Below are 55,844 nucleotides of genomic sequence, written 5' to 3'. Positions count from 1 at the left end.
GCACGGCCCACCCGGACGCGGCGGCAGGGTGGGTGCGTAGCACGTTGTAGGGCGCTTCTGGGATCTGCGCGTGCCGCAACTGCAGCGCCCAGGAATACACGTCGTAGATGGTGCCGCCGGTCAGCGCCGCGGCGTGCAGCAGCAGGCGTAGCAGCACGCCTGCCTCACCGGTGTTCGCGCCGGCGGTGACGGCGGCCATCAGGTATCCGGCGCGGTCGGTGGACTGTGCGGGGTCGCTGCAACCGGTCAACGGGTCCCACCGCAAGGTAGTGGGGATGCCGCCGAGCCGGTCGGTGTTCAGCACCATCACCGGCCCGGACGCGGCGCGGACGCGGGCGGTGTTGTTGTACAGGTCGGTCCGGGTTGAGGTCACCACGGCGGCGCCGGGGGCCTCCTCCACGAGGGTGGCCAGGTAACCGGACTTGCCCGATCGGGACCGGCCGAGGAGCAGCACCGGGTCCTCGAGCGATGACCACACCCCCGACCGGACCGCCAGGCCCTGCACAGACCAGCGGCGGATCCCGGCGGGGGCACCGAGGCGGATCGCGATCTGCGGCAGCGGCGTCTGCCGGGTGACGGTCAGGCCGGGCCGGGTGACTCGGCCTTTGGTACGGGCGGTGGCCGCGCCGAGCCGGTTACGGTATTCCCAGGCATCGGCGACACCCTCGTGGTCGGGGCGGGGCTGTCGGCGGCGGCGCGCGCCAGGCTGCCGCGCGCCGCCGGGCGGGCGCCGCAATCCGCTGTCGAAGGCGCGGCGGGCATACCAAGCGCCGAGAGCCGAGATGTACATCCAGGCGTAGGGGGCGTCGGGGAGATGCCATAGGTCCGGCGCCGCCTGCGCGAGGTAGCTGCCGAGGCCCCCGGCGGCCAGGACGGCTTGCTGGGCATTGATGTTCGGCATGGCTGGCTGGGCTTTCCGGTTGTGCCGCCGCCGGCCCGGCGGGGCCAGGGAGCGGCGAGAGGTATGGGACGACAGGCCTGGGTCAGGTGAGCGCTGCGGCGCCGGCGACAGCGATCGCTGCGACTGCGCACACGCTGAGGGTGATCGTGGTGCGCAGGATCTGGTTCTTGCGGAGGCAGATCCGCGACAGGATCTGCAGTTCCGCGGCTGCGTGGCGGGTGCGGGCATCGAGGGCGGCCGCGTCGACCAGGCCGGTGGATGCGACCGCCTGCTCGGCAGCGAGTTCGGCGGTCAGGTGCGCGGCGATCTCGTCCTCGTCACATACCGCCCACCGGTTGAACCCGGTCGGTCCCAGCCGGGGGCGCAACGTCCACAGCAGCAAGACCGTCGCCGCCGCGAGCAGAACGCTGGCCACCGAGAGCGGCACGATCACCAGCACCCCGGTCTTGGCGGTCATCGTCGTGCCGAGGTAAGCGGCACCGGCGCCGGTCAGGCCAGCGAGAGCACCGCATTTGGTGTCCACCCGTTCCAGTTCGCGGTACACGTCCGCGATCGCTGTCATGGTTGTTTTCCCTTCACCGGGGCGGGGCCGCTTACCCCGCCGGTCATCGTAGACTGTACACCGGTTTTGCTGGGATGGGAACGGTTCCGCATCAGGCGAGGCCTCCCTGGCGGTGCTCCATGCACAGTCGTTAGCGACCGTCCGGACAGAGAGGGCGTCACGGGGCTACACCGCGCTGGCGGCGGCCACGAGGCTGGTGTCGACGAGGAGGAGGCCGTTTGAACTGCAGCGACTCATGCCGGTGCGAGGGGGCGTCGCCACAATGGCCTTGGTCATTGCGCCGCCGCTCGGAACACTGTGGGCCGCCCAGCCCGCTCCAGCATGCCGAAATCCGCTGGTTGGTGGATCGGCGGCCGGGCGAGCGCTAATCACGTCCCCCCGGACGCGGCTGCGCCGCCCCCACCAGACGGTGGGGGCGGCGCAGAGCAATCGGGCAATGACGGGTCGGTGGTCACGGCAGAGTGGTGCCGATCTCCTTGGCAGGGTCAGGTGACCAGAGCGAACCCGGCCACGTCAGCCGGGTCGGCGGCAAGGTCTGCGTCCAGGCCGTCGATCAAGGGGGCCGGGGTGAACAGTTCCGAGTCCGGCACGATGGTCTCGCCGGCCGCGTTGCGGATTCCGCTGATGGCGCCCCCCCGCTCGGCGGTACTGGTCAGGACCAGGACGGCCTTGTCGAGAGTGGGGAACTTGACATTGGTGCGGCAGTCGCCCCGGTAGCTGTAGTCGGCGTAGAACATCCTGTGTTCCCTTCGAGTCAACGGCCCTCGCTTAGGGCCCCCGGTCACGCGCTCGCGTGTCCGGGAGGGTGGTCTCGCCGCCCACCTCCGCGATCGGGAACGCTCAGGTGGACGGCGAACTCTGCACGCATCGGGCCGGCCCAGTTCGGTTCTGCCGTCCCTGCGCCGCACGAGTCCCCCCGCCCGGCGCGTGTGGGCAAGATCCGGCCCGCACCCGTTTTGGGCCGCCCCCTTCCTGATTCGAGGCCACTCACCCACAGGCATAGTGTACACCGGTATAGGGGAATGGGAAGAGGGTGCTTCTTCCCGAACCGCGTTCACCCGGCCTCGGGGAGCCTGATCTGCTCAGGCTGGGGCCGCCGCGGTGTGTAGGTCTCGCAGGCCACCCAGGCGCCCGCGAATCCACGGCTCTCCTTAGCGCGCAGCACCGCCGGTGCGATGACATAGAACTGCTCCACTGTGGGGAACACCGGGCCGCGGGCTCGCACCCATACCCGTGGGTGCCGAGGGTCGCTATGGTCCACCCTCAGCCCCCTGTGAGCACCGCGGGCGGCCAGCGCGGCGAGCATCTGCGCGCGCGTCCCCGTGTCCAGCCGGACGGTGCGGCGCGCAGTGAACCCGCGGACGGCAGGGTCCATCTCCTCCGTCGCTTTCCCCGACCGATCCCGGACCGTCCTGCCCTTGAGAGCGCGCCGCACCTCATACAGCGACCACTCCACCTCATCCATCCGCGCCTCGAACGCTTGGACGACATGCTCCAGGCCAGGGGTCGCGGCGACCAGGTCGAACAGGCGGTCACCGCCGATAAGGCCCATCCGCTCGTTGGCGGCCAACGCGCCGTGTTCCATCAGCAGCACCTCGACGGCCTCGTCGGGGTGCCGTGCGTACCCGGCCAAGACACGCTGCCTCCCGGCGGCCGTCGCCAGCCCGAATGGGCAGTTTCCCGTCATCAGATCCTCCGCGAGGCCAAACGCCCCAGCCTGTGGGACGACCGCGCAGTAGACCTCCTCGACCCGGTCGGTGGGTTCCACAGAGACGACCTTCCAGGCCGTCCTACAGGGTCCTGGCGTCCTGGTTCGTAGCGCTTCTACCCGGCGACGGTGCTCGGCGATGATGAAGAACCAGTCCGGAAGATCCCGGACGTGCAGGTTGATCTGGTGCAGGGGCTTCGACTCGATGCCTGTGCCCTGAGTTGAGTCCCTGATTGGGGTGTAGCCGACCCCGCAGATCGCGGCGACATCTCGCACAAACTCGATGTTGCCGAGAACGGCGGAGCAGAGGGCAGCACATCCCGAGGAGGACACCGTGCCAGCTGCCGCGAAGTAGCCGGCCAGCCAGCTCAGTAGGAACGTTCGGGACTCCCCCAGCATCGGATGGTCGTTCCACGTGCATGGCATCCCGTGGACTTGCCAGCCCTGCTGCTCTTTGGAGGGGTTGCAGAGCGCGAAGAACGGCAGCAACGCTTCGTCCCTGCCGTTCTCGAAGATCGTGAGGGTCGCGGGTGAGTTCCTGCCCTTCTTCCTCGATCCGTCACCGAACACGAACCCTTGGGCAACCGCCAACGGCGCCAGCTTCTCCCGGCCGAGCGTCACCGCCTGAACGGGTTTGAGTGCATCCCCGGGGTTGAGATCGAGCGTCGTGCGCTCAAGGGTGCTGACGCCAACCTGGTGCATCCCTTCCCCGGGGGCCAGGAACCAGCGGTGCTCAGCAGTCGCGAACACGACCTTCCTTGAGCGCGAGCGTCGCAGTTCGACCTTGTAGAGCCGTTGGACACCGAACGGCCGTACCGCGGCTCGCTGGAACGTGCCCCGATGGCTCAGGTCTCCGAGCGTCCCGACCTGAGGAACCAGGAGCTCGTGTTCCCCGCCAGAGAGCTCCGCAATAGTCCGAACCCCGCCGCGGGTGACAACCTCGGTCTCTCTCGCCAAGCACATCGGGCACGCCGACTTCGGCCACTCGGCGACCCCCGTCCGGGCCGCCAGTTCGGTCAGGCAACGGTCCCGGTCCCAGCCCATCTCGACCAGCGGGTACACGCCGGTCCGCAACTGGGTGTCGTGGTGGGCGTCTCTGCCGGCGCGGGCCCGTTCCTTGCGGCTGTCCTCGAACCCCATCACCTGCACGTACGGTTCCGGTCGCCCGTCGGGCCCGCGGGCGATCGCCGCTATCGCTGGGTCGGCGGCCCACCCCTTGGCGTGGATCGAGCATCGCCGGTCGAGACCGGTGGTGGGGATGGTGCCGTTCTCCAGCATCTCGTCGATCAGCCGGTAATCTCCGCCGGTGTGCAGCACCAGAGGGTCGCAACCTGGTGCGTTGGAGTCCGACAGCCAGGTGATGCCGTGGCCCTGCAGCGGCCCCGCCCGCGCGACCTGCACCACCCGCACCGAGGCGGCGGCGAGCCGCGGAAGCACATGCTTTTCGCACAACTGCTTGGTCTCGGGCCACTCGGTGCCGGTCATCGCCACCACGACCACCAGGCGGCCCAGGTCGCAGTCACCTGGAAGGGCCGCCCGCTCCAGAGTGTGCGCGGCGCTGAGCCGCCCGGCGCGATACTCCTCAAGCAAGTCCAGTGTGTGCAGCAGCCACGCGGTGCTGTCGGCGCCCAGACCCCAGTTGACAAAGATCCGCCGTGCTCTCCCGCGCGCCGGTGCGGCTGAGGACGTCAAAGCTGGTTCGAGTACCACATGTGCCCCTCGAGGTTTGGGTGAGGGGTCGCTTACCCCTGCCCTTTACAGTGTACACCGGTATACGGCCCGGGGTGTGGCTGGTTGTCACCTTCAACACCACCCCTCACCAGCCACGACGTCGCGTGGCTCATCATCGCCGCGACGGCACCGAGGTGGTCCCTGGCGACGTCCGCGCAGACATGGCTGCCCTCCAGTAGTTAGGGCGTCGCGTCCGTAACGCGCCGGGGCGGGCCCACGCGCACGTAACCCCTGCATTCGTATGTCGGGGGCGTTGACTGCGGGACTGAGGTCACGGAGTGGGGCGTTGACGTGCCGGGCGGCCACGCCACCGGGTGGGGTGGTTGCAGACTGTGCAGCCGCAGGGCACCACCGTCCGGCCGTTGACCGGGGGGAACACGTAGACGCGGCCGCGGCACATCTCGTGCTGATTCCTGCGGCACCGCTCAGAGACATGCGGCGTCGCGGGGTCGGGCTGGTCGCCGCTTGAACTGGTGGGTTCGGATTCTTCGTCGCTCATCGCTGTCGGGCTCTGGTCGGTGTACGCACGGGTCTACCGTCCCATGACCCTATGTGCCCGCACAGCCCAGGGCGGGCAGATGTTCACTGGTCCAGTGTGTCGCGAGCCGGGCACTGCCCTTGGCGGGGGCTTCGTTGACCACCTTCTGACTGTTGCCTTGGAGGGCCGGCATGCGGAGGACGCCCGGACCTCCGGGCTGCAAGCGGGTGGGAGCTGCCGCAGGGCGAGCAATGGGCCGGCCCCCGCACCGAGAACTCCGTGCGGGGGCCGGCCCATTGCTCTGTTGTCGTGTTGTTGTGGGCGTGCTCAGCCGGCTGCGGCGGTTTCCTTCAGTTTGGCCAGGACGACGTCCAGCTGGTCGGGGGTGATCAGTACGTCGCGGGCCTTGGAGCCCTCGGAGGGGCCCACGACGCCCCGAGTGTGCATCTCGTCCATCAGGCGGGCCGCTTCGGCGTATCCGATGCGGAGTTTGCGCTGCAGCATCGATGTCGACCCGAACTGGGTAGACACGACCAGCTCAATGGCGCGGGCGAGGACGTCCAGGTGGGCGGAGGGATCGGGGCTCTGCCCCGCGCCGTTGGCCTGTGCGTGGCCGTTGCTGGTCTGCGGCTGGTCCTCGGCGAGGGTGACGTGGTCGGTGTGGCCGCTGTTCGTCGCCCACCAGCGCACTACCGCGCGGATCTCGTTCTCCGACACGTAGGGGTTCTGGAGCCGGATTGGTTCGGTTTGCCCCATCGGCAGGAAGAGCGCGTCGCCCTGCCCGACGAGTTTCTCCGCGCCAGGCCGGTCGAGGATGACGCGGCTGTCGGTCAGTGACGACGTGGCGAACGCCAGCCGGGACGGCACGTTGGCCTTGATGAGGCCGGTGACGACGTCCACCGACGGCCGCTGCGTCGCCAGCACCAGGTGGATACCGGCGGCGCGGGCGAGCTGGGTGATGCGCACCACCGAGTCCTCCACATCGCGCGGCGCCACCATCATCAGGTCAGCCAGCTCGTCCACGACGACGACCAGGTATGGGTACGGCGTGTAGACGCGGTCACTGCCGGGCGGCGCGGTCAGTTTGCCGGAGCGGACAGCCTTGTTGAAGTCGTCGATGTGCCGGAAGTTGGCGGCGGCTAGGTCGTCGTAGCGGCGGTCCATCTCACCGACGACCCATTGGAGGGCTTCGGCGGCCTTCTTGGGGCTGGTGATGATGGGAGTGAGGAGGTGCGGCACCTTGCCGTAGATGCTGAGTTCGACGCGCTTGGGGTCGATGAGGATCATCCGGACCTCTTCGGGGGTGGCGCGCATCAGGATCGCGGTGATGAGCCCGTTGATGCAGGTGGACTTCCCGGCGCCGGTGGCGCCGCCGATGAGGATGTGCGGCATCTTGGCGATGTTCGCCGCGACGGGGCGTCCCTCGACCTCTTCCCCGATACCCAACGCGAGCGGGTGCGGGTCGGCGCTGCAGACCGGGGCCTCCAGGACGTCGCGGAGCGCTACCACGTCCTTGATGGTGTTGGGGATCTCCACGCCGATCGCCGACTTGCCGGGGATCGGGGACAGGATCCGCACGTCGTTGCTCTTGACTGCCAGGGCGATGTTCTTGGTCAGCGTAGTGACCTTCTCCACCTTCACCTTCGGGCCGAGTTCGATCTCGTACCGGGTGATCGTCGGGCCGCGGGTGAATCCGGTGACCTTCGCGTCCAGTCCGAACTCCTCCAGCACGGTGTTGATGGCGGTGCGGGTCTGCTGATTCTCGATGGTTTCGCCGGTGGCTGGCGGCGACGCCTTCAGCATCGTCATCGACGGCAGTGCACGCTCACCGGACGCATCGGCTGCGGGGCGCCGCGCGGCCGGAGCGGCGGCTGTGGGGTTGAGGGGGATGTTCAGCTGGACGGGTTCGCCAGGCAGCGTGTCCCCGTCGTCGCCTGTGAGGGCATCGCCGTTGGCGGCGGAGGTGTCGGAGTCGGGGGCGTCCACTTGGGCGGCGGCCGCGTAGGGGCCGTCCTCCTCGACCTCAATGTCGATGTCGAACGGGTCCGTCGTAGCGGCGTTTGTGTCGGCGGGGTTCTGTCCGCTGGCGCTCGGCGACTCCGGGGACTCCTCGTCGGTGTCGTTCTTGGCCTGTGCCGCAGGGCGGGCGAGGCGTGCGTTGATCTGCTTGCGGAGCTGCTGCAGGCCGGGGCCGCTCAGGTAGAACCGCAGCTCCTGCCCCGACAGTCCGGTGGCGACCAGCGCACCGAATAGCGCAGCCAGCAGCAGGATGGGGACGGCACCCCAGACAGTGGCGATCCCTGCGGTTCCTCCCCCGGCCGCCCAGCCGAGCAACCCGCTGGTGATGGAGACCTTGTGCATGTCGTCGCCCGGGGTGGGGCCGCCGACGATGACGTGGATGATGCCGAGGAGCGCTGCGACGGTGATCAGGACCCCGAACACCAGGCGGCGGGTCTCGGGAACGGTGTCGCCACCGCGGCGCATCAGCCGCACACCGAGGGCGGGCAGCGCGATCGGTGCCAGATACGCCGCGATGCCGAGCAGCCCGCGGACGGCGGCGCCGAGCGCGCCGGGCAACCCGTCGTGGGCTGGGAGCCAGGTGACGGCGCCGCACAGGCACCCGACAGCGATCAGCGCGAGGCCGGTGCCGTCGCGGCGCTGTTCGGCGGGGACGTCCGCGGCCGCTTTGCGTCCAGCGCGGGCGAGTGACCCGACGAGTGTCGCGGCGGCCAGCCATACCGAGGCGACGACCACGGCAGCGGCGGCGGCGACCGGGTCCGGCTGGGCTTTGGTGCGGGGGGTGCTGGTTTTGCGGGTCGTGGTCTGCTTCTTCACGGGGGGCCGGTTACGCGAGGCGGTCCGGCGGCCGGTGCGTCTGGCCATGATGGGTCCTTCCGGCCGGGGTCGCTTGCCCCGGCGTGTTGACATGGTGGCTCAACCCGGTCCACGGTGCCGCGGGTCGGTTGCGGGATGTGCGCCGAGTGCGCATCCTGGTGTCCTTCCGGGATCGGGGTCGCTCGCCCCGCACCCAAAGCGTACACCGATCTAGCTGGGCGGGGAAGGGTGGCTGGGAACGGCAAAGCCCGGCCGGCCCCCCTTTTCGGTGGGCCGGCCGGGCTTGTGTGATATCGAGGCCGCGAGAACAGGTCAGGCCGCTCGGCGGCCACCGTGGACGACGATCAGCGACACTTGAACGTCGCCGTGGACGACTGCGTCGATGTGCGAGCACCGGCCGCGGTACCGGAACCCTTCGCAGCTGCACGCGGGGAGAGTGACGGTGTGTTCGACGCCGTCACGAGTCCGGGACGGCACTGTGACGGCGGTGGGACGGACCGGCCGCCCGTCCGCTACTGCTGGACTCACAAGATCACCTTTCTGTTGCGAACCTACCTAAAGTGTACTCCGGTATACTGACATTTCTGGGTCTGACCGGCGGCTTGCGGGCATAGTCCAGTCGCTGGATCTACGCCGCGCCGAGCGCGACCAAGAGGGCCAGGTCGCGGCGGGCGGCCGAGCGGCGGTGCTTGTGGACCTTCTTCCGCAGCGCCGCGGCGAGTGCCTTCGGGCTGGGGTGCCGCGCGGGCCTGAGTCCGCGCGCCATCTCCCGGCCAGTCGGTCGCGGCTTGCCGATCCTGCGTGTGATGGTGACGGGGTAGCAGCGGGTGACCTCGATGACACCGCAGCGCCGCACACGTATCTTGGCGGGCTTGCCGGTCACCTTCACGACAACGCCGAGCTCCTCGGCCATCTCGCGGTCCAGGCCGGCCAGCCAGGACTCCCCGGGCTTGAGCTTGCCTCCGGGCAGTTGCAGGATGTGCGGGCTGTTCCCGGTGATGCCGTAGGAACGGCCGGACGCGTCGACCACCAGGGCGCGGACCTTGCGGACCTCGCGTGTCTTGGTGCTGGGCTTGCCCATGACCGGACTCCCTCACTTGGGGTGGGGTCGCTTACCTCACACGCAAAGTGTACACCGGTATAGCGTAGGTTGGTAGGCTGGGCTGTGGGCTTTAGTGAACCTGATGTTCCGGCTGATGATCAGGAATCGGTGCCGGTGCGAACCGAAAGACGCCCCGCAGTTCCGTGAAGGGCTTGCGGGGCGTCGGCGCGTTGGTGCACGCGGAAGCGAGTCTAAGTAGGCGGGGGCACGGACGAGCACGGGGCCGAGCGGCCTTCTGTGGCTAACCCGGCGATCTAGAACGGTCCCCGTATGACACACTTGAAAAGTGGTACCACTTGTACCAGAATCAAAATCATGATGGACGAGGCCAACATCGACTACTGGGCAGAGCGCGCCGAGGCGTGCTCAACCATCGCCGCCGAGCTCGACCGCACACGCAAGACGATCCGCGGGGGCGGCCGTCCCGAGTACCGCAAGGCCGCCGACATCTTCCGCCTCGCCGCCCGCCGATCCACCAGCGATCTGCCCGGCGACCGCGAGAGCGTCAACGCCTGCGCCCGCGACGGCGCACACTTCGAGGCGCTTGCCCACCAGCGACGCCACGAACTGGACGGCACACAGGCCCCGGCCGAGCACGCCACCCACCCCCCGGCACTGACCATCGACCCCGCGTCCATCCATCGAATCGACACCATCGAGTACTGGAACCCCTTCGAGAAGGCCACCGCCAAGCGCGCGACGCTGGGCACCGCCCCCGACGGCACGCCGGTGGTCGTGTACGAAGACATCTACGACGAGGCCGACGGGCTCGGGGCAGCGCGCGGGGTACGTGGACAGCTAACCGAGGACGACATGCAGGTCGTGGAGATCCGCGCATATGCCTCCACTGAGGATGCCCGCCGCGACAGGGACGCGGAGATGCGTTGCGGTCTCATCCCGTCCGAGTTGGCGCACCTGCGCACCACGCGGTGAGGGGCTTGCAATGGCAAAGCGCATGAAGTCCCGCGAGGTCCGCGACAACTGGCGGGACGTCCTCGACCACGTCCGCGCCGGTAACGAGGTCGTCATCGAGCACTACAACAAGCCCATCGCCCGCATCGTCCCCATCAAGGAGCCCGCCATGTCCGAGCACTTCACCGCCTGGCTGGCCATGGACACCGGCTCCCTGTACGAGCCGCCGTTCGCCGACGTCTCCGTCCTGCGCGACGAACTGCGCGGGGAGGCCGACGACCCGGACGCATGGGCGGCCACCGGCGACGAGCGGTTCCGCGCGACCACCACCGTGGACGCCGAGACCGGCGACGACGAGGACGCCATACGCGAAGCCCGCGCACTGCTGGAGGCGGACGGGTGGCGACTGTCGGGCGACTGGAAGGCGTTCGACGGCGGGTACACCGTCACGGTCGAGCGCACCTGACCCCGGGCAAGACGCGGCGCCCGCGGTCCGCGCCTCGCACCTCAAGCGTTCGGGTCTTCCGGCTAGTGGGCGGGCGAGCAGGGCGTGGGCGCGAGGGTGTCCATGCCGGGGACAGTGGCGGGGGCGCGGAGGACAGTGGCGGGGGCGCGGACGGGCGCGGGGCCGAGCCGGGTTCTGTGGATAGATCGGGGATCTAGACCTCTTCTGTTATGACCCTCCCAACCATGTCACGTGCGTGACATGGTTGGGTTGCCAGCAAGCGGAGAGGGACCAGATGAACACCAGCACCGCCGCACAGCAGGCCGGAGTCACCGTCGCCACCGTGCAGAACTGGTGCCGCATTGGCGCCGTCGCCGCCCGCAAGGTCGCCGGCCGCTGGGTCATCCAGGCATCCTCCCTCACCTACCGGATCAGCCTCGGCGTCCGCCGCGTCAGGAAGGCCACGATGATCGACCTCACCGGCACCTTCACCTGGACCGAGGCCGACGGCTACGAGCGCACCGTCACCCCCAAGGTCCGGGACCGCGCCCGCCCGGACGGCCGTGTCGTCTCCATCTCCGGCCTGGCCCCGCTCCTGGCCGACCGCATCGATGCCATCGCCGACGACGGCGACCGCGGCCACGCCCTCACCGTCCTGTCCGGCGCCGTCATCGCCCTGCGCGAGGAGCCCCGGAAGTTCGCCGCCGGCGTCACGGTCCACACCCGGATGGACGGCCGGGTGTCCACCACCTACGTCGGCACCCCGGACCTGCCGGTCGACGTCGTCCTCGACCTCGCCGAGCAACTCCACGCCCAGCTCGTCTAACCCCGCGCCGACTACCCCAAGCCCATCGCCCTCAAGGAGAACCGCCGTGCCCCGTCTCAAGCGCCGCGCCGTGGACATCGACCCCGCGACCATCACACGCATCGACCGCCTCGACTACGGATGCATGGTCCGCGGAGACGGGGTGGCCCAGCGGTTCGCCCTCGGCACCGCCCCGGGCGGGACTCCGGTCGTCATCCTGGAGGACTGCTGGGACAACGACCGTGGCCTGTACCTGGCCGAGCTCGCGGGCCACACCGAGGAGGACTTGGAGGTCACGCAGGTGTGGGCGTACGGCTCGGAGGCGGAGGCCCGCCGGGACCGCGACTGGCTGGCCTGCGAGGACCTGGACGATGAGGAGCTTCAGCTCCTCAGCTACGAGCGGTACTGACCCGCGCGCGCACCGGCCTCATTCTCACCAGCAAGGAGTCTCAGTTGAGCACCGTGACGATCGGCCTGCGGCTCGGCCGGACCCTGGACGGCCAGCGGGTCACAGCCCCGCGCGACACCGTCGACCTCGACCGGCTCTCCCCTCGCGCACGCGCGCTCGCCCAGGCCGTCGTCGCGTCCCTCGGCGGCAAGGTCGGCCCCATCTGGATCGAGTGCGACCGCCCGTACGGGGAGTCGTGGGCGCAGCGGCCCGAGGCCGAGCGTGCCGCGTATGCCGACCCCGACCGCGACGCCCGGCACGTCCGCCAGGAGTGGTCCGCGTGGGACCGGTTCTACGCCGACGCGCCCGAGGACGCCTACTGGTACCTGGAGCGTCAGGCCAGCAAGATCCCCGAAGGCTGGCACGTGATCGGCCCGGACCCGCACACCCCGGTCGCCGGCGCCCAGCAGCCCGCCGAGGACTGGTTCGCCGAGGACGTCGCCGAGCACCTGGGCATCGCCGTCAGCGGCGTGCGCACCACCCTCAAGCGGCTCGGGGTCCGGCCCTACCGGCACGAGTCCGCGCCCGGCGGCGGTGTCCGTGCCGTGTACGCGGCGGCCGCGGTCCGCGCCGCGCACGCCGCCCGCCCCGGTCGCGGCGCCCGCACCGACCTGCAGCAGCGACCGTGATCGCGCCCCAGCTCAAGCGCGCCGCGGACGAGGCGTTCCGGCACGCCGCAGCCCGCGAGAAGCAGTTACTGCGTGACTATCCGGACGCGTGGCGGCTGCTCGACAAGATGCGCGCCGAACGGCCGATGCAGTGGCCCGACTGGTGCCTGCTGCCCATGGGTGCCGCCACCGCCGTCGCCACCTCCCGGCCGGCCGCGCTGCAGCCCAACACGATCGCGGTGATGAGCGCCCTGTACGCCTGGCAGTTCTCCCGGTCGGTGTGGCTGATCGAGCCCGGCCTCACCAGCCGGCTGCTCACCCAGGTCCCCGACGCCCTCACCGTGCAGGACCTGGCCGGCCTGCCCGAGTGGTGCGTCTACATTGCCGCCGCCCACCCCGAATGGCCGGGCAGCGGACTGTGGGCGCACCTGGAGCACGATGTCAACACCGGACGGCCGGAGCTGCGGCTTCTCCTCGACGTCGGCGACACCCCGATGCCGGTCCCGATCTACCTGGACCGGGGGTCGGTAGTCGAGGCCCTGGCGGATTACCGTGACACCGCGCTGGCCTCGCGAGACCGGACGGGCACCGATGTGCACGGCGCAGTGCCGGACGCCGCCGCCGCCCGCCTTGCGGACAATGTCGACGGCTACCTGGGGATCCTGTCGTATCTGGCGCGACCGGAGGCCGACATCGTCCACGGCACCCGGCCCTCCGTGCGTCCGATCAAGCCGCGCCGCCCCAAGCGGGACCGGGACGTGTGGCTGGTCGGCTACTCCAACATCCCAGAAGAGGCTTGACCTGCCCGACCTGACCGCCGAACAACCCCCATGGAAGGACCTGTCGATGGCCACCACCTGGGACTACCTCTACCTGGTCAACACGGTGATGGGTGACCTGTCGTCCTCCGCGAAGATCGAGCGGCTGGGCAAGCACGACACGCATCTGGCCGAACTGGAGCGGCTCCGGGGGCAGGTCCACGACCTGAACATGCGGATCCGCGCCGCCACACCCGGCACCGACGCCATCATGGAGGTCGATCTCCTGCACCCCGGTATGGAGGACGCCTGGCAGGGCCTGCTCATCGCTGCTCAGGACCGGTGGAAGCTCATCAACGCCGACGGTGCACTGCAGGACGAGACGCTCTGGCTGTGACACGACAAAGAACCCCGCTCCCCCGGCCGCCGAAGCGGTCGAGAAAGCGGGGCGTCCCGCATACGGCCAGCCTTCCCCAGCCGGCCGACGTGTGATCAGTCGGTGTTGCGGGCGGAGTAGACGCCCAGGAGGCCCAGAACAGCCAGGACGATGGTGATGCCCTCGTTGCTGGAGAGGGTGTCGTCGCCGACCGAGGCCATGCCTGCACGGGGACGTGCCGCAGCCGACGGAGACGGGTGAGCGTATTGTCCCCTGTGTGGCGTACGAGTTCCCGGATCACCTTGTCGAGTTGCGGCGATCGTTCAACGAGGCCGACGCTCGCATCAGCCACCTTGCTCGGGAACCGCTCGACACCCCCACAGCAAGGGATGCCTGGGAACAGGTATGGAAGCGTGCGCAGGACATTGTCCTTGCTCTGCATGCCGACCCGTTCTGGAACACGGTCGACAACCCGGCCAAAGCTCGCATGGCTCTCCAGCAAGTCGCCCGGGAGCAAGGCAGCCCGGCCGGAGGCTAGTGCCGGGCCCCACCCAGTGATGCCGCACCGGCACGCGCCCTCCTCGGACACGTCACAGGGGGAACTCGCACGGCAAAGCGGACACAGGCAGCTCAGCCCTTGAGCACCCCATACCGGTCGCGGATCTCACTGCGTCCCAGATGCCCAGCTCCCCGGACGGGTAGTGCACGAGGCGTGGACGAAGGGTTCGTGCAATACCGCAAGAAACATGGTTGGGGCCGCCCCAACGGAGACTGCCTGATCTGTGGGAAGAGTCCGCACCCGCTCGTGCACGACCACTGCCACCGGCATGGATGGGTGCGGGGAAGGATCGGTGTCGGCATCTGCAACTACTGCAATGGCCTGATGCAGGCCCTCGACCGCGGGGCGCTCCCGGGCTCCCTCCGCCGCGCTCCGGACGAGGCATACATCAAGCACTGGCTCAGATGCCCCGACTGCCGAGAGCTCGGCTGGAAAGTGACGGCCGTCTGCGCCTGCGACCAGAGTCCGGAACCGTGCCCACGCCACGAATGCGACGCCCCGCCGACCGACCCCCCATGCCCGTGGATCGGCACCGAATACCGACGTCCACTGGCTGAACCGCCCACCTGACCGCCTGACCACCCGGGGCAACGCCGGAGCGAGAACGGACCACGAGCGCGCTCAACCCGCAGCAGCGGCCCCATCGGTGGCGTCGGCGGTCCCAGGCGGGAGCGGGGAAGGCACCCAACTGCGCCCGATGGCCCCAGCCCCGGAACCCACAATTGTCAGCGGGCCTGCAGGACCATGCGGCCGCTGGGGAAAGGTTGGGCGAAGGAAACACACCACGGGCCGGAGGAGGCCGCCGCCCGACTGTCGCTGATCACGGGCCGGACATGAGCAGTTTAAGCCGAGCTCAGCACCGCACACCACGGCCGCCTACGAGGCCATGACCAGGTGCGCCCCGGATACGGGCCCCGTAGGTAAAGGAACGCTCCGCGAAAGGTGAAGTGTCCGGTTCGCTCGCGGCGGGGCCGGTGCGTTCGGGTGCCGCCGCGTGCGGGTGTGTTACCTTGTGGAGTGCGGACCCGCCCCACACTCGTGGACCAGCGGGTCTAGCTTTTTGTCGGGAGCCTTGTCGGGTCATGCCTGTATGGGGCCGCCATTGACGTCGCAGGCCCGCAGGTGGGTGTCGTACCAGTCCCAGGCGAATCGCTTGCCCGGATGGCGCAGCAGCGCCTGGTAGGACGTCCAGGCGATCAGGTCGGCCATCTGTACCAGCTGCGACCGGTGCGAGTGCTGAAAGAGCGGATCTTCGATCACGTTGCGATGGGCGAGTTTCATACCGCGGTGCGCGGCGTAGTAGCCGCTGGCGCTGCCGTCTCCGTCCATAAAGATCATGCCGAGTTCACCGGCGTCGCCGAGGCGGGTGTCGAGCCGGTCCACCAGCGCGCGGTAGAGGTCGTCACGTTCGCGTGCGTAGTCGCGGCCGGTGGCGGTGGTGATGCGGTAGGCGACGCCGATACCGAGTTCGGGTGTGGCGCCGATGCTGGCCAGTGCCGTCTGCATCGCGTGGCGGCGGTCCCTTTTGGAGGCGTTCACCGCGGGGTCGGTGGAGGGCGACCGGCGGCCTCCGACGAACTTGGTGGCGTGCAACTCGGCGGCCGGCGGGATCCGGTAGTCGGCGTACAACTGCTTGCGCATGTCCAGCCAGGCCCGCAACCCGGTGCGCCATGCCTCGATCGGCAACTCGACCCAGCCGTAGACGACGTAGCCGGTGTCGTGGGCGCCCGAGTCATCGACGTAGAACATCCGGACCGTGGACGGTGAGGGTGCAGGTGTGTGCTCGGGTGTGGTCATCGGGCGGTTTCGTGGTTGACGGTGGCCGGTGGCGGCGCTGGCGGTAGTGCAGCGGGATCCGTGCGAGGGTACCGCCGGGCGCGGCCCGACCAGCGGCATTGCGGTCCACGGCGGGTCGGCCGGTCTCGGCTTAAGGCTCACGACCGGTCGAAGTAGGACTCGGCCCGCCGGCGGACCCGCGCGAGTCGTTTGGAGACCGGGCTGTGGTTGGCGTAGCCGAGCATGTCGGCGACGTCGCCGAGCCTGGTGTACCCGCTGTTGAGCAGCACCACGATCTGCCGCTGCCGCACATCGAGCAGGGACAGGAAGTCGGCGCACACCAACTCGCCGTCCACCTCGGCGTCCGGTCCTTGCACCGGGATGGTGTCGGTGAGCTCAACAAACCGTACTTTGATCTTGGAGCGTTTGCGGTACAGCTTGCGTTCGAAGTCTTCGCGGGCGTATGACCACCGGTTGGAGAAGTCCTCCTCGACCCGGTTGGAGCGCACGGCATCCAGGATGCCGCGCAGCCGACCGTCGGCGTCGGCCTCCTGGACCGTCCACTCCACCACCTCCGCGGCCTCGGCCTCGCCTCGCCACAGATCTGAACCCACGCGGGGGCTGCCGGATATCGCGCCGTCCAGGAAGCGACCGTCCTCCAGCGGCGTGGGCTCCTGATCGATCGTGTCGTCGACCATCGGGAAGCCGCGGAGGATCTCCTGCATCACGGCGGTGACCGGTGGTAGCCAGAAGTCCAGGTTGTGCGCCAGCAGCCGGATCGGGTCATCGGCAGAGAAGGCACCCACGGGCGACCCCGGGCTCAGGTACCGCCACACCACGTCCGCCCAGGCGCGCGCGAGGCGGCTCTCGAACTCCACGCCGAGGAAATGATCGACAGGCCCGTCCGCGTTGAGGAACGGCCATTGCCCACAACGCAGCAGCGGCAGTCCGTGCCTACGGAGGACGGCGCGCGGCAGCAGGTGGAACAGCGGGGCGTACTCGTGATACCGCGTGTCCGTCCTCGGTACGAACATCACGTTCACATCCCCGCGGTCGGCGACCTGGCGCAGCTGGGGCGGGAGCTGGTCCTCGGCGAAGAACCGGCGCCGGAACTGCGCGGCCTCCCACAGCAGATTCCATCGCGTGATGGCCACCGACAACTCGACCGGGTGCGGTCCGAACCTGGGCAGCGGCACCGTGACGTACTCGGCCCGGTCTGGCGCCAGTGCGCGGACCACCCGCCGGTAGAGCATGCCCGCGGACAGGTTCCAGACCCGCGGGTAGGTGTCGGCACATACCTCAGCAGGGTCGATGAAGAACTGCTCGCGCTGGAATGCCTCGATCTCGGCGGCGCTGAACTCGCGGTCGTCGGCCATCGGCTGCCCGGGTCGCTGGGTTGTCTCTGTCATACCTACATCACGACACTCGCAGCCGTCCTCGTTCCGTCCCGGGATCACAGCCATCGCGCCCTCGCCAATGCCGTGGTCAGCGCCAACTGGGGGTGGCGGTGGCAGTGATGCGCCACCAGCGAGGTGCGATCCGCAGCGCCTGAGTCATGAACTCCAAGGCGGCGTGCTCGGCGCCTCCGTTTTGGCCCAGCGATGGTGTGGCCGCGACCGCTAGCGCCAGATCTGCCGGAGTCGCCAGTCGCCGGAATCGTCAGAAAACCGCGGCGATCAGCACACGGGGGGGCCTCGTCGATGTCGCTCCCGTCTATGTCGATGGGTGCGGTGTTCCGGGCGCGCCTCGCGTCTCGGCCACCTCGGCAAACCTGGGCGCCCCCGCCCTCGGAGTTAGGGGGCGGAGGCGCCTTAGGTTCTTGCCCGCGCGGGGGCTTAGGGCTGCGGGCTGGCGTGGTGCGGACAGCCGGCCCGGCACCTGTGCCTGCTTTGCCGAGCCAGCACCGCCACGGCCGCGGCGGATGCGACCGGGACGCCCCACGCGATGACGGCGACCGCGGACGGTAGTCCTGGCTGTGGTGCGATCACCAGGGCGGCGAGCCCGGCGAATACCGCTAGGATCATGCGGCGGCTGCGGGTGAGCGAGTTATCAGCGCAAACTTCGCAGGACGGCGGGGGCCGGGGATGCGGATGGTTCACCGGTCGGCTCCGTGCGTGTGAGAGCCGGTTTGCACCAGCTGCCGCGCCGTCAGGGCGGCGTCTGCGGCACACACCACCGCGATCGCCAGCCCCAGTGCGGACGCCGCGTTGGGCAGGCCGGGGTAGTGCGCCAGGGCGAGCCCGGCGAGCGCGGTGAACCCGGCCATGAACATCTGGTGGACCTTGCGGTGGGTGTCTTCCTGGGCGGCACCGTCGCCGCCGCGGTCGAGGATCGTGGGTTTCACGGCTTTCTTCCTTCTTCGGTGGGCCGGGTCGCTTGCCCGGACTGTTCACCGGTTTACCACCCGGGGTGAGGGTGGCCGGTGTTTTGTTGGGTGGGGGGCGGGGGTTAGCTGGTCCCCGCGGGGACGGGTTCACTGGCTGTGGTCGCGGGCTCGAGTGGCTCGGCCGCGGCCGGGACGGGCGCGTCGGCGGTCGGGTGGGTGTCCGGCCGCGTGAGGTTCACGGCGGTCGGCGCCGGTGTGGTGACCGGTTCCGTCGGGATCGGTTCACCTTCCTCCAGTTGCGAGTCGGCCCCCGGGGCCGAGGGGTCCGCACTCTGCGGGGCCGTGCCTGCTGCGGGCGACATGGCGGGCGCCTCGTAGCTGTCGGCGCCGTGCATCCGTGCGTACCGCGGCCTCCACTTCTTCTGCCGCACGGTCCGCAGGTACCCGGCGTCCTTACCAAGGTCGTCGGCCAGGGTCTTGCAGTCGATCTCTTCCCCGGTTTCGAGGAGGTGCTTCTCGTACTTTTCGTATCCGCGGCGCGCGATCTCGTTCCACGACGCCCACTCACTGTCGGTGGCCGGTGCCACGTTCGCGTCGCCGCCGGCGGTGTCGCTGGTCACGGGCTCGGACGCGGGGGCTGCCGACGCGGGGGCGGACTGGGCTGGAGGACGGGCCGGGGTCGGGGTTCTGCGCTTCTGTGCGGGCACTGACCGGGTGCCGCCGGGCTTGGGTCGCGTGGGCGGCTGAGGCGCCGCCCTCTTGTTCGTGTCTGCGCTGCCGGCCACGGTGGCGACCGCGCCGCCGTCGACCGCAGAGTCGGCCCCTCCAGGGGCGATCTGCATGCCGCTGGTCTGCTCCATCTCCCTCTTGATCTTTCCGAAGAGGGTGTTGGACACGATTGCGGCGACCTCGTCGGCGCCCCGGCCCATGAGCAGGTCCCGGTTGAGCGCCCACATCATCTCCCGGGGGGCGCGGATCCGCCAGAACAACTTGAGGCGAGTCCAGCCGTAGGTGTGCCGCAGGTGGCCCCTGGCCAGGGCGTAGCGAGCCTCGGCGTCGGTGACCTCCTGCAGGGACTGCAGGCCGAGGAGTTTGCGGCGGCGCCACAGCAGCCAGGTCTGCATCGGCTGCAGTACCCACCGGATTTTGGGTAGCGGCTCGTATCCGCCGCGGGTGTCGGGGGCCTGGAGTTTCGCCCACCGCGCCAACAGCGCCCGCGCCAGTTCGGTGAAGACGATCACCACGAGGGGCAGTAGGGCGTGCCCGACGTACTCGTCGAGGTCGCCGCCCTTGGCGGCCGACAGGTTCAGCGCCAGGGTGCCGAGCAGCCACAGGCTGGTGACGGCGCGAAGCCAGCGGATCCGCAGCCCGTACAGGGTGAGCAGGAAGTCGCCCTGGATCAGCACGATCGCACCGACGTCGGCGACGACCGGGACGATCCATGCCCACTCGTCGAACCAGGGTTCGACGACTTTCACCTGCGTGGTGAAAGAGCCGAGCAGGCCGAGCGCGATGAGGGCGACCACGCAGACGCCCATGCTGGTGGCCATGGCCTTGACCAGCTTCTGCGCGGCCGGGGTCATCTCCTCAAGGGTGAGCGGCTGATCGGGTTTCCGCTCGCCTTCCGCTGGCGGTGCCGGGCGGGCGGCGCCTGGCGTGGGCGGGGTGAAGTGGTGGCCGTTGACGTGCATGGGGGCGGCGGCAGCCCGGTGGACGGGGGCGGGGCGGACGGTGGTGTGTTCCGTGGCCACCGTGGCGGGTGCCGCGGGTGCCGTGGGTTCCCGGCCGCGGCGCGCACGGCCGAGCAGGGCGGCGAAGCCGGCCACCACGGTGATCGTGGCGATGGCCCCGGCCGCCCATGTGCTCGGGTCGGTCGCGGTGAGGTCCATCGGACTGTTCTCCAATCAGGGTCGACGTCAGCCGGAGGTCAGGGCATGCGGTAGGTGCGGGTAATCCCCACCGAGACGGTGCGGTGGACCAGCACCGGGTCATGGTCGCTGAAGCCGATCCGGTTCGTCTCCAGCACGGGCGTCTGAGGTGCGGGCAGCTGCAGCAGTTCGGTCTCGCCCGGGGTGGCAAGGCGAGAGGTGATCTCGTCGGTGAGGCGGGTGACGGTATGGCCGATGTCCGCGAGTTCCTGCAGCGCACCGCCCGGCAGCACCTCAGGTTCCAGGAGCGTGCCGGCTTTGACGGCCAGCGTCCGCGCCACCCACAGCTCGGCGATCTGGCTGACCGGCCCGGTCGCCAGGTAAACCTCGCGGCGCAGTACGGCGCGGGCCGGGTCCCCGAGGTCCAGGAGCTGGATGATGCGCTCAGGGATGACGTCGGCGCTGGGGAGCAGCACGTCCAGCCGGGACACCGTCTCGCTGCCGGTGGTGGCGCGGATGTCCTCCAACTCCAGGTTGGCGCCGGTGACGGTGGCGTCCTGAAGGAAGGGCGTGTCCCGGACCGCGGCGACCCGGAACCGGTGCCCATCTCTGATCACATGCCCGGCTTCCACCAACCGCCGATAGGCGATGGAGACCGGCATGCTGCTGCACTCGAACTGTTCGGCGATGTCCCTCTGCTGCGGCAACTCGTCGCCGGGCTGCAGCTCGCCCCCGCGGATGCGGTCGCGCATCGCGTCGAAGATCTGCTGCTGCTTCGACGCTTGCTTGCCGACCATCGCGCTCTCCCGTCTCAGAGGACATCAGGTACACCCCGCATTCACAGGGCATGGATCATATGAATATAGCCCGAGCATAAATGTATGCTAGCACGCCGTCTAGACAACAGCATGAAATGCCTCTACTGTGATGGTCGTGTGATCGTGTCATCCTGCGGGATGGCGCAGGCCGAGGGGCTAAGCGGGCCCCACCCACCGAAGAGGGGACATCTCCCGATGCCACAGGAAACTCAGGCGCTGATCTTCTTCATCATCGCCGTGTGCACCTTCATGCTGAAGGGCAAGCAGTGGCCGACGTTCATCACCGCGGGCATCATGGGCTTCTTCCTGGCCGGCGCTGGATGGTCGGACCTGGGCGGAGCCTTCGAGACGCTGTTCAACGGCGTCAAGCTGCTGTTCTCCTGATCGGTCACAGGTCATGACGAACGGCACCGACACCGGCGCGCAGGAGCTCGCGATGCTCGCCGACATCGTCAACAGGGCCGCCGCGCTTCCACTGCGGTGGGCCCTGCTGGCGGTGCTGCTGATCTCGTTGACCCTTGTCGTGCTCGCTGCGCTCATCCCACTGACGGTGGTGATGGTGATCACCGCCCGCAAGGCCTCCCAGATCCTGGACCGCAGAGGTGTCACCGTCCCCGCCGGCGTCGTCGCCGCAGCAGCGGGAGGTGGACGATGAAGGGCTGGGAGAAGGCCGCCTCGGTGGTCGCGGCCATCGCAATCATCGCGACGATCAACGTCAAGGGCACGCAGGCGGGCGGACAGCTCGGCCTGGGCCTCGTCATACTCGCTGCTGCCGGCTGGATGCTGACCTCCGGCCCCAAAGGCGGCGACCGAGGCCGCGCAGGCCGTGGTCGTGGCGGCCGCGGCAAGACAGGCCGGTCCAGCGGTGGCCGCAGCGGGCAGCATCCGGCACGCGAAGTCGGCGCCATGCTCCGCACCCTGGTGGCGTCAGTGTGGCGCGCGGCCAACCCCGACCACGCCGAGCCGGGCGGCGACAAGCAGCGTCAGGCCGCCGCCGCGGAGGCGCACAAGAAGGCCAAGCGGCGCGGCAACAACGCGGCGTCCGGGTACCGGCCGGTGAAGGTCTCAACGAAGGAGATGCTGCGAGAGGCCCTGACCGGGATCGGTGACCTGGTCCGCCCCAGCAGGTGGGTACTCCGCCCCGGGCAATCCTCCAAGCAGACCAAAGACCAGCCCGGCGGGCAGTCCGGGGAGCACCCCGGAACCCGAGAGACGGGCGACCACAGCGGAACCGCCGACGGCGCGGAAGCCGGGCTGCCGAAGACGGACAACAATCCCCCCGGCGGCTCAACCGACCCGGCCGAAGCCAAGCCCGCCACCGGCGCACCGGCCGCCGACTCCGGACCATCCGATCCCACCGCTGACCCCGGCGCGCCCGCAGCCGGGTCGACGCCACACCAGGAGGACCCCGACATGACCAACGCGCCGTTCACCTCCCTGTGGGAGGCCGGTGAATCTCTCGGCAAGGACATGCCCAGCCTGTACGACGTCCGCGCTTTCGTGAACTCCATCGGCCGCGGCACCGCGGTCACCGCCGCGTTCTACCAGCAGCTCCAGGGCCGAATGGCGGGGCCGATGAACATCGACCCGATCGTCACCGACCCGATCGGCCGCTGCGCCGAGAACCAGCTGGTGATCGCCGACAATATCCGGACTTCGGCGATCGGCCTCGACACGATCATGACGGGGACGATGGAGAAGCTCCTGGACGAAGGCATCCGCGTCCCGAATCACAGTCAGCTGCAGAAGGACAAGCGCGCGGCCGGGATCGTGCCGCGGTTCTTCCAACTCGTCGGGGGCCTGGACCGGCACCCGTTCGCGGACGTGCGGGTGGTGCTGTGCATGGTCAAGGCACTCAGGGATGCCAGCGAGGGGCAGGCCCTCCTCTACAACCGCACCCGCAACTACCTGATCGACAAGGGGTACGACATGCGGCTGGTGGAGCGCTGGACCATCGCGATCAAGTGCCAGATGAACATCACCACGCTGCTGACCGACGCCGACGCCCAGTTCACGATGCTGCTGACGATGACCATCGAGCGGCTCATCGACTCGGGCTACATGGCCCCCAACGCCCACCTCGTCGACGCCTGACCCACCCGTCCCGACAACCGGAAGGAGGCCACGATGCCTGGGAGAGGAAGAAGGAGCCGCAAGACCGCGGCCGACGGCTTCACCGGCCACCACAACGTCGACCCGTTCGGCAGCCGATTCAGCTTCGACGATCAGTCCGAGGACAAGCGTGGCCCCGGCCTACCGACCCGCGGGTTCTGGTGGGCGATCGCGCACCGGATCTGGCTCGCCCCAGTGCTGGCCGGCGGCGCGCTCCCAGTCACCGCCCTGGCACTGCACAGCGCCGCCAGCGGTCTGGCTATCGCGGCGATCACCGCCGGGCTCGCCAGCGCCAGCATGTGGTGGGCGGCACCCCGCAAATGGGAGGGCACCGAGATCATGTACGCCCGGTGGGGGACGCTGACCGCGTCCGGATGGGTCACGGTCGCCACCCACACCGGCGTTACCGGCCCGATGGCTCTGCTGCTGGCTGCGGGCTGGGGCCCGGCTGCGCTGCTGTGGTGGATGCACAAGCTGCCGCGCCCCCCCAAGCCGGACCCGCTACGGGACATGTGGGCGCTGCGGTGGGAGGAGATCCGCTCCGGTCGCCGCATCAGCCTGGCCGGCAGCGCCGTCATCGACGCCGAAGGCGATGAGAACTTCCCGCGGCTGCTGATCCAGCTGGTCGCCGGAGAGCAGACCGTCGACGACCTGCGTGCCGCAGTCCCGCTGATCGAATCGGCATGGCGGCTGCCGAGCAGCTCGATCAAGATCACCGCCACCAAAGACGCGTCGCAGGCGTGGCTGGGCATCCGCAAGATCGTCGCGATCGACAGCGTCGTGAAATGGAACCCCGCGCACGCCCCTCGCTCGTTCAACGACCCGTTCTGGGTGGGGCGGTCCGAGACCGGCGAGGACAAGTTCCTGTCGTTGCCCTACACCAACGTCAAGGGCGTCGGCATGACCCGGTGGGGAAAGAGCAACTTCATCGACGCGGTCTTGGCCGCGTGTGCGTACTGCGACGACGTGATCCCCATCGTGATCGATCTCAAGCAGGGCCGCGGTGCCCGGATCTGGATCCCCCTGCTCGGCGGGTTCGCGGCAAGCTACGAGGAGGCCGTCGAGCTCGTCGCCGCGCTCAACGCCATGCGGGAGGAGCGTTCCCGGACCGCCGGCGGCCCCCGCCAGGTCGTCATCTCCCGCGACTGCCCCGCCTACCTGCTGATCATCGACGAGATGGCCGCCGGTGTCGGATCCTCCGCGCCCGACCCGCGGCTGCGGGACGCGCTGGAGACCTACGCGCAGCAGGGCGCCGGCCTCGGTTTCACCATGATCGGGTTCGGTCAGGACGGATCCCTGGAGACCTGGGGCACCGAGAAGCTCCGCGCAGCCTGCATGGTCGGGGTCGCGTTCAAGACCGACAAGAACGACCACTCCTCCTACGTGCTGAAAAACGCCGCCGCCGCCGCGACGTCGACGTTCACCCGCAAGGGCACCATGATCCTCAACGACGGCAACGCCGACAGCGACCGGCTGCGCACCCCCTGGATGGAACCCGACGACGACCCCGCCCTCATCGGCCGGATCATCACCGAACGCGCCGAGGCGATGTGCCCCGGCGACTCCACCATCGAGCACGCCGGCGGGGACGCGTGGCGGGACCGGTGGGCGCGGCTGCCGCGCGAGTTCTGGCAAGACGCCTCCCCCGCCCAGCGCAAAGCCGCCCAAGCCGCGCAGTCAGCCCAGCCCACGGCCACACAGCCGGGTGACGGCGCCGCCGTGGTCGCCACCACCCACAGCCCACGCCCGGCCGTCGCTGGGCCCGACACCGAGGAAGCAGCCATGTTGCCCAGCACCGGATCCGTCAACCTCACCACCAACGACACCGACCAAGATCAGCCTGGGTTGAGTCCCGCGCAACGCGCCGCGGCCGCGCAGGACGAGGTCCTGGCCATCACCGACAAGCAACTGCCGCCGGAGTTCTTCGCTCAGGTCGCCCAGCTGCAGGCCGAAGGCCGCCTTGAGTTGCCCACGGCTGCGCAGGCCGCCGACACCGCCATCGGGAACGTCGCTCGACTCTTGGCCAACGCCGGGGAGCAGGGTGTGCAGCCGCGCACCCTGTACTACCCCAGAGAGAAGCCGAACCCGAGGCTGATGAGCAAGAGCTGGGTGATGGCGCGGCTCAAGGCATGCCGGGAGGCGCAGGTCATCGAGCAGGTGCCGGGCGCACCGAAGGGGACCTTCCGGCCCGTCGACTTCACCGACCCGCAGGTGGCCTACGAGCGGATCCGTGCGGCGTTCGACGACGTCACGGCGCAGGCGTCGGCGCCGCCGGCCGCCGTTTCGTGACGCCCCCACAACGATCACCGGCGGTAGCCGCATCCTCCGCCGGTGATCATTCCTGTGGACTCGCCCGCGCTCCCACGCGCGCGGGCGCGCGAGGCGGGGCCCCGTGGCGGTCCACCGAGGGTTCATGGACCGTCCATGGACCGCTGGTGATGACCCCCGTGGACCACTCATGGACCCACTGTGGACCGTCACGGACCGTCACAAGGACCCCCGTGGACCGCCCTGGACCCCTGATTTCATCACACTGAGTAGTTTTTCCGGGTTGAGGAGAAGCCCAATGCAGCAGCCAGACGACCGTTCCCACCAGGCCTCCCGCCCCTCGCGAGCGGTTACCTGGTTCACGTGGGGGCCGTTCGCGGGCTCCGGGATCATGCTGGGCGTTTGCACGTTCACCCTCCCCTCGGCCACCGGCCGCCAGTCCGCGCTCGCGCTGGGCCTGGTCGGCTTGGGGTGGGCGCTGCGGTCTATAACGCCCTCACCCCGCATCCGCCCGGCCAGCGAGCGGTCCGTGGACCCCCCAACCCCTGCCCTACCAGCGGGTTCACCCTCGCCGTCGGCACCAGTGGACATGGCCATAGACCCTGCCCGCCCATCGCCCCGGCCTGCGTTGCCGCCGGTCGGAGGCGCGGTGGCGTTCGGGGAGCCCGGCCACCGGCACCGGCCCACCAGCGGCGACTAACGCCACCCGTGGCACACCAAAGGCAATCCCCGCGGCCAGGGATGACCGGACTACGGGCCTGCGAGGCGTGGCCCGCAGTACGTGGTGGCCGCCCCACCATCCGCGTTGAGGCCGCCAAGATCACGCTCACTGACCCGCCGCCCTCGCCGCACCACCGGCCCGCGGCGCCTTCGAAGGAGAGGGCACGCGTGCCCATCGCCACCACATGCGCGTCGCGTCGACGCGCGCGCCTCCGACCGATTTCGATCACACGTGACAACCCGCGCCCTCCCCGGCGGGCGAAGGCCACGCGTTGGTCAGTCCGCGCGCGCCACCCACATCCAGCCCCGAGCACGCGCCGTCAGCTGCGTGCACATCCAAGCGCGCGCCTCCCGCGGACCGGGTTGCCACGCGCGCGAGCGTCACAGCCCACACGCGTGTGGGTCTGCCGCGACGCCGGCGTGTTCCCGGCGGCGCGCACGCGTGCCCGCCCTACCGAGCCCGCGTGTGCATTCACCGCGCGACCAGCACCGACGTGCCGCACTAACCTCTGTCCCAGCTGGCCACCTGCTCTGGTCCCCCACCCGAAAGCGCTGCTCGCCGCTGCGCAGCTCCTCCGCGCGGCTGTACTACCCAGGCGCGCACATGACCGACGCGCACGCATTCGCCGCGTGCGCGTCGCCGCCAGGCACGCGGAGGAGGTAGCCGTGGCTGCGCGTCCCTCATCGCGCCCCATCGCCTGGATGCGCGCCACGCGGATGTGTGTGCCGCGCGCGCCCGCAATCAGAGCCGCGCGCCGCCATTGCCGCGTGAAGATCAGCGCCAACAAGAGGGCGACACGCGCGCGCAAGCCGCCCGGCACCGGAACGCCGGCGGGGATGTGCGCCCTGGCCCTGCGGCAGTACCGACGGGTCTCCCGCCCACACGGCCCCGTATCCGGATGCGTCACGGTCGGCGCGCCGCGCCACAGCCGCTTCAGCCACGCGGTACCGTCACTCGCGGGCCCGCGTCACAGCGGGCCCGCACACAACTCCAAAAAGGACGACGGCGGCTCGCACGCCTCCGGAGGGTGGCACCTCCGGCTACAGGCGAACTGCCGCCGTCACCGCGATCTCGGGGCTGGGAACCCCTTCAACGATCGCGGCCCATCCGAACCGATCACCCGAAAGCGATAAACATGATCGACTCGTATGGTTCGGGTACGAGCGTACCCGAGCCCCGCCCGGGCGCAACCGGCGACACGCGAACTCGCGCGCGCCAGGCATGCCCACCCGCCCCCTCCAGCACCGTGCCCCCAGCCTTTGTCAGGGCCGCCGACTGGACACTGGTTAAGCAGCCGGACGGAACCGGGCCGCGCACCTCGCCGGGCATCGAGGTGCGGACATGAGCACCGACAGCGGGCAGATTCGCGTTCTGGGGCCAGACGGGTTCCGGATGATCCCGGACACCCTCCTGCTCAACCCAGCCGAGGTGTCCGACGCCGATGTGCGGCTGTACGGCCTGATGCTGTGGCACGGCCGCAACGGGCAAGGAACCTTCCCAGGCCGAAAGATCCTCATGGCGGAGATGGGCAAGAGCAGTCTGCGCACGATTGACGCGTGCCTCGACCGGCTGATGCGTGCGGGATATCTGAAGATCTCGCCGCAGTACGACGACAAAGGCCGCCAGACCAGCAATCTGTACACCCTGCTGTTCACCCCCCTCCCGCCGGACGAGCGGCAGACCGAACGGCCGGGGACGGCAACCGGACGCCGCCGCAAGTCCCGGCCCGAGAGCACTGCCGCGGATGACCAGAGGTTTTCCACAGGCGGTTCCGCAGCTGCTGTCGACCAGGAAGCCGAACCAGACATCGACGAAGAAACCGCAGGTCAACCGACCGTGCAACTGACTGCACGGGGGCCCGTGCAATCTATTGCACGGGGGGACCGTGCAACTGACTGCACGGACGGGGGTGCAACTGACTGCACGGGGACCGTGCAACTGACTGCACCCATAAGAGAGAGCAAAGTTAAGAGAGAGGAAGAGGAAGGTCCTTCTTCCACCGAAGGTGATCAACCTCAGGTGGTTAGAGCTGTGGAAAACTCGGCTTACGCCGGAACGAAGACTGAAGATCATCCGATCGTGACAGTGCCACCTCGCACGCTCACCGAGGTTTACCGGGCCTTGCCCCGCCAGCTGACCTCGAAGATCCGGACGGCCGCATCAAGGAAGGTCCTGGACGAGATCGGCACGCAACTGCAGCACCGCACCCCGGAGGAGCTCCTCGCCCGCGTCGAACGGAACTGGGCTGTGTTCGACGGCCTTCCGATCCACGATGGTGTCGGAGCTGCGCGACGAGTGCTGCGGCGCGGGTTCCCCTGCATCGACGTCCGCTGTGAGGACGGTGTGCAACTCGACACCGGCGAATCCTGTAGATCTTGTGAGCAGGAGCGCCACAAGCCCAGCCCCAGGGATGTTGCAGCGCCACCATCGGGCCGTTCGGACAGCGGAACTCCCGATGGGGAAACTGCAACACCAGCAGCCGTCCCTGCGGTCGTCCCACCTCCTCGTCCAGGCAACCTGGCCGCTGAACACAACGCGCTGCGATCCTCGGCCACCGACCCTGTTGGGCATCGCGCTGTGGAGAAGCTCCGCACCGACCTGGGGTGGGTACGCCCACACACGAAGGCTTCCCCGTGAACGTCGCAGTGACGCGGCTGCGCCGCGCTGGTGGCCGGTGCCAAGTTGCACCCTGGCCTGGAACGGCACGGGGCTCGACGACCATCAACGAAAAGGAAAGTTGGTTGCGGACGTGCGCGGGGTCGGGCAGGCCCCTGCAGCCTTGCGACAACAGTGCCGGCAGGTGGTGGGCTGCTGTGCCGTGGTCGGGCCCTGTCGGCTACGAGGTCACCAAAGTTGATCACCAGGCGGGGTGCAGGTGGGGCGGCGACACGCCGGAACAAGACATTGACGAGCCCCAGGGAGAGTCGGTAACCGCGCGCGTACGCACGTCTGTACTGCTAAGAGCGCAACTGGCAGCCACGCCGAGTGACCTGCGGCGACGCGTTGCAACTATGTACTGCCACGCCGGGCATCCCCGTGACCAGCGGCGCTTTGTTGCATCCGTACCCATGCACGTACCAAACCGCTAGCGGCTGCGCTAACGTTCTCGGCGACAGGAAGGAGGACAGGGTGCTGCTGCAGAACATCCCGGCACTGGAGGCCGGGACGAACCTGGTGCTGCGGCCAACGTCGGACGGGCTGCAGGTCCATCTGCATCGGGCCGCCGGCTACGAATTCGCCGGCGACGCAGACGTCACCGGCTTCGTCCAGGACTCCCGCGCGTCGCTGCGCGCCCTGTCTCGTATGGATATGCCCCGCGTGTGGTTCCGGACCTGGCTCGGGCTGATCAGCCTGCAGCAGTACACGACCTCGTGGGCTCTGAGGGTCACCCACGCAGACCTCGCTGAGGCGTGCCAGGTCGCCCGCCCACACCTGTCGGAACCGCTGGCCTACTTCACCGGGATCGGCTGGGTCCGTGACGTGCGCCGCGGTACCCGGCAGCTGAACCCGTGGCTGACGCACTGTGGAACGTCCGCCGCCCAGGCCGCCGCGCAGCAGGCTTGGTTGGAGGCTGGCGCCCGCGAGTTCATCATCCCGTGTTCCACGCACCCGGCGCAGTGGCGAGCCGAACGACGCGCGGCCGCTACGCAGACACCGCACGGCGCACAGCTGGCACTGGTCACCGAGGACTCTCCCACCGAGCGGGGGGCGGCGATCACCTATGTGCCCCACCGACGCCGTCCCGGCTCTGCGGATGGGGCGGGGGCTCCGCTGCCCACAACCGTCACCGGGCTGGTACGGGCCGCGTTCGCCGATGCCGATTGCGGGTCCGATGCCCCGACGCACCGCATCCAAGAATGGATCGCGGCCCGCGGCGCGACGGTGAACCCCGCGACACTCAAGAGCGCCATCAGCCGCGAGCGGGCCCGGCGGACCGCGTCATGAACGGGGCCACAGACCTCGTAACCCACGGCAGGCGGGGTACAGTTCGTGTGAGCGACACACCGATCGTGATCTCGGGAGGGGAGTGAACATGGCCGCCGAAGCGCCTCAGCTGCCCAGTAGCAGCCCGATCCCGATCGACCGCACCGTCCTGTCGGTGCTTGCGCTCGTCGACCTCACCGGGAACGGGTACAGGGTCCTGCTTCAGTTGCTGGCCCACCAGGACCCCGACACCGGTGTCGCGAACATCTCCCAGAAAGAGGTCAGCGAAGCCCTCGGTATCGCCAGTCCGAACGTCAACAAGGCGTTCAAAGACCTGGCCGCAGCCGGGCTGATCACCCCTGGGTATGGCCGCTACCAACTGCACCCGCTGCTTACCGGCGGCCGCACGGGCGCCGCTGTAGCCGAGGTGCCGACCATCACTGCGCTGGACCCTGAAGCGTTCAACGCCGTGCGCCGGGCACGCTACCGGCAGCACTTGGCCAACCTCGGGATGAGCGCCTGACCGGGTAGCCCGCTTGCCCAGCCCACCACGGCGGGCTTACCGTTTCGTCCAAGACCCCCGCGAGGCACCACCTCGCATCCGCCGCGACTCTGGGACACAACGTGGTGAGCGCAATCGACGAGCAGGTCACTGCACACTCTTGCCTGCTGACCATGCAGGTCGTGGTGCTGAACCCCGCCTCCGCTGGCGCTGACGTACGTCGTGCCGCTGCGTACGCCGCCGAGGTCCTCGACGGCGCCATCACCGACCTCGCGATCGAGGGACCCCCCACGGCGGACGGCCACGCCGAGCCTGCATCGGCGGTGGTGACCATCACTATCGCGTATCAGGCACAGGCCACCTGCCCGCAGGAGGCCGTGGCGGCCGGGTACCGCGCTCTGTTCCGGTTCGAGCCGGCTGCGCGGCAGATTGCCGCCGCGGTCGGCGGCCGTCTGAAGAACACCCGGATCAGTGCCGTGGAAGCGCAGCCGGCGGGCGCCTAATCCGGCAGCGGCACGATCTCCAGCATCTGCTCGTGCTCGGCGGCGGCCCGCCGGAACTGGTGGATCAGGTCGGCAGGGACCGCGCCGTCTTCCAAGTCGGCGAGAAGGTACTTGGTCCTCCACACCAACCGCGCCATTTCCTGCCAATGCTGCGGGGCCGCAACATCGCAAGCCGCCTCGAGGGTCTCCCGTAGGGCGTCCAGGTCGTCGGGATCCTCGACCGGCGGCCGCAGCTCCAGCAGCCGGTCGACCAGGCCGCGGATGTCGGCGCCGCGGGTCGAGGTCCACCGGTCGATCGCGGCGGTTCGGCGTGCGGCCTTGTCGGTGCGGGGCAGGCCTCGCTGCTCGGCGCGGTGCCGTCCCAGACGCTGCGCGACGGCCTGCCGAGACGCCAGCCCGAGCGGCTGTGCGAGCGCCGAGTACGGCACCCCGTGGCGGGCGGCGGCTTCTAGGAGCTGGTGTTCCACCCGCTCAAGGGTGGACGGCAGGGCGGGGACGGCGCGGCGGGCGTAGGAGAGTGCGGTCAACGCGTCGATGATGTCGGCGCGGATGATCTCGCTGGGGGCCTTGGTGTGGCTGGCGACGAACTCGGCGATCTCGACGGGATGGTCGGAGAGTTTGGCCACTTCACTGTGGTCGCGCCCCCGCAGGCGGGTACGGCGGTCGATGATCGCTTCGATGGCGTCGGTGGCCTGCCGGTGGGTGGTGGAAGTTCGCGCACGCCGGGGCATGTCAATAGTGTATTGACGGATTCGGGTGGTGTCGCGCGGAGTCGAGGGCCGGCCCTGGCCATCGGAGGGAAAATGGCTGAGCCCCCGCCACCGGCGGGGGCTCAGCGCGTCGCAGTAGTCAGGCGGAGATGGTGTGCTCGTCGCCTCGGGCATCGAATTCGACGTAGGGCGTCCGCTCTGAGATTACTTGGCGGCCTTCCGGACCCGGCGGAAGAACGCCGCGTAGGCGGCGTAGAACATCGTGGCCCCGAGCGGTAGAAACGAGTCCTCGGCGAGGCACACGCCCGCGAGACCGATGACTGCGATGCGGAAGGGCGAAGGCAGCACCCGTACGACCCAGTGCGCCCGGGTGTCGGCAGCACCTTGCGTTGGAGACTCGGCAGAACGGTACGGGAGGAACGGGGCGTGAATGGACAGCAGCGGGAAGGGGCCCGGCCCGGTCTTCAGCGTGTAGGGGTCCTCATCGCCTGCCGTCAGCTTCTCCTCACTGCTCATCGAACGCCCCCTGCTTCCGCAGGTCGCTCAGGACCGCATCAGCGCGGACGCTCTGGCGGCGCATCTTCTCCAGCGACTCGCATCGCTCGTCGGTCAGCCGCTGCACGTCGAGGACGAGCAGGGATGGCCGCCACCCTCGTTTCATGACCCGCCCAGTGACGGTCAGGTCCTGTGGCCGGTAGTCGTTCAGCGTAGGCCCCATCCCGTCACCGAACTTCTTGTAGGCGAGGGGGAACAGGGTTGCGTCTGCGGCGGTGGCGGGGCTGATCAGGGTGAAGGTCGCCCACGTGTTGCCCTGCTTGGTGGTGTGGTGGGCGAACCCGTTCGCCGTCCCGGTGACCGTGACGATGGCGCCTTCGGGGTACCTGCCAGCGACAACGCCAGCGACGGTGGCCTGGATTGGAGTTCCGGCGCGGCGGCGCCGCAGACGGCCGACGAGCCTGACCGTGCCTTGGATCATTCGGCTGCTCCTTCGGAGTTCGGATGGGCCGCTTACCCATCCCAAAAACCGTACACCGGTCAAACATTGGTGGCAAGTGGGCCTCCTCACTGACGCTCCCCCGGCTTACCCTGGGCCCAGAAAGGTGAGTCCCAGACGTATCAGGGCCCCCGTGGCCGGTTCGGGAGTCACCAGGCGCCTTCCCCCCGCTCCCGCGGGGGCAGGGCACAATCCTGGGTCACCAGATCCGCTAGGGTCGCGGAGCAGCCCAGGAAACATCTCCCAAGCGAGGGGAAATCTCGAAGGTGACCAGCCGCCGCCCGGACATGCCCGATCCCGAGACCATCGCCGAACTCGCCGCGAAGGTCGCCCAGGCGCCGCCCACCCGCGTCCCCATGGACGCTCCCGCTGGCGACAGTGCGCTCGTCGAGTACCTGGCTGCGCTCCCCGAGCAGAAGTTCCAGCAGGAAGTCCAGCACTACCTGTGGCACCCCACCGACTCCTTCCGTGAGGCGCTGCACGACGCGGCACTGATCGGGCGCCTTTCGATCACTCTGGACAGGCTCAAGCACGCCACCGCCCAGAAGATCGAAACAGCCCGCAGTTCCAAGACCAGATACCGGCTCGCCGAGCTCCTCGGCTTGATCCAAGCGGAGATCCGGCAGATACAGCAGCTGACACGGCGCGCCGAGATGCTCACCGGCCGGCGAAGCGACATCTACACTGCCCTGCTCGTTCTGGCCGAGCTCGAGCAGCCGAAGTTCCAGGCGATCCTGGCCGAAGTGCGCCGGCAGCGTAAGAAGGGTCGCAAGGCCGCGACCAACCGCGGCCGTCAAGGACCGCGTCGCTGACGGCGCGGAGGGTCCGCACCCCAAGAAAGAGTACGGACCACCTGGCTGGTACCGAGTGTCATCGGCTCAGACCTTATCCGCCCACGTCGCTAGGGCGTGAGCGGCGAAGGTTCGGTCTGGCCTCGCCCGGTCCGTCGCCCCCGCACACGGAGCCGGCGTCAAGCGGGTGCGAAACCGCGCCAGGATCCCCAAGGGGGTACCTGGACTCCGCCGGTCATCGGTCCCCCGGCCCATCGGCACCACAGGTCAGGTTCCTCACAAGACCTGCAGCTCCGAACCGGTGACCTGTCCGCGGCATAGCTGCGTGCCGCGTGTGGGATCGGTGGTCCTGCCCCCGAGTTTACGGCATCGGCTGTGTTCATTCATCCGCCTGCCGGACAGGTGCAGGGCGACCGTATTCCAGCGTGTGCCGCCTGGCGGCGAGTCCGTCGACCGGATGTTCGGGACTGGTTGCCGCAGCCGCCGGCGCGGGTGGAGAGATGCGGCATCGGATCTCCGCACGAACCCCCGGTCGGCAGGTACAGCCTGGCAAGCGGCTCCCACGTGGACGTGGCCCGCAAGGCCGCCGACGACCCGTCGCAGGCCTGTGCTCCTCGTGAGAGGAGTTGTGAACCAGCAGGTCATAGGGGGTTTGGGGCCGGCGTGTGTTCGGTGGGTCGATGGCCTCGGGGACGGATCCGGAAGTGGCCGCAGCCGCGGGCGTCAATACTGTGTTTACGCTGGCGGTGGTGCAGGGCGGGGTTCGCCGACTCGGTAAGGGCTTCCCACTGCACCTATACCGGTTTACGCTTTAGGGAGCTGAGGAATGCGTCCTCACCTGGAATGCACTGAGGGAACCCCCGATGAGCCTCACGGCCGCCCCGCCGAACCTGGAGATCGTGGTCGACGTGGTCGTTGACGCGATCCACGGCCCCGACACCGACCTGCAGATCGCAGGGGCCATGGTCGAGGAGTTTGGGCAGGCACATCCCGACCTCTTCGATGACCTGATCATCGCGCTTGGCGCCGCCTCGATCCCCGAGCCCGGAACGATCGTGGTTGGGCCCGCGCAGCTGTTGTTCAACAACCCCCTGCGGGAGGGGTGGGTGTGGCGGTGCGGCGCCCATCATCCGTGCGCCGGCGTTAACTACAGCAACAGCGCTGCCGCGCACCGGGCGGCCGGTCTGCACGCCGATGAGACCCCCGGCCTTAGGGTTCGCGAGATCTACGCCTGATTGAGGGACTCCCCGGGCGGGGGCTCTAAGGACCGATACGTGAACAAGCCCCGGACGCTGCCTAAGGCGTCCGGGGCTTGTCGTGTCAGCTGCCGGGTCGTCCCCCACCCTCTGAACGAGGGGTGCTCAGCGGGCAGTGCCCTCCAGTTCGTCGGCTGCAGCGCGCAACTCGGCGGCGAACTGACGAGCCAGAGCGGGGTCCTGCGGGGCGACCTTCACCACACTCCGGACGATCTTGTGAAGACGTCGCTGCCCGGTGGCGAATACCGCGACCGTCTCAGGCTCGGCCGGCTTCTTGGTCTCCGGTGCGGCCAGAGCCCGCGGCCCCCGCAGGTATTCAGTGATGAGCGTGCGGACTTCGCTCTCCTCGAACCGGTCGGATGGAAGCTGCTTGACGATCGTGTCGAGCAGCGCGCCACTGACACGGCCCGACTCGGTGTCCACAACTGTGGCGAACACCAGGTCAGCAGCATCCAGGCCATGCCGTTCGGCATAGGGGTGCAGGGCCCGGACTTGTCGCTCAGACAGTCGGTCGGTTCGGGCCACCATCCGTTCCGCCAGCGGCGCCATTGCGATCAGCAGGTAGGCGTACTGCCGGGAGAACTCCCAGATCTCGTTGGCGTAGGCCTCGAAACTGTCGTGCGTCTCCCGCCACAGCTCTCTCTTGTACATGATGCGCAGGGCGCTGCCGCGCAGCCAGGACATGCCCTGCGCGACGGTCAGCACCTCCTCGCACCGATCCCGGTCCGCCCACTGTTGCGCTGTGAGCTTGCTGCCTGACGCCGGCTCGGCCTCGGAATCGGGCAGAGTCCGGGCGACCATGGCGACCGCAGTCGGGGAATCTGGCACGATCGGCTGCCGCCCGGGCTCGGGGCCGGCTCCCGGCTCAGGGCTTGGCGCGGGTGAGGGCTCAGGGCCTGGCGCGGGTGAGGGGTCAGGGCCTTCCTTGGGCGAGATAGCGCCGTCGGCCGGATCGTCCTGATCGGATGTCCACGGCCTCTCGGTGTGAGGGCTGACGGGCTCGGTGTGCTCGACGCCGTCGGCAACGGGGTTGACCCGCTTGCCGCCGCCGAGGGATCCCTTCTTCGGCCGCGGCGGGCGTCGCCGCGGCGGGTCCTTTTCGCTCACGCAGCCTCCTTGACGGTGTAGTCGGCGACGAGCTCGGCGCCGATGTCCTCGAATTCGGCCAGATCGTCGAGTGGGTTGGTGGTCCTGGCTGCCTTGCGGTACCACTTCCAGTTCGTCGCCTGCGCGGTGAACACGTCGTAACCGCCGTCGGCGAGGTCGTCGCGGGCGTCCTTGCCTTCCAATGAGGGAATCGGCGGTACCTTCACCAGCAGGACCCGTACCCGGATCTCGTGTTCGACGGTGGCGGCGGCGTCCTGTGCGGCCTCGAAGGTGCCGGGGACTCGCTCGGTCTCCGCGTCGTTGGGCGAGGTGATGATGATGAGTTCGTGGGACCGACTGAGGGCGGCTTTGAGGATGCTCTCGTTCTCGCCGCCGGTGTCGACGATGATGACGTCAAACTCCCCGGTCTCAGACTGATCGGTGATGTAGTCGGAGATCCGTGGACTCGCGAATGCCGCCAGCTTGAACGGAACGGGCACGCCGAGGTCCTTGCGGAGTACGCGGTGCCAGGAGTACGCGGTCTGGCTCAGTGGGTCCGCGTCGATCAGTAGGACGCGAAGGCCGCAGATCTCCGCAAGATAGACGGCGAGGAAGAATGCGCTGGTGCTCTTGCCCGCACCGCCCTTGAGGTTTCCGAGGGTGATGACCCAGGGCTTGTAGGGAAGCTTCACTTTCGTTGTGGGTGGCATTGGACCTGCCTTATGGGAGTGGGGTCGTGCGTTCCTCATGTTGGCAGACAGTGGCCTGCCTCGGCATGATCGACGGCGGCGTGCCACCGAAATGATCTTGTAAACCAGTGGTTGACAAGATCATTTCGGTGGCACGCCCGCGCCTCGGCCGTTGCGTGAGGGGCGACTCGGCGATCTTCGCAGTATGCAGGGCCGGTGACTCACCCCGCAGGATCCGCCCCCGGCCACCTCCGCATCGGCAATCCCGCCTCCATGTCGCCCGGTCGACTCCTCCCCCGGGTCTCGCGGACTGTGGTCCATGCCTCGACCAGAGGCAGGGCGACAACCTGGATGGCACGGGCGCCACTCGCACATCGCAGCCGAGGTGCACAGTGGTCAGCGCCCGCCGGGGACGCTGCAGCGACCATGGTTCCGACCAACCCTGCGGCACTCCCCCAGAATGCGACCCGCGGTCCCATCGTGCGGCGTGGTCGCCACCATGATCCACCCGCGCGATGCGGGTGATCCCCTTCCTCTACTTCGCAGGTAAGCCCAACCCGCTGAGGATGTGCGCCGGGCTGAACTGCGTCGGTGGGGCACAACAACGTCATCGTCTCCCGGGCACTTTCCCGACAGGGAGAGGAGGTGCCCGCTGTCCCCTGCCCCGCCCCGCCGCCGCGTTTCGGCAGCGGCCTCTGGCCAGGGCGCGTGCCGTTATCCATCGCATCACTGCGGGCCCCAAGCCCTTTGGGATGAATGAGGTCCGGATGCTGCGGTCTCAACGGACATCGCGGGTAGCGAGCCCTCCGGGGACGGGCCGATCGGGTCGGGGTTGGTCGCCACGAACCGCGCGCCGCCCTCGATCAGCCGGATCGCCCGGGTGATCTGGGAGAAGCTGTAGGTGCGGGTCTCGCCCAGCACCACGTAGTCGGGGTCGATGTCGGTCAGCACGAACTCGGCCTCGTGCAGCGCCGTGGTCAGCCCCGCCTCCCCGATCACGTACGCCGACCCCTGGGGCCGCTGATCGGCCAGGAACCGGGCGGTCGCCAGCGCCGACGTCCAGATCGCCTCGGCCGGCACCGACAGGCCCGCCGCCGCCAGCCGCGCCGACAGGTCCCGGCGGGTGTAGATCGAGTTGTTGGTCAGGACCAGGAACGGCCAGCCAGGCGCGGTCAGATCGGGGTGTCGGTGAGGGGACGCCCAGGCCCGACGGACTCCGGCGAGGCGCTCGGCGCGCTCGGTGTCGGCGATAAGGAACCCTGGGATCGCTGGCGATGAGGGCGTACTCCAGTTCGGCGGCGCTCCACGAGGCGTTCAGCTGCACGGCCACCGCGCCAGCGGCGACGGCCCTGAAGAACGCCACCAACCAATCGGAGAGCTTTCCGCCGCGGCTGACGCCGGTGAGGCCGGAGGCGTCGTACTCGTCGAAGTCGGGGGAGGCCAGCACCTGCCACGCCGTCATAGGGGACGCCACCGAACCCGATGCGCGCTCCCGCTCGATCGGCTCCAGCGCGATGCCGACGTCCACCTGAACATCATCACGACGGTGGCGCCCGGCAGCCGGCGTGCTCGTGGACAAGGCGATGGATTTCTGGCTGGTGCGGTCTTGCACGTGGCGCTGGTGCGTGGCCTGGTCGGGGCGACGCTGCGGGATCTGTCGGCCGGGCGTGGCGGGCCCGCCCGTGGGCGGACAGGTCTGCACCGTGCCCGAGGTCGGGTGGTCGCCGCGACGGTGAGGTCGGACCCGGCCGTGGAACGGTCGGCAGCCGGGAGTTGCGCCGACCGTGATCTCGTCGGATGCGTGGGCGGTCAGGCCGCGATGGCTATCGCACCAGTCCAGGTCTGGGCACGAACTCCAAGGTGCACAATCGGATGTCGATGTCGGGGATGGTGGTCGGCGTCTTCGGTGGCGTGGGGGAGACGTCGTCGAGCCCCCTCGATCCGGGCCTCCGCCTGCAGCGCTCCGCATCCTGCAAACTAGTGGATCCCTCTGGAGTCCGCGCCGAGCTCCTGGAAGCGGGCGGGGGGCCGGCGCGGGATCGGGTGCCGTTGAACTCGCCGACGCCATCACGGGCTCCTGGTGGCGAGCTGGTACCCGGCGGCCGCGACCCAGATGTAGGAGTCGGCGCAGGCCTGGAACGCGGACGTGGACTGCGCGTCGGCCGTCCCGGGACCCGGGTATGGCCGCCGGCCCCAGCAGGGCCGAACGCGGCCGGTCCATCGCTTGGATGGGGTTTACGCCCCACCCAGGCGCGGATCTCCTGCAGAATGGGCATACCGCACATCTTGCCCGCCCAGCTAAACCAGTATACGGTTTTGCTGTGGCGGGGTAAGCGGCCCCGCGCCTACCGGGAGGTCGCCGATGTGCGAAGCCCAGGCCGTTGAGTATGTCACCGCTCGGGTCCGCGCGATGTTCCACACCGACGTCGGCGAGGCAAGCATCGGAGACACTGAGCTCTTCGAGGCGGCCGCACGTCTCCTCGGCCGGGAGGCCGACACTGAGCAGGAGATCGCCGGTGCGATCGCGGACATCGCGGCCGACATCGATGACGGACTGGCCGACTGGCTGGCTGAATCCGCCGACGCGCCCTGCGGCTGGGTCTACAGCCAGGGTAGGAACCGGGTCTGAGATGTCGCACGACACCATGCCCGTAACCGTCACCGGCACGTCCCGCGCGGAGGGGGGATGGCTCAAGCACGCGCTGTCCAAGCAGCCGTTCATCATCTGGGAGAAGCCCCGCGGCCGGGGCCGGTTCGAGATCTGCGAGTCCGGCGCCGGTCTCCGCGGAACCGCCCGGCGTCGCGGCGCCGCCGCCACCCTGGCCAAGGCACTGGCCGAGGTCGCCAGCATGCGGCCCAGCACTCCGGCAGAGATCCTCGCCGATATCCCCCTGCACAGCGATCGCGATCACGCTCTGCATGGCAAGCTGACCACCCTCGCGGTGCCTGGCACCCGCCTGTGGAAGCTGCCCCGGCGGTACGGTGAAGGCGCCGCCCGCGGCGTCGGACAGCCGGCCACCGCACTCGGCCTCGCCCTGAACTCGATCGAAGCCCTCTTTGGTGAGGCGGGCCTGAACTGCTGGTCCATCGACTACGAGCTCGCGGACGGCGCCCGCGACCAAAGTATCGCCGTCATGGCGCTCGACGATGCCCGTCGCGCTTGGTGGATTCTCAACCGTGACGGGTGGCTCGTCGCCGGCGGGCCGCCCATTTACGACCCGGTTCGTGGCGCCGAACTGGCCGTCGAGTTCGACGGCATCGCGCAGCTCGGCCTCGGCACCCAGGACCCCGACAATCCAAGTGCCGCTGTCGTCATCATCGACCCAGCTCGACACCCCGTCCCCACCCTCACCGGCCTTCACAAAGGAGCTGGGAGATCCCGCGGATCCCGACACGGGGTCCGCGGGGAGTCCGAATCAGCCTGCGAAGTGGTTAGAGCCGGGGTGGATGTTCCACTACTCACTGAGGCCGTCAAGCAACTCCGGCCCGGTGACGCCAGCGAGCCGATTAACCCCTGATCGGAGGAGATATGAAGAACCCATTTCGGCGTCCCCGCGGTATGTGGGCCGACGTGGACGCCCTCACCTCGTGGCTGGATGCAAACGCCACCGAAAGCCCCCGCTGGTGGTGGTCGCCTGGTCGCCGCCGGACTGCCCGCGAGCACGAGCTGACGTTGCGGATCGCCAAATGCTCCGAGGAACTCGGGGAGGTGGTCGATGCCCGCATCCGCGCGCTGGGGCAGAACCCCCGCAAGGGCAAGACCGCGACCGGCCAGGACGTGGCCACCGAGCTGTGCGACGTGGTGGTGACGGCGCTGGTCGCACTCACCACCCAGGTCGGCGGCGTGGACGCCGCACGCGCGCATCTGAACACCCGGTTCACCGTCGTCCGGGACCGCGTCTCGGGGTAGGAGGTCGACCTCGGCGCACCCTCATTCATCGTCACCACCGCAACGGTGGCGAGCCCACCCCCTTCCGGCCGACAGGGGCATCGTCTCCTCGGCCATGCGGGATCAGCGGTCCCGCCCCATGAAAGGAGCCTCACATCTCGTGTACCCCTATCCGACGAACATCCCGGCAGTGCTGCGGAACCGGATGCGGCGCGCCGAGCACCGCAACCGCTACCTCGACCTGCGCAGCGTCCTGCAGGGAAACCTCGACGACCTCGCCATCACCGAGGATCCCGACGAACGCGCCCGAATACTGGGCGCCGCCGCCAGAGACACCGAGAGAATGGCGTCCCTGCACCAGGCCGCCTGGGGGAACAGAACCGACGGTGATGGCCGCCCAATGCACGAATCACTGGCAGCGTCCGCGGCCCTGCTGAGGCAGGTCGCCGAAACCGAACGTGGTGTTCTCATCAGCACCTGGGTCAAGCGCGCCCGAACCGATCACGATCCGCAGCTACGGGCATGGACAGCCTTGGCCCACACCAGCGACCCGGCCTCCCGTGTCACCCAACTGCGGCACCTCCAACACCTGTGCGCCGCTCAGTTCGGCCACACAGCCGCAGCCGTCCTCGGGCTGCTCGCCGACCTCGACGATCGCAGAGCCCGTCGACGAGACCGCCGCGGGCCGTGGGCGGCGATCCCTCCGATGCGCCCCACCGAAGTTGTGGGCATCATCGAGGTGACCCTGGTGACGCTGATCCTGGTGGTTCCGGCCATTGCGCTGACCGCCCGGGTGATCGGTCTCCTCGCCGTCCTGGCGGTGTGCACCATACCGATGCAGGTGTGCGACCGGCGCGCTCGCAGCCAAGCCCCCTGGCGCCACCACGAACGCCCGCGCCGGTAGCGGCTGAGTTTGCCGTCTCCTGGTGATCATGGGGGGCGGCAAACCCATGTCGGTCACGATCGGCTGAGCCGCGGCCCACTCCTCAGCAGTCGGGACGTATCCCTGTGCGCAGAGCATGGTGTCGGCGATGATCTCGGGGGTTGTTCCTATGGCATTCGTCAAGTGGTGGAGGCGTCGTAGACGGTCACGGGGATGCCGTCATGCCGGGGCCGGGGGGCCGGGCTCCCACACGGCGAGGTTCGGGAAGGCCGCTGACTTCATCCTGCGGCGTCGTCATGCCACGACTACACAACTGCGGTTGACCGGTGTACAGTTTTGGAGTGACGGGGTAAGCGACCCCGCCCAAACGAGGGAGCGCCATGGGTAAGAAGCAGATCACCGTCAACGGAAGGCAGTACACCGCCACCTTCCCCGTCGAGATCCTCACCCGCGTGGAGAAGCTCGCGATCGTCGGTTGCGTGTCCAACCTGGCGTTCGCCACGGTCATGGACCGCGGCGGCCACCAGTTCGCCGAGCTGTTCGTCAGCATCTGGTGGATCCTCACCGCCGCCACCGCCATCGGAATCATCGCCCGCCACGCGCGCGACGCCTACGGTCGCCGCAAGTACCTCGCCGCCTTCCGCGCCGCCGCCGACAAGTACAACAGGGAGTCCTGACCCAGGAGACCCGCCACGAAAGCCGCCGCGGCGTCACCGCCCGGCGGCTTTCTCCTGCCCCTGGACATTGACCGCTCGCGCGGCCGATGCCCTCCCGTTGCAAGGGCGACGGATGTGGTGAGACATTGGCGGCAGGTCTGGGGCTGGTGGGGAAGGGTGTCCGGATGGGTGTGGTTCCGGTGCCGTGCCGCGGTTGTGACGGACTGGCTGAGGGGGATCAGCGGCGAGGTGGGCTTTGCGCGGGTTGCTGGCACGACATGCTGGCGGTGGCAGGCCGGGCAGGGTTTCCGGTGGAGACGCCGCTGGGGCGCCGGTTTCTGCTGAAGGTCGACATGGGTGGGCCGGTGCCGCCGCAGGATCTGTCGCTGGGGCCGTGCTGGCTGTGGCTGGGGGGCCGCAATGACGACGGGTATCCGGTGTTCCGGACGGGGTCGCAGACCCCGTATGCGCACATCGTGGCATTCGAGTGGGCATACGGTCTGGATCTGCTGCCGCCTGGCTGGGTCCACGACCATATGTGTCATGACCCGTTGGTGTGCGGCTTGGGCGCGGAGTGCCCGCACCGCCGGTGCGTGAACCCGCGGCATATCATGCCAGCGCCGTACCGGACGAACTCGGTGCTGCGGTCGAGCTCGCCGACAGCGTTGAATGCGCGGGTGACGCATTGCGGGGTGTGCGGGTGGCCGTTGGCGGGCCGGAACCTGGTAACCCGGGCGGATCGGCCGGGGGAGCGAGGGTGCCGCAACTGCCGGCGGGTCGCAGCCCGACAGTATGAGGTGAAACGGCGGGCGCTGGGTGTGCGTCACGAGGCCGGCGCGGGCCAGCTGTCGCTCCCGCTGGACTGACCGCCTCGGCTGCGGGCAGCGTCCCCGCTGAGGCCGGGCCGGTCGGGCGCCGGCCGGCGGCCAGGGTGTCCGCCGCCGAGATGTTCGGGCCTGTACCAAACGGTGGTGAACCCGGTGCGGGCGCAGGGGAGGCATTGCACGGTGCGGTGGCCGCGGTGAGCCCTAAGCGCAGCGTCGCACACGCAGGGCGACCAGCCGACGAGGACATCGCCTCTTTGCAGCGGGCGCCCGTTCGGACATTCCACACCGGCGACTATAGAACACACGTTCGAGTACTGGCGAAGGGGGTGTTATCCGATCCAGGCGAGGTGCGCCACGATCAGGAGCCGCCGCCGGTCGGAGATCACCACCACCGCGAATCCCCAGTCCCCGAATGTCATGGTTCGCATCTCGGGCGGCATCCGATGGTGGTAGCGGGGGAGGAGCCACGGGTCGTGGACGGCGAGCTCGAGTTGGTCGCCCAGCGCGATCCGCGCCGCCTTCGGGAGGTCGTGGGCATGATCTTGGACCGTTGCGGCATAGACGGCACGGTAAGGGCCGGCGGGGTTGGTCACCGGGTATCAGCCGCGAAGTGCGGTGAAGTCGACCGGTTGCATGACGTCGGCCTCAAAGACGCCATTGCGGACCTGCTCCGCGATGCGGGTGATGGCGCGTTGCGCCGTGGGCCGCCCTGCCGTCAGGTTGGCGTATCGCCACCACCGCTCGATCGTGGCGTCCAGGGTCCGCAGGTCGAACGTGATGCGGGCGTCGGTAAGCGCCGCGGCGTAGTCGGCTTCGAAATCGGCGCGGTCGGTGCCGCTGAGGGCGGAGCGGATCGATGCGGGGGTCCGTGCCACCGGGCTGTCGGCGGGGACGGCATCGGCGGTCATGCGGCCCAGTGTAGGCCAGCACCCGCCGGGACGCTGCGATCCGGCTGCGGCGGACGATTGCGATGGCCAGTGTGGCCACGGTGAGTTCTCCCTGCCGTACGGATCTACGACACTCACACCAGGGGCCTGGCCGCCGAACGCGACCACGTCGATGAGAGCGATGCCGAACTCCTTGCCGACCACATGGTCACCGAGTTGATCACCCCGGTACGTGGTGTCGAGTGGCGTCAACTGGTGGTATCCACCGAGTGTCATCGACACCCAGCATGTCCGCGGCCAAGCACCCACCCGCAAGAGGATCCCGTGCGCGTCGGTGCAGGACACGATCGACGTCGCCAACGAACTCAACACCACCGGTACCTGCGATCTCAACTGACCCGCAGAGACGTCGCGTCCGTCCATCGCCACCCGCTCACTCGATGATCGTCGACTCCCACCTTCGGGGACCCGGATGACGACTGGGCGCGAGGGCTGCGGCCGAGCCGGCGGCGTCTGAATGCCTCCGCGTGCCAGTTGGTCGCGGGCCTGTCCGCTGGCCCCCGTGGCTCCCAGCGGGAGAGACCACCACCTCCACAGACGGCTGCACCAGATCGACAAACTAGCTATACCGGTGTACACTTATGGGGCCGGGTAAGCGGCCCGGATTCCTTGGAGGAAGGGTACGACATTGGCTGTTCATTCAGCGGACAGAGTTCCCGCTGTCGGATGGGAGCTGTGCTGCACCAGCGGCAGCAGCAACAAGTTCTACCGCATCGTCGCCGCCTCGACCCCTGACCGTGTCTTCGTGTTCGGTGTCTACGGCAGGATCGGGACGGACGGCACCGTCACCACTCGCAGTCACACGATCGTCATCCACGCCGCCGAGGACGCCCTCAAGACCACTCGCAAGAAGCTGTCGGGCGACTACCTGCTCACCGCCACCGCCACCGCGTTCGAGCTCCCCGCAGAAACCGTCGCGTCTCTGGACACGACCGCCGACGCCGATGAACGCCGCATCGCGACCAATGCGCTCCGGTCGGCGATGGACCTCGCCATCGACCACGCGCGCACCAGATGTGTCGGTGACCCTGACCCGGACCTGTCTGACCTCCACAGGCACGTCGTGGCACTCGGGACCGGAGTTCCCGCCGAATCCGACCCGTGGCGTCCAGCCCCCGCGCCCCCGGCCCGCAAGCGTCGGCCGCGCCGCCACCTCCCACCGGTGGGTCCCGCCGCCCGACCCAACGGCGAGGTGTATCAGCCCCGCACCATCGGAGACCACGAAGATCTCGCATTGATGCGGGCCGCCCAACGGCACGGCGACTCGGTGCTGCTGTACGGCTGCCCGGGCACCGGGAAAACCGCGCTGCTGGACGCCGCGTTCCCCGACGCTGAGCAACTCATCGGCACCGCCGACACCACCGAGGCCGACCTGGTCGGCGCGTGGATCCAGGATCCCGACCCCGCCGGGGCAGGATTCGTGTGGGCGCCCGGCCCGCTCCAGCGGTCCCTGCAAAACGATGTCCCGCTGTTCATCGATGAGATCGCCCTGATCGACCCACGTGTGCTGTCTACTCTGTACCCGCTGCTGGACGGCCGCAACGAACTCCACATCACCGTCAACCCCTCCCTGCCCCCGATCAAACGCGGCGGCGGCTGGATCCTGGTCGGCGCGTTCAACCCCGACGTGCTCGGGGCGCACCTGTCGAATGCGCTTCGGGACCGATTCGCGATCAGCGTCGGCGTCGGCTCGGACTTCCAACTGGCGCGGGAGCTGGGCGTCGACGACGACCTGGTCACCGTCGCGGAGAACCTCGACGAGCGCCGCCGTAACGGTGAGATCTCCTGGTCCCCGCAGCTGCGGGCACTGCTGACATTCACCAGCAACAGCGACCGGTACGGGGCGAAGTTCGCGCTGGCGAATCTGGTCGGCACCGCACCCGCCGAAGACCGCGAGGTAATCCTGGATGCGCTCCGCGCCCGGTTCTCCATCACCGGCGCCCTCGAACTGGGCAGGAGGCACCGCCCGTGACCAACCCCACCCCGCCCGTGCCCGGCACGCCCACGCCCGGCACGATGGTCGACAGCGACCTGACCGACGCCCGCGCCGACCTGCGGATCCGGCTGAACCAGGTCGTCGGCAGCATGTCCGGCCGCACCGACGTGCTGCTGACCATGATGTGGGACCGGCCCGACATCACCACACCGGCCTGGTTCTCCCCCCGACGCGCCGAGATCACCGTGAACGGCGACGTCGCTCTTGCCGGGACGCACCCCGACGACGTCGACCCCACCACCGAACCCGGCCGCCTCGAACACCCTGTCATCGCCGGACTCACCGCCCACGAGGCCGCGCACTCCCGCTCCACCCGCTGGTCCACCGCCGTCACCCCGGACACGCCACGCCTGGTGATCGAGGCGGCGACACTGCTGGAAGAACCCCGCATCGAAGCCGGGCACATCCGCCACCGGCCCCAGGACCGGGTGCTGCTGCGCGCGGCAACGCGCCACATCATCCTGGGCGGCCGCCCCGAAGACGCCACCCCCAGCGAAGACCTGTGGCGCGCCGCGACCGCCCTGGCCCTGATCTATGGCCGTGTCGCCGCCGGGGTACTCACCGAGGCCGACGCCGCCCCGGTCATGCCTGCCCTGCACGCAGCGCTCGGCGACAACCGCCTGGACCAGCTGCGAGTACTGTGCCGGACCGCCGTCACGCTCGGCGACGATGACACTGCCGGGCTCTTGGACGTCGCAGCCCGCTGGGTCGACACGCTCGGCCTGCCGCCCGACACCGACACCGGCACCGGCGAAACCGGCACCCGAATGCCGGGCGCCTCCTGCGCCGGTGCCGCCGCCATCCTCGACGACGATGCCCCCCACGGCCCCGACACACGACCGGACGGCGGCGGCTCCGGTGAGCCCCTCGCCGCAGCCGTCGGAGCCGTCCTCGCCGACGTATCCGACGACGCCACCGACACCGCCGCCGCTCTCGCCGACGACATCACCGGCCAGGCCGACGAACGCGCCCGCCAAGCCGCCAAGAATGCCGAGCGCGCCGAGGCCCGTGCCGCCGAAGACGCCGCCCGCCGCGCCGCCGCAACCGCAGCCGCCCACGTGTTCGGGCACGGCTACAGTCCCACCGGCGGCGGCTCCCCGATCCGCAGCTGGCGGACACCCACCCCCGCCGAGCGAGCGGCCGCGACCCAGCTCGCCGCCGCGTTGCGGCAGGCCCAGTTCCGGGAACGGGACCTCACCATCGTGGACAGCCTCACCCCGCCCGGCCGTCTCATCGGCCGCGCCGCTATGCAGAAGGCCGCACAACATGCTCTCGGCCTGCCCGTCACCGCCGCCCCGTTCCGGCAGACGGTGCGCCGCGCCACCGAGCGGCCGCAGCTACGCATCGGGATCATGTTCGACGTGTCCGGGTCGATGGGGTGGGCCACCGGCCCGATGGCCGCCGCCGTGTGGATCCTCACCAACGCCGTGTACCGCATCGGAGGCCGCGCCGCCGCAACCGCGTTCGGGTACACCACAACCCCGATCAGTCACCCCGGCCGCCCCATGCCACGCGTCCCCGTCCTGGATGCCGACGACGGCACCGAAGAGTTCATCGGCGCCGCCGACTCCCTCGACGGCATTCTCAACCTCGCCACCGGTGACGGTGCCCGCCTCCTGGTGGCCGTCACCGACGGGCACCTGGTCGGCCCCGGCCAGATCGACGGAGCGGCCCGCATCATCCGCCGCCTCACCGCCGCCGGGGTCGGAGTCCTGCACATCGGCCTCGACGACCGCACCCGCCCGCTTCCCGGCGCCACCCTCCTGACCATCACCGCTCCCGCCGACTCGCCCCGCCTCATCGCCGCAACAGCCGTCAAAGCGCTCCGCGCCGCCCACTAACTCCGAACCGGAGACAAGCATGAGTGGAAACGACCGCGCCACCAGCGACCAACAAGCGCCTGCAGACGCGCTCACCTACAACTGCTGCTGGTGCCCCCACACCGAAACCGACGGCGACGCACATGCCGCAGCAGCACGTATGACCAGCCATTACGAGACCACCCATGCCGCCCACCTTGCGGCGTCCCGAACCGCCGCGATCGCAACGACCGGCCAGGCCCACTGCCCGGCTCCCACACACAGGCAGAAGCCGGGCAGGGCCGGCCACCGGTTCAAGATGCCCTCTGAATGGAGACGGCACCTTGAGGCGACGCTGCCACGCAAACACGGCGCCGCCCCCGTAGTGCGTGTCACCCCGCGGGACACCGCCAACCGCAGATGCGCGGCATGGTCCGCCGACCACTACGAGGTGCAGGCCTACTACACCACCACCGACCGCGCTTCACTAGACGCGCTCGAGGACGCGCTCCGGCAGGTGCCGGGCGTGTACCTGACGACGCAGATCCGCGGCCACGGCCGCGTCAACGAGGTCACAAACCCGGCCTGGCCCATCGCGGCCGGCGCAGCCAGACGCGGCTTCCACGACCTACGTCCGCAGGTACTCGCCCACATCCATCCCTGACCCGCCCGACAAAGAGACCATGACCGTGAGCCGGACCGAAGAGCAGCAAGCTCTCGTCGAACTGTTCCGCTACCACTGCTGCTGGTGCCCCCACACTGAGACCGACGTCGACACCATCGCCGCCGCCGAGCGCATGAACGACCATTACGAGACCACCCACACCCTGCACCTGGCCGCCGTCACCGGTGGCCGCAGCTCCTGAGGCCACTCTGCCTGAGGCCACTCTGCCTGAGACCACTCTGCCTGAGACCACTCTGCCTGAGACCACTCTGTCGGTGTGCCTGCGCTGCCGAGTGAGGCTGGAACGGATGCCTGGCCCATTGCGCATGGGCGCCAACCGCCGCCCGTCGCCTAAATACCGGTGTACAGTGTGAGTACCGAAGAGAGGCGTACGGGATGACGGACGAACTCCCCGCAAGGGCTAGATTCAGGGCCCGCATCACCCAACTGATCGATCAGAACGGCTGGGCGGCCGTCAGCATCCCAGGGCCGGCGATGATCCCACGGGGGGCCACATACACCATCGGGTTCGCCGACCGCGGCGCGGTCGACGTGGTGGTGCTCGGCCTCGCGGCAGAGCAGGCGAGCAGGCTATTGGGGGACATCTGGCTCCAGATCCGCGACCAGGGGTTCCGGCCTGCCGACGGAGATCACATGCCGCCCGGCATCCGGGCGCACGACCTGCTGTTCCGCGAGGTTCACCCAGAGCTGCTCGACGTTCCTGATCTGTTCTCCCAAGCCATCTACTACTACCGTCACCCGGTCCCGTTTCTTCAGGCGGTGTGGCCAGACGCCGATGGCCGGCTCCCCAGTGAACCGGCTTGTGCTTCTTTGGTCCGCGCGGTGCAGCCGGATCTGTCGCTCCGCCCGGCCCAACTGGGCGCGCTGCCGAGCGGCTCCTGGTGATGTGCGAGGAGGCGCGTCCAATCATGCATGAGGTTCCAACGCCCGAACCAACATCCCCTGACCAGCCTGCCGGCCCCGGCTACACGCTCGGGCTTGCCCTCCAGCCCCACGGGGCCCTGGCGCTGCGGGGGGTGAACCTGGCCGACGAGGACGACCCCCGCTCTGCGCATGGCCTGTTCCTGGGCCCGCCGGACCAGCCGCTGATCCCGGTCATGGAGTGCTGTCGCGCGGACTGCCACCACATGCCCGACCTCGACTTTCCCGAACTGCTGGGACGGGCGTTCGACGCCGCCCGAACCGGGTTCGCCGGACCGGAGGGGCGGGCCGTGCTCGGCGATCTCCGGGAGCGGGTCCGTGCCCTGAACCCTGACGGCGCGCGGGACCCCCGGGGGTGGTCGGATGAGCTGGTTGGGGCCCGTAAGGCGGTCGCGCTGCTGGCGGGCTGGCACGTCGCCGCATACGCCTCCGCTGATCTGACCGCCGCCCTCGACGGCGCTGACCTCGCGGACATTGAGGCTGACGAGGCGGCCCGGTGCATGATCTGCCGATGCACCGAGGATCAGGCGTGCGTCGGCAGCTGCTTCTGGGTGTTCGATCCACTGATGCGTGGAGACCTGTGCAGCGGCTGCGCTCCGCTGGCCGGCGCCGGGTAGGTGCACGGGAATCGCCCGCCCCCTTCCAACCACCACCCCACTCGTTCGCTCGACGCACCCGCAGAACTCGACAATCCACAGGGGTAGCAGACCATGTACGACGAGACCGCGCAGTGGATCAAAGAGCAGGTCGGTCAGCTCAGCAAGAGCGAACTGCTGATAGTTAAGGGCGTGCTCGACGACATCGCCGCAGGTCGGCCGGTGGAGCGCTTCGAGGTGGGCACCAAGGTCTATGTCGGCACCAACGGGATGACCGTTTTCGTCGTTCAGGGCACGGTGCCGTGGCATGAGAACGGCGTGGTGTCGCGCAAAGTCCAGGTCAGGAGCGTGTCCGGTCATTTCTCCGGCCACGTCGACCCTCGGGAGCTGCGGCGGGTGCCCTGAGACCGGCTTCCTTGCCAGTCACCCGTGATCCGGCGGGCGGACCGACCTGACCTCAGGCTTATCCAGGGCGAACTGGTGCGGAGGCGTTGACGGAGGCGCTATACCGGTATACGGTCAGGTCAACCAAGTAAGCGGCTTGGCCTCAGGAAGGTGCTTGTCACCGGATCAGATTGACCCCGTCGTGGTGCCGGACAGCGACCCTGTCGGTGCCCTGAAGCGCGTCGGTGATCCGGACGGCGAACGCTTCGGACAGTAGCTCGGAGACGTCCGGCGCGCTCGCCCATCGGAACTCGCTGACCTCGGCGTTGGTCGTGAGCTGGCCGCCCAGGATGTTGCAACGGAAGACCAGAGCGACGACACCGCGCTTCATGTTCTTGTAGACGCCGGTGAGTCGATCGGGCTCGACGTCCAGGCCGGTCTCCTCGCGGACCTCACGGCGAAGACCATCGTGGACCGACTCGTCGAGCTCCAGCACTCCACCCGGGGGCTCCCACCTGCCGTTGTCTCGCCGCCGCACGAGCAAGGCCCGGCCTTCCTCGTCGACGACGACGCCGGCGACGCTGACCGAGTGCAGCGAGGTGGGGCCGATCACCTGGTAGACCTCCGTTGGATAGCGTCGAGCATAGACGTCTGGATGAGTGTAGGAGTCGACACGTGACGAGCACCGACCGGCTGGGGCAGGTTGACCCGACCCTGGACAGGGCCGTCTTCCGGCAGATCGGGGACCAGCTCCGCGCAGCCATCGAAACAGGCGTTTTCGGCGAGGGGGAGCGGCTGCCCTCCGAAACCCAGCTGGTCGCCCACTATGGGGTGGCCCGGATGACGGTCCGGCAGGCCCTGGCGCTCCTCCAGGCCGATGGGCTCGCGGTCGCCGAACACGGCAAAGGCGTCTTCGTGCGCCAGCGGCCTCCCGTACGCCGCTTGGCCTCCGACCGCTTCGCCCGGCAGCACCGCAAGAGCGGTAAGGCCGCCTTCATCGTCGAGACCGAGGGAGCCGGCGGGCACCCCACCGTCGACCAGATCGAGATCAGCGACCGCGTAGCGTCGCCGCCGATCGCCGCCAAGCTCGGCCTGGCGGCCGACGCCCATGTCGTGATTCGCAGTCGCCGTTACCTAATCGACGGTCACCCGGTGGAAACGGCGACCTCCTACATTCCTGCTGACCTCGCTCGTGGCACCCGGATCCAGGAGCCCAACCCCGGCCCCGGCGGCATCTACGCCCGCCTGGAGGAGCAGGGCCACACGCTCGACCACTTCGACGAAGAGATCACGGGCCGCATGCCACTGCCGCACGAGGTTTCAGCGCTCCAACTCGGCGCCGGAATCCCGGTGTTCAACCTCGTTCGCACGGCCTTCGACGTCGAGGGCCGCGCCGTCGAGATCTGCGACACGGTAATGGCAACGGACCGCTACATCCTCCACTACCGACTCCCCGCGCGCTGAGGGTTGACGCCCTCCGGGCACTCGTCTATACAAGTGAGTAACTCGCCTAGACAAGTGGATGTCTAGAACTCACATGAGGAGCCTCATGACGAGCGCAACCCGCAGCGACGGCCGGCGGGCCACGAAGACGACCCGCCGCGAGGACGTCGTCGCCGACATGCAGGAGCTGATCGACACCCTCCCGGCCGACTGCGCACCGATCGCGGTGTACAGCTACCTCACCCGCCACATGCGGTCGGCGGGCCACAGCGGCGACGGCCTGAACTCGGGCGGGGAGGGTCCGGCCCGGGGTGCCCGGCTGCTGGTCAACCTGGCCGATTTCGTCGAGGGCGTGGCCGAGGGCATCGGCGGGGCCGCCGATGTCGCAGCCCGCCACGCGGCTGCCGGGGGCCGGTTCCAGGACGAGTGGGCCGACGTCGCCGAGCGCACCGCCGGGTCCTACGACGCCCTCGTCGGCGCCGCGAGCGTCCTGCGCGGCACCGAGGACCTCGCGCCCGGCCCGGTCACCGCCTGAGGCGGTCGAGCATGTCGACCCTCATCGCCCGCTATCCCGGCCTCGCCGACCAGATCCCTCACATTCGTGCGTGGACGGTCGAGCACGTGCCCGCCGACGTGGCCGATGAGGTGGCGCTGGTGGTGACCGAGGCCGCGACCAACGCGCTGCGGCACTCCCGCTCCGGGCTGCCGAGCGGCACCATCACCGTCTCGATCCGGCCGCTGCGCCGGGGCCGCGTCCGCGTCGCTGTCACTGACCAGGGCGACTTGCACAAGCCCGAGCCCGAGGCTGATCGAGACGGCGGACGTGGCCTGCACCTCATCCACGAGCTCGCCACCGAATGCGGCCTGACCGGCGGCCCCAGTGGCCACACCTTGTGGGCGGAGTTCACCGGCGCCCGCCGGACCTGGCGCCAGCGCATCGCCGGGGTACTCCGAGGCGGCCGGACGTCTCCATGAAGGTCGACCCGGAAGCTGACGCGGCGGCTGGAGAATGGAACGGCGAGGATCCTGTCGGCTACGGTGTCGCGGACCGCGCATCGGTGGCACGTCTCCTTCACCGTCGAGGTCGACCGCAAACGTTCCCGCCCGGCACGCCCGGCCCGGCAGCGCCGTCGGCGTCGACCTCGACGTCAAGACCCTCCTCACTGCCGTCGACGACCACGGCACCGTGATCGAGATCCCTGGCCTTCGAGCGTTGAAGGCCAGGCTGCGGAAGCTTCGGCGGCTCGGCAAGGCGGACGCCCGCAGGCAGCGGGGGTCGGGGAACCGCGCCAAGGCCGACGCGAAACTCGCCCGCCACCACGCCCGCGTGGCCAACTCCGCGACGATGCGCTCCACAAGGCCACGTCGGCGCTCGGGACAGTGACGGCACGGGCCAGGCGACGCGGGGTTCGGGACCGTGCGGCGGATGCTGGACTACAAGAGTCGTGGCCGACCGGTGGTACCCCTCCTCGAAGACGTGCTCGGGATGCGGGAGGCGAAAGCCAAGCCTCTCGCTCTCCGAGCGCACCTACCGCTGTGATGCGTGCGGCCTGGTCCTGGGCCGGGACGTCAATGCAGCCCGTAGCCTGCTCGACCTCGCGTCCACCTGAACACCAAGAACGGGATCGGGCACATGTACACGGCGTGCTCGGCGACGTATGCCCCGACCCACGCGTCCCGAGGCTCTAGATACACCGCCAGGCGGCCGCTGCGGAACCGTTGGTTGGCGACGCGACCAGCTCGGCCGCAGACCGCCGCAGCCGCGCCGCGAACACCGTTCAGCACACGCCGGGCCTTGCCGCTGCTGCACATTGAACCTCACCTTGCTCGAATCACTGCTTCGGGGTTATGGCGCCGCACCGATGAGCCGCGTCCGCGGTCACCCAGTCGCCGAGCCCGGCCCGCCGCAGCGCCTTCACCGCATCCGCGGCGCGGGTGACGGGGAACTCACGCAGCCGGATCCACCGCCCGACGTTGGGGTCCTGCCCGGGCACCAGCCATGTCGGCACGCCGCACAGCACGGCCTTGAGGGTCATGTCGACGGTGCCGCCGGTGCCGGTCTGCGGCCGGAACCACTCGTGGCATGCCACCACCAGCCGCGGTTGCTTGGCCAGCATCGCGGTGTTGCGTTCCGGGCCGGCGGCCCGCCACGACCTCGGCCGGATCTTCTTCTCCCGCGTCCAGTTCACCGGATGGCATAGGTGGTGGTCCTCACCGAGCCCGTTCACCAAGCACCAGTCGTGCGCGGCCTCGTCTGCGCCGGTGCAGGCGCCCTCGATGACAACGAGCTCATTGCCGTACCGGGCGTGGAGACGGTCCAAGATGATGTGGACGGTCGCCGTCCACGGGAAGGTGCGGCCGCCGCACACCAGCACCCGGGGGTCGTCCAAGGTCAGCATTACCCGCCCCCGCCCCACACGCCCCCGGACGGTTCCCACACGACGGGGTCCAGATCGCCGCGCTGGTACAGCGGGTGAACGGGATGCCCGCCTTTCCCGGACCGCAGGCACACCACCCGGACCCCGACCAGGTTGTGTAGGATCCGCGCGACGTGCGGGGCACGGCCGCAGAGCATCGGCCACCGGCCCGTGCCCCACGCCGCGACCACGACCGGCACACCGTCCCACTGGCCGGCCAGCCACGCGTCGTTCCCTGAGCCGACAGGGTCGGCCGCTGCAGTGAGATCGGCCGGGCGAGTCGCGCGGAAGGCGAACAGATTCCGCACCACGATCCCACCGAACCCCCACGTGCGCGCGTACCCAACACAGCGGCGGATCGTCGGGTCGTCGATGGCGGCGTCAGCGGTCGACGGATTCAACATGACCCACCCGCACCGCGGCCCGGACGGCGACCAAGTGCGCGTTAGGTCGTACCGGTACTGGCCAGTCGCGTCGAGTTCCGCGGTCGAGACATGCCCCGGTACCGCGAACGCCAGTTGCTCGTCCTCAGCGGTCATCGATCCGACTCCGCTTCTGTCGACTGCGATAGGCATTAAGACCGATGTACGGTCAAATATACCGGTGTACGGTCTAGAAGTACATCACTTGGGGAATTCGTGGCTTGGTGCCCTTCGGAGCGCGCCGAGCAGCAGGCGGGGGGCTTAGCTGGTCGGGAGCGAGGGGGCGAACAGGTGGCACGCCCGGTGCCGAAGGTCCTCCGCCGCGACGATTCGCGCGGCGTCGCCGGCGTTCGCGGCGACCGCACGCCACTCACCGCAGGCCGAGCAGTCCGGCGCGTAGCTCGGGATCTGGTCGAGGTGGTCGGCGACCAGGTGTCCCGCGAGTTGTTCTTGGGTCATCAGGGTGGCTGCCTGCCGTCCGCCGGCGAGGTGTGAGCGGTAGCCCTGGTACAGGTCCGCGCACACCACGCACGCGAGCAGCCACGCGGGGGGAGTGGGCAAGGGGACCATGGCCGCGACTCTACCTCCCGGACGACGAACGGCGGTCCTGGTGAGGGCCCAGGGCCTCCGCCTCACCAGCCATCGCCTCACCAGCCGACGCCTGTCCGCTGCCGGGGTGTGGCAGGCGGGCCTGCTCGTCCCAGCACGGTCGGCAGAATTGCCCGGACCTGCGGGTGGTGGCCCAGAACGGGCGCCGCTCTCCGCATCCACTGCAGGTGATCGGGCGGCCGAGGTGCCGGACGGTGACACCCTTGGTGTGCAGGCCACGCTCGACGAGGAACCCGGCGAGCCACTCGGCCTCGTCCCGGTCATCGCAGGTGATGTAGAGCAGCGCGCCGGGCGGGGCGATGAATAGGTGGAGGGTGCGCGCGGCGATGCCGGGGAGGCCGGAGTGCAGCACCCACCAGCCCATCGCGGCCCGGTCCTGCGCGCCGATCGAGTTCAGGAGGATCTCGTCGATTTCGACGGCCCACTCCAGGAGGTCCTCAGGTTCGAACAGTGCCAGAGTCTCAGACATGGGCGGTCTCCTGGCTGGCTGTTGCTGCTCTGGCGCGCCGCCGGATCAGCGACGACGTGGTCTGCTGAGCCCGGCCCGGAACCTGAGCTCGGCGGTCTCGCCACCCGCGCCGGGGGGTCTCGCCTTCCAGCCACAAGGCATGGAACCGGATCCGGGCGCACCGCACCCGCCGGTAGAACGTGTTGTATTTCAGGCCGAGCATGTCCGCAGCTCCTTGGTAGCTGCCGGTGGCCGCCAGCGTCGTCAGCGCTTCCTGTTCAGTGGGCTGCAGCTGTTCGAAGATCTGCCGGAGCGCGGTCCGCTCGACGACGGCGTCTTCCGGGCTGGCG

At 69.3% G+C, this 55,844-nt stretch carries 61 protein-coding genes and 1 pseudogene (2 of these 62 running past the window's edge); 37 read left to right on the top strand and 25 right to left on the bottom strand.

The annotated features are described in order from the left end of the window. The 6 genes from ACTWPP_RS28615 to ACTWPP_RS28590 form a co-directional block, all read right to left on the bottom strand. Window positions 1-901: the 5' portion of a type IV secretory system conjugative DNA transfer family protein gene (locus tag ACTWPP_RS28615; protein WP_443107494.1), read on the bottom strand. 779 nt of this gene lie to the left of the window's left edge; the window shows 901 of its 1,680 coding nt (coding positions 1-901); its start codon is at window positions 899-901; the stop codon falls past the left edge of the window. Window positions 902-983: 82 nt separating this feature from the next. Then, complete coding sequence (locus ACTWPP_RS28610) at window positions 984-1,463, bottom strand: Pycsar system effector family protein (RefSeq protein WP_443107493.1); 480 nt, start codon at window positions 1,461-1,463, stop codon at window positions 984-986. 485 nt (window positions 1,464-1,948) lie between these two features. Further along, window positions 1,949-2,200, bottom strand: coding sequence for a hypothetical protein (locus ACTWPP_RS28605; RefSeq protein ID WP_443107492.1), 252 nt, complete (start codon window positions 2,198-2,200; stop codon window positions 1,949-1,951). A gap of 317 nt (window positions 2,201-2,517) precedes the next feature. Next, window positions 2,518-4,881 carry a hypothetical protein gene (locus ACTWPP_RS28600; protein ID WP_443107491.1) on the bottom strand — a complete coding sequence of 788 codons (2,364 nt, stop codon included), beginning with the start codon at window positions 4,879-4,881 and terminating at the stop codon, window positions 2,518-2,520. 826 nt (window positions 4,882-5,707) lie between these two features. Further along, window positions 5,708-8,263, bottom strand: coding sequence for a DNA translocase FtsK (locus tag ACTWPP_RS28595; protein ID WP_443107490.1), 2,556 nt, complete (start codon window positions 8,261-8,263; stop codon window positions 5,708-5,710). Window positions 8,264-8,843: 580 nt separating this feature from the next. Beyond that, window positions 8,844-9,296 carry an NUDIX domain-containing protein gene (locus ACTWPP_RS28590; protein WP_443107489.1) on the bottom strand — a complete coding sequence of 151 codons (453 nt, stop codon included), beginning with the start codon at window positions 9,294-9,296 and terminating at the stop codon, window positions 8,844-8,846. Between the two features lie 336 nt (window positions 9,297-9,632). Here ACTWPP_RS28590 and ACTWPP_RS28585 point away from each other — a divergent pair, with 336 nt between their 5' ends. The 9 genes from ACTWPP_RS28585 to ACTWPP_RS28545 all read left to right on the top strand — a co-directional run bounded on the left by ACTWPP_RS28585 (window position 9,633) and on the right by ACTWPP_RS28545 (window position 14,798). Then, on the top strand, window positions 9,633-10,250 hold the full coding sequence (locus ACTWPP_RS28585; protein WP_443107487.1) for a hypothetical protein: 618 nt from the start codon (window positions 9,633-9,635) through the stop codon (window positions 10,248-10,250). Between the two features lie 10 nt (window positions 10,251-10,260). Beyond that, window positions 10,261-10,695 carry a type II toxin-antitoxin system Phd/YefM family antitoxin gene (locus ACTWPP_RS28580; RefSeq protein ID WP_443107486.1) on the top strand — a complete coding sequence of 145 codons (435 nt, stop codon included), beginning with the start codon at window positions 10,261-10,263 and terminating at the stop codon, window positions 10,693-10,695. A 274-nt stretch (window positions 10,696-10,969) separates the two neighbouring features. Further along, entirely contained in the window at window positions 10,970-11,500 is a 531-nt protein-coding gene (locus ACTWPP_RS28575; RefSeq protein ID WP_443107485.1) for a helix-turn-helix domain-containing protein, read from the top strand. Window positions 11,501-11,546: 46 nt separating this feature from the next. Further along, window positions 11,547-11,888 (top strand): hypothetical protein, encoded by a 342-nt coding sequence (locus ACTWPP_RS28570; RefSeq protein WP_443107484.1) that lies wholly within the window; start codon window positions 11,547-11,549, stop codon window positions 11,886-11,888. Between the two features lie 44 nt (window positions 11,889-11,932). Further along, a complete protein-coding gene (locus ACTWPP_RS28565; protein WP_443107483.1) occupies window positions 11,933-12,556 on the top strand; it encodes a hypothetical protein in 624 nt (207 codons plus the stop codon). Next, the gene (locus tag ACTWPP_RS28560; protein WP_443107482.1) at window positions 12,553-13,335 is read left to right on the top strand and encodes a hypothetical protein; all 783 of its coding nucleotides are present in this window, start codon (window positions 12,553-12,555) and stop codon (window positions 13,333-13,335) included. Before ACTWPP_RS28565 ends, ACTWPP_RS28560 begins: the two co-directional genes overlap by 4 nt. Window positions 13,336-13,381: 46 nt before the next feature. Beyond that, window positions 13,382-13,690, top strand: coding sequence for a hypothetical protein (locus ACTWPP_RS28555; protein WP_443107481.1), 309 nt, complete (start codon window positions 13,382-13,384; stop codon window positions 13,688-13,690). A gap of 256 nt (window positions 13,691-13,946) precedes the next feature. Continuing rightward, window positions 13,947-14,207 (top strand): hypothetical protein, encoded by a 261-nt coding sequence (locus ACTWPP_RS28550; RefSeq protein WP_443107480.1) that lies wholly within the window; start codon window positions 13,947-13,949, stop codon window positions 14,205-14,207. A gap of 174 nt (window positions 14,208-14,381) precedes the next feature. Then, window positions 14,382-14,798, top strand: a complete 417-nt coding sequence (locus ACTWPP_RS28545; RefSeq protein ID WP_443107479.1) for an endonuclease domain-containing protein — start codon at window positions 14,382-14,384, stop codon at window positions 14,796-14,798. Window positions 14,799-15,308: 510 nt separating this feature from the next. Here the strand turns inward: ACTWPP_RS28545 and ACTWPP_RS28540 are convergent. From ACTWPP_RS28540 to ACTWPP_RS28520, 5 genes are all read right to left on the bottom strand, one after another. Then, window positions 15,309-16,025 (bottom strand): DUF3800 domain-containing protein, encoded by a 717-nt coding sequence (locus ACTWPP_RS28540; RefSeq protein WP_443107478.1) that lies wholly within the window; start codon window positions 16,023-16,025, stop codon window positions 15,309-15,311. A gap of 137 nt (window positions 16,026-16,162) precedes the next feature. Further along, the gene (locus ACTWPP_RS28535) at window positions 16,163-17,413 is read right to left on the bottom strand and encodes a sigma-70 family RNA polymerase sigma factor (RefSeq protein WP_443107477.1); all 1,251 of its coding nucleotides are present in this window, start codon (window positions 17,411-17,413) and stop codon (window positions 16,163-16,165) included. Between the two features lie 686 nt (window positions 17,414-18,099). Beyond that, entirely contained in the window at window positions 18,100-18,348 is a 249-nt protein-coding gene (locus ACTWPP_RS28530; RefSeq protein ID WP_443107475.1) for a hypothetical protein, read from the bottom strand. 104 nt (window positions 18,349-18,452) lie between these two features. Next, window positions 18,453-20,219 carry a DUF2637 domain-containing protein gene (locus ACTWPP_RS28525; RefSeq protein ID WP_443107474.1) on the bottom strand — a complete coding sequence of 589 codons (1,767 nt, stop codon included), beginning with the start codon at window positions 20,217-20,219 and terminating at the stop codon, window positions 18,453-18,455. A 38-nt stretch (window positions 20,220-20,257) separates the two neighbouring features. Continuing rightward, window positions 20,258-20,995 carry a GntR family transcriptional regulator gene (locus ACTWPP_RS28520; RefSeq protein ID WP_443107473.1) on the bottom strand — a complete coding sequence of 246 codons (738 nt, stop codon included), beginning with the start codon at window positions 20,993-20,995 and terminating at the stop codon, window positions 20,258-20,260. Window positions 20,996-21,211: 216 nt separating this feature from the next. Here ACTWPP_RS28520 and ACTWPP_RS28515 point away from each other — a divergent pair, with 216 nt between their 5' ends. From ACTWPP_RS28515 to ACTWPP_RS28480, 8 genes are all read left to right on the top strand, one after another. Then, window positions 21,212-21,400 carry a hypothetical protein gene (locus ACTWPP_RS28515; RefSeq protein ID WP_443107472.1) on the top strand — a complete coding sequence of 63 codons (189 nt, stop codon included), beginning with the start codon at window positions 21,212-21,214 and terminating at the stop codon, window positions 21,398-21,400. A gap of 13 nt (window positions 21,401-21,413) precedes the next feature. Continuing rightward, entirely contained in the window at window positions 21,414-21,671 is a 258-nt protein-coding gene (locus ACTWPP_RS28510; protein WP_443107471.1) for a hypothetical protein, read from the top strand. Further along, complete coding sequence (locus ACTWPP_RS28505; RefSeq protein WP_443107470.1) at window positions 21,668-23,110, top strand: hypothetical protein; 1,443 nt, start codon at window positions 21,668-21,670, stop codon at window positions 23,108-23,110. Before ACTWPP_RS28510 ends, ACTWPP_RS28505 begins: the two co-directional genes overlap by 4 nt. 33 nt (window positions 23,111-23,143) lie before the next feature. Further along, on the top strand, window positions 23,144-25,417 hold the full coding sequence (locus ACTWPP_RS28500; RefSeq protein WP_443107469.1) for a hypothetical protein: 2,274 nt from the start codon (window positions 23,144-23,146) through the stop codon (window positions 25,415-25,417). A 2,041-nt stretch (window positions 25,418-27,458) separates the two neighbouring features. Continuing rightward, window positions 27,459-28,754, top strand: a complete 1,296-nt coding sequence (locus ACTWPP_RS28495; protein ID WP_443107468.1) for a hypothetical protein — start codon at window positions 27,459-27,461, stop codon at window positions 28,752-28,754. A 492-nt stretch (window positions 28,755-29,246) separates the two neighbouring features. Continuing rightward, window positions 29,247-30,062, top strand: coding sequence for a hypothetical protein (locus ACTWPP_RS28490; protein WP_443107467.1), 816 nt, complete (start codon window positions 29,247-29,249; stop codon window positions 30,060-30,062). A gap of 88 nt (window positions 30,063-30,150) precedes the next feature. After that, entirely contained in the window at window positions 30,151-30,564 is a 414-nt protein-coding gene (locus tag ACTWPP_RS28485; RefSeq protein WP_443107466.1) for a helix-turn-helix domain-containing protein, read from the top strand. A gap of 104 nt (window positions 30,565-30,668) precedes the next feature. After that, window positions 30,669-31,046 (top strand): hypothetical protein, encoded by a 378-nt coding sequence (locus tag ACTWPP_RS28480; RefSeq protein ID WP_443107465.1) that lies wholly within the window; start codon window positions 30,669-30,671, stop codon window positions 31,044-31,046. On the opposite strand, the gene ACTWPP_RS28475 is transcribed toward ACTWPP_RS28480, so the two are convergent. The 3 genes from ACTWPP_RS28475 to ACTWPP_RS28465 form a co-directional block, all read right to left on the bottom strand. After that, on the bottom strand, window positions 31,043-31,777 hold the full coding sequence (locus ACTWPP_RS28475; RefSeq protein ID WP_443107464.1) for a hypothetical protein: 735 nt from the start codon (window positions 31,775-31,777) through the stop codon (window positions 31,043-31,045). The two genes, ACTWPP_RS28480 and ACTWPP_RS28475, sit on opposite strands and share 4 nt — an antisense overlap. Before the next feature lie 183 nt (window positions 31,778-31,960). Beyond that, window positions 31,961-32,272: a hypothetical protein gene (locus ACTWPP_RS28470; protein WP_443107463.1), complete on the bottom strand. Its 312-nt coding sequence runs from the start codon at window positions 32,270-32,272 to the stop codon at window positions 31,961-31,963. Next, window positions 32,262-32,732, bottom strand: coding sequence for a hypothetical protein (locus ACTWPP_RS28465; RefSeq protein ID WP_443107462.1), 471 nt, complete (start codon window positions 32,730-32,732; stop codon window positions 32,262-32,264). Before ACTWPP_RS28465 ends, ACTWPP_RS28470 begins: the two co-directional genes overlap by 11 nt. Window positions 32,733-33,016: 284 nt before the next feature. On the opposite strand from ACTWPP_RS28465, the gene ACTWPP_RS28460 reads away from it, so the two are divergent. Continuing rightward, the gene (locus ACTWPP_RS28460) at window positions 33,017-33,562 is read left to right on the top strand and encodes a hypothetical protein (RefSeq protein WP_443107461.1); all 546 of its coding nucleotides are present in this window, start codon (window positions 33,017-33,019) and stop codon (window positions 33,560-33,562) included. An 842-nt stretch (window positions 33,563-34,404) separates the two neighbouring features. Continuing rightward, entirely contained in the window at window positions 34,405-34,776 is a 372-nt protein-coding gene (locus ACTWPP_RS28455) for a hypothetical protein (protein ID WP_443107460.1), read from the top strand. Between the two features lie 126 nt (window positions 34,777-34,902). On the opposite strand, the gene ACTWPP_RS28450 is transcribed toward ACTWPP_RS28455, so the two are convergent. The 3 genes and pseudogenes from ACTWPP_RS28450 to ACTWPP_RS28440 all read right to left on the bottom strand — a co-directional run. Next, a complete protein-coding gene (locus tag ACTWPP_RS28450) occupies window positions 34,903-35,904 on the bottom strand; it encodes a hypothetical protein (protein ID WP_443107459.1) in 1,002 nt (333 codons plus the stop codon). After that, window positions 35,901-36,593: a ParA family protein gene (locus ACTWPP_RS28445; RefSeq protein WP_443107458.1), complete on the bottom strand. Its 693-nt coding sequence runs from the start codon at window positions 36,591-36,593 to the stop codon at window positions 35,901-35,903. The genes ACTWPP_RS28450 and ACTWPP_RS28445 overlap by 4 nt, the downstream gene beginning before the upstream one ends. A 750-nt stretch (window positions 36,594-37,343) precedes the next feature. Continuing rightward, a pseudogene (locus ACTWPP_RS28440) lies at window positions 37,344-37,739 on the bottom strand (TIGR01457 family HAD-type hydrolase); the annotation flags it as partial. Window positions 37,740-37,846: 107 nt separating this feature from the next. Here ACTWPP_RS28440 and ACTWPP_RS28435 point away from each other — a divergent pair. From ACTWPP_RS28435 to ACTWPP_RS28410, 6 genes are all read left to right on the top strand, one after another. After that, a complete protein-coding gene (locus tag ACTWPP_RS28435) occupies window positions 37,847-38,104 on the top strand; it encodes a hypothetical protein (RefSeq protein WP_443107457.1) in 258 nt (85 codons plus the stop codon). A gap of 830 nt (window positions 38,105-38,934) precedes the next feature. Beyond that, window positions 38,935-39,201, top strand: coding sequence for a hypothetical protein (locus ACTWPP_RS28430; protein ID WP_443107456.1), 267 nt, complete (start codon window positions 38,935-38,937; stop codon window positions 39,199-39,201). A gap of 1 nt (window position 39,202) precedes the next feature. Continuing rightward, the gene (locus ACTWPP_RS28425; RefSeq protein ID WP_443107455.1) at window positions 39,203-40,090 is read left to right on the top strand and encodes a hypothetical protein; all 888 of its coding nucleotides are present in this window, start codon (window positions 39,203-39,205) and stop codon (window positions 40,088-40,090) included. A gap of 11 nt (window positions 40,091-40,101) precedes the next feature. Then, entirely contained in the window at window positions 40,102-40,482 is a 381-nt protein-coding gene (locus ACTWPP_RS28420) for a MazG-like family protein (protein ID WP_443107454.1), read from the top strand. A 139-nt stretch (window positions 40,483-40,621) separates the two neighbouring features. Continuing rightward, entirely contained in the window at window positions 40,622-41,365 is a 744-nt protein-coding gene (locus ACTWPP_RS28415; protein ID WP_443107453.1) for a hypothetical protein, read from the top strand. A gap of 359 nt (window positions 41,366-41,724) precedes the next feature. Beyond that, a complete protein-coding gene (locus tag ACTWPP_RS28410) occupies window positions 41,725-42,021 on the top strand; it encodes a hypothetical protein (protein WP_443107452.1) in 297 nt (98 codons plus the stop codon). A 1,135-nt stretch (window positions 42,022-43,156) separates the two neighbouring features. Here ACTWPP_RS28410 and ACTWPP_RS28405 read toward each other — a convergent pair. Further along, window positions 43,157-43,420, bottom strand: coding sequence for a hypothetical protein (locus ACTWPP_RS28405; RefSeq protein WP_443107451.1), 264 nt, complete (start codon window positions 43,418-43,420; stop codon window positions 43,157-43,159). A 6-nt stretch (window positions 43,421-43,426) separates the two neighbouring features. Continuing rightward, entirely contained in the window at window positions 43,427-43,735 is a 309-nt protein-coding gene (locus tag ACTWPP_RS28400; RefSeq protein WP_443107450.1) for a DUF6247 family protein, read from the bottom strand. A 667-nt stretch (window positions 43,736-44,402) separates the two neighbouring features. Here ACTWPP_RS28400 and ACTWPP_RS28395 point away from each other — a divergent pair. The 7 genes from ACTWPP_RS28395 (at window position 44,403) to ACTWPP_RS28365 (ending at window position 50,176) form a co-directional block, all read left to right on the top strand. Next, window positions 44,403-45,746, top strand: coding sequence for an AAA family ATPase (locus tag ACTWPP_RS28395; RefSeq protein WP_443107449.1), 1,344 nt, complete (start codon window positions 44,403-44,405; stop codon window positions 45,744-45,746). Further along, window positions 45,743-47,611 (top strand): hypothetical protein, encoded by a 1,869-nt coding sequence (locus tag ACTWPP_RS28390; protein ID WP_443107448.1) that lies wholly within the window; start codon window positions 45,743-45,745, stop codon window positions 47,609-47,611. The genes ACTWPP_RS28395 and ACTWPP_RS28390 overlap by 4 nt, the downstream gene beginning before the upstream one ends. 19 nt (window positions 47,612-47,630) lie before the next feature. Next, the gene (locus tag ACTWPP_RS28385; protein WP_443107447.1) at window positions 47,631-48,233 is read left to right on the top strand and encodes a hypothetical protein; all 603 of its coding nucleotides are present in this window, start codon (window positions 47,631-47,633) and stop codon (window positions 48,231-48,233) included. A 19-nt stretch (window positions 48,234-48,252) separates the two neighbouring features. Further along, window positions 48,253-48,435: a hypothetical protein gene (locus tag ACTWPP_RS28380; protein ID WP_443107446.1), complete on the top strand. Its 183-nt coding sequence runs from the start codon at window positions 48,253-48,255 to the stop codon at window positions 48,433-48,435. 194 nt (window positions 48,436-48,629) lie between these two features. Beyond that, window positions 48,630-49,139, top strand: a complete 510-nt coding sequence (locus ACTWPP_RS28375; protein ID WP_443107445.1) for a DUF4262 domain-containing protein — start codon at window positions 48,630-48,632, stop codon at window positions 49,137-49,139. 23 nt (window positions 49,140-49,162) lie between these two features. After that, window positions 49,163-49,792 (top strand): hypothetical protein, encoded by a 630-nt coding sequence (locus ACTWPP_RS28370; protein WP_443107444.1) that lies wholly within the window; start codon window positions 49,163-49,165, stop codon window positions 49,790-49,792. Window positions 49,793-49,885: 93 nt separating this feature from the next. Next, window positions 49,886-50,176 carry a hypothetical protein gene (locus ACTWPP_RS28365; RefSeq protein WP_443107443.1) on the top strand — a complete coding sequence of 97 codons (291 nt, stop codon included), beginning with the start codon at window positions 49,886-49,888 and terminating at the stop codon, window positions 50,174-50,176. A 157-nt stretch (window positions 50,177-50,333) separates the two neighbouring features. Here the strand turns inward: ACTWPP_RS28365 and ACTWPP_RS28360 are convergent, their stop codons facing one another. Next, window positions 50,334-50,768, bottom strand: a complete 435-nt coding sequence (locus ACTWPP_RS28360) for an NUDIX hydrolase (RefSeq protein WP_443107442.1) — start codon at window positions 50,766-50,768, stop codon at window positions 50,334-50,336. A 62-nt stretch (window positions 50,769-50,830) separates the two neighbouring features. Between ACTWPP_RS28360 and ACTWPP_RS28355 the strand changes: the two genes are divergently transcribed. The 5 genes from ACTWPP_RS28355 (at window position 50,831) to ACTWPP_RS28335 (ending at window position 53,208) form a co-directional block, all read left to right on the top strand. After that, entirely contained in the window at window positions 50,831-51,619 is a 789-nt protein-coding gene (locus tag ACTWPP_RS28355; RefSeq protein ID WP_443107441.1) for a GntR family transcriptional regulator, read from the top strand. A gap of 85 nt (window positions 51,620-51,704) precedes the next feature. After that, window positions 51,705-52,133: a hypothetical protein gene (locus ACTWPP_RS28350; protein WP_443107440.1), complete on the top strand. Its 429-nt coding sequence runs from the start codon at window positions 51,705-51,707 to the stop codon at window positions 52,131-52,133. An 11-nt stretch (window positions 52,134-52,144) separates the two neighbouring features. Next, window positions 52,145-52,573 (top strand): ATP-binding protein, encoded by a 429-nt coding sequence (locus ACTWPP_RS28345; protein WP_443107439.1) that lies wholly within the window; start codon window positions 52,145-52,147, stop codon window positions 52,571-52,573. Between the two features lie 34 nt (window positions 52,574-52,607). Beyond that, window positions 52,608-52,982, top strand: coding sequence for a transposase (locus ACTWPP_RS28340; RefSeq protein ID WP_443107438.1), 375 nt, complete (start codon window positions 52,608-52,610; stop codon window positions 52,980-52,982). Window positions 52,983-53,043: 61 nt separating this feature from the next. Further along, the gene (locus ACTWPP_RS28335; RefSeq protein WP_443107437.1) at window positions 53,044-53,208 is read left to right on the top strand and encodes a zinc ribbon domain-containing protein; all 165 of its coding nucleotides are present in this window, start codon (window positions 53,044-53,046) and stop codon (window positions 53,206-53,208) included. 222 nt (window positions 53,209-53,430) lie between these two features. Here the strand turns inward: ACTWPP_RS28335 and ACTWPP_RS28330 are convergent, their stop codons facing one another. From ACTWPP_RS28330 to ACTWPP_RS28310, 5 genes are all read right to left on the bottom strand, one after another. Beyond that, the gene (locus ACTWPP_RS28330) at window positions 53,431-53,997 is read right to left on the bottom strand and encodes an SLOG family protein (protein ID WP_443107436.1); all 567 of its coding nucleotides are present in this window, start codon (window positions 53,995-53,997) and stop codon (window positions 53,431-53,433) included. Then, window positions 53,997-54,554 carry a DUF1643 domain-containing protein gene (locus ACTWPP_RS28325; protein WP_443107435.1) on the bottom strand — a complete coding sequence of 186 codons (558 nt, stop codon included), beginning with the start codon at window positions 54,552-54,554 and terminating at the stop codon, window positions 53,997-53,999. The genes ACTWPP_RS28330 and ACTWPP_RS28325 overlap by 1 nt, the downstream gene beginning before the upstream one ends. A 144-nt stretch (window positions 54,555-54,698) precedes the next feature. Beyond that, on the bottom strand, window positions 54,699-55,007 hold the full coding sequence (locus ACTWPP_RS28320; protein WP_443107434.1) for a hypothetical protein: 309 nt from the start codon (window positions 55,005-55,007) through the stop codon (window positions 54,699-54,701). A gap of 10 nt (window positions 55,008-55,017) precedes the next feature. Then, complete coding sequence (locus tag ACTWPP_RS28315; protein ID WP_443107433.1) at window positions 55,018-55,515, bottom strand: hypothetical protein; 498 nt, start codon at window positions 55,513-55,515, stop codon at window positions 55,018-55,020. Then, window positions 55,508-55,844, bottom strand: the end of a protein-coding gene (locus ACTWPP_RS28310; RefSeq protein WP_443107432.1) for a hypothetical protein. Its footprint extends 410 nt past the window's final position; the window shows 337 of its 747 coding nt (coding positions 411-747); the start codon falls outside the window, past its right edge; it ends in the stop codon at window positions 55,508-55,510. Before ACTWPP_RS28310 ends, ACTWPP_RS28315 begins: the two co-directional genes overlap by 8 nt.

Origin of the sequence: Actinomadura sp. 3N407 (assembly GCF_052245875.1) — a bacterium.
Taxonomy (GTDB): domain Bacteria; phylum Actinomycetota; class Actinomycetes; order Streptosporangiales; family Streptosporangiaceae; genus Spirillospora.
This window is presented reverse-complemented; position numbering and strand designations above follow the sequence as displayed.

Coding starts and splice junctions, on each gene's coding strand:
- ACTWPP_RS28590 (WP_443107489.1), bottom strand. CDS start 9,296: ATGGGCAAGCCCAGCACCAAGACACGCGAGGTCCGCAAGGTCCGCGCC.
- ACTWPP_RS28585 (WP_443107487.1), top strand. CDS start 9,633: ATGATGGACGAGGCCAACATCGACTACTGGGCAGAGCGCGCCGAGGCG.
- ACTWPP_RS28340 (WP_443107438.1), top strand. CDS start 52,608: ATGGAACGGCGAGGATCCTGTCGGCTACGGTGTCGCGGACCGCGCATC.
- ACTWPP_RS28435 (WP_443107457.1), top strand. CDS start 37,847: ATGAGGGCGTACTCCAGTTCGGCGGCGCTCCACGAGGCGTTCAGCTGC.
- ACTWPP_RS28540 (WP_443107478.1), bottom strand. CDS start 16,025: ATGACCACACCCGAGCACACACCTGCACCCTCACCGTCCACGGTCCGG.
- ACTWPP_RS28470 (WP_443107463.1), bottom strand. CDS start 32,272: ATGAGCAGTGAGGAGAAGCTGACGGCAGGCGATGAGGACCCCTACACG.
- ACTWPP_RS28430 (WP_443107456.1), top strand. CDS start 38,935: ATGTGCGAAGCCCAGGCCGTTGAGTATGTCACCGCTCGGGTCCGCGCG.
- ACTWPP_RS28345 (WP_443107439.1), top strand. CDS start 52,145: ATGTCGACCCTCATCGCCCGCTATCCCGGCCTCGCCGACCAGATCCCT.
- ACTWPP_RS28365 (WP_443107443.1), top strand. CDS start 49,886: ATGTACGACGAGACCGCGCAGTGGATCAAAGAGCAGGTCGGTCAGCTC.
- ACTWPP_RS28445 (WP_443107458.1), bottom strand. CDS start 36,593: ATGCCACCCACAACGAAAGTGAAGCTTCCCTACAAGCCCTGGGTCATC.
- ACTWPP_RS28485 (WP_443107466.1), top strand. CDS start 30,151: ATGGCCGCCGAAGCGCCTCAGCTGCCCAGTAGCAGCCCGATCCCGATC.
- ACTWPP_RS28510 (WP_443107471.1), top strand. CDS start 21,414: ATGACGAACGGCACCGACACCGGCGCGCAGGAGCTCGCGATGCTCGCC.
- ACTWPP_RS28610 (WP_443107493.1), bottom strand. CDS start 1,463: ATGACAGCGATCGCGGACGTGTACCGCGAACTGGAACGGGTGGACACC.
- ACTWPP_RS28375 (WP_443107445.1), top strand. CDS start 48,630: ATGACGGACGAACTCCCCGCAAGGGCTAGATTCAGGGCCCGCATCACC.
- ACTWPP_RS28380 (WP_443107446.1), top strand. CDS start 48,253: ATGACCGTGAGCCGGACCGAAGAGCAGCAAGCTCTCGTCGAACTGTTC.
- ACTWPP_RS28515 (WP_443107472.1), top strand. CDS start 21,212: ATGCCACAGGAAACTCAGGCGCTGATCTTCTTCATCATCGCCGTGTGC.
- ACTWPP_RS28465 (WP_443107462.1), bottom strand. CDS start 32,732: ATGATCCAAGGCACGGTCAGGCTCGTCGGCCGTCTGCGGCGCCGCCGC.
- ACTWPP_RS28555 (WP_443107481.1), top strand. CDS start 13,382: ATGGCCACCACCTGGGACTACCTCTACCTGGTCAACACGGTGATGGGT.
- ACTWPP_RS28605 (WP_443107492.1), bottom strand. CDS start 2,200: ATGTTCTACGCCGACTACAGCTACCGGGGCGACTGCCGCACCAATGTC.
- ACTWPP_RS28500 (WP_443107469.1), top strand. CDS start 23,144: ATGCCTGGGAGAGGAAGAAGGAGCCGCAAGACCGCGGCCGACGGCTTC.
- ACTWPP_RS28595 (WP_443107490.1), bottom strand. CDS start 8,263: ATGGCCAGACGCACCGGCCGCCGGACCGCCTCGCGTAACCGGCCCCCC.
- ACTWPP_RS28350 (WP_443107440.1), top strand. CDS start 51,705: ATGACGAGCGCAACCCGCAGCGACGGCCGGCGGGCCACGAAGACGACC.
- ACTWPP_RS28505 (WP_443107470.1), top strand. CDS start 21,668: ATGAAGGGCTGGGAGAAGGCCGCCTCGGTGGTCGCGGCCATCGCAATC.
- ACTWPP_RS28400 (WP_443107450.1), bottom strand. CDS start 43,735: ATGACCGCCGATGCCGTCCCCGCCGACAGCCCGGTGGCACGGACCCCC.
- ACTWPP_RS28420 (WP_443107454.1), top strand. CDS start 40,102: ATGAAGAACCCATTTCGGCGTCCCCGCGGTATGTGGGCCGACGTGGAC.
- ACTWPP_RS28575 (WP_443107485.1), top strand. CDS start 10,970: ATGAACACCAGCACCGCCGCACAGCAGGCCGGAGTCACCGTCGCCACC.
- ACTWPP_RS28425 (WP_443107455.1), top strand. CDS start 39,203: ATGTCGCACGACACCATGCCCGTAACCGTCACCGGCACGTCCCGCGCG.
- ACTWPP_RS28325 (WP_443107435.1), bottom strand. CDS start 54,554: ATGACCGCTGAGGACGAGCAACTGGCGTTCGCGGTACCGGGGCATGTC.
- ACTWPP_RS28495 (WP_443107468.1), top strand. CDS start 27,459: ATGAGCACCGACAGCGGGCAGATTCGCGTTCTGGGGCCAGACGGGTTC.
- ACTWPP_RS28370 (WP_443107444.1), top strand. CDS start 49,163: ATGCATGAGGTTCCAACGCCCGAACCAACATCCCCTGACCAGCCTGCC.
- ACTWPP_RS28330 (WP_443107436.1), bottom strand. CDS start 53,997: ATGCTGACCTTGGACGACCCCCGGGTGCTGGTGTGCGGCGGCCGCACC.
- ACTWPP_RS28315 (WP_443107433.1), bottom strand. CDS start 55,515: ATGTCTGAGACTCTGGCACTGTTCGAACCTGAGGACCTCCTGGAGTGG.
- ACTWPP_RS28580 (WP_443107486.1), top strand. CDS start 10,261: ATGGCAAAGCGCATGAAGTCCCGCGAGGTCCGCGACAACTGGCGGGAC.
- ACTWPP_RS28520 (WP_443107473.1), bottom strand. CDS start 20,995: ATGGTCGGCAAGCAAGCGTCGAAGCAGCAGCAGATCTTCGACGCGATG.
- ACTWPP_RS28410 (WP_443107452.1), top strand. CDS start 41,725: ATGGGTAAGAAGCAGATCACCGTCAACGGAAGGCAGTACACCGCCACC.
- ACTWPP_RS28535 (WP_443107477.1), bottom strand. CDS start 17,413: ATGACAGAGACAACCCAGCGACCCGGGCAGCCGATGGCCGACGACCGC.
- ACTWPP_RS28455 (WP_443107460.1), top strand. CDS start 34,405: ATGAGCCTCACGGCCGCCCCGCCGAACCTGGAGATCGTGGTCGACGTG.
- ACTWPP_RS28320 (WP_443107434.1), bottom strand. CDS start 55,007: ATGGTCCCCTTGCCCACTCCCCCCGCGTGGCTGCTCGCGTGCGTGGTG.
- ACTWPP_RS28525 (WP_443107474.1), bottom strand. CDS start 20,219: ATGGACCTCACCGCGACCGACCCGAGCACATGGGCGGCCGGGGCCATC.
- ACTWPP_RS28475 (WP_443107464.1), bottom strand. CDS start 31,777: ATGCCCCGGCGTGCGCGAACTTCCACCACCCACCGGCAGGCCACCGAC.
- ACTWPP_RS28385 (WP_443107447.1), top strand. CDS start 47,631: ATGAGTGGAAACGACCGCGCCACCAGCGACCAACAAGCGCCTGCAGAC.